Consider the following 56972-nt stretch of genomic DNA (forward strand, 5'->3'; position numbering starts at 1 on the left):
ATTCCGGCGCATGACGCTGGAGCGGTTCAACGCCCTGGCCCAATGGAGCATGCCGCCAGCGATGCGCGCCGATACCCTGCTGGCGTCGGCCTGGACCGACGCCGACGAACGGGTGGCCATCGCCGTCCTGCACCTGACCGAAACCCGCGAGTTTATGTGCGTCGCCTTCGCCCGCGACAGCGCGGGCCGCTGGCGGGGTTTTGAGCGGTCGGGGCATCTTCCAAGCGCCCGGGCGGGCGAAGAGGCCATCGCTCGTGACTTCGGCCGCCAGCTCCTGGCAAAGACGCCGACCTTTGCCGATGTCCCCGATCAACCGCCGGGGATTGACCTTTTCGCCCCAATCGAGGGGGCGGCACGGCTCGACGACGCCTACGTCCTGCTGCGTGACGGCTTCGACCACGCCGCGGCCAAGGCCATGCTCCAGGAGATCACGCGCTGGTTTCCCGACCTTGACGGCCACTTCGTGCGGGAAGCCCAGACTACCGGCTTCAGCGCCCGGATCTGGGAGCTCTATCTCTGGGCGGCGTTCCGCGCTCTGGATTTCGACATCGGCTATGGCTCGCCCGTGCCGGATTTCGCGCTGACCAAGGGCGGCCAGCGCCTGTTCGTCGAGGCGACGACGGTCAGCGGCAAGGAGCCCTTCACCACCTCCATAGGCCCCGGCGCGCCAAAGGAGCCGACCGGCCCGATCTTCACCTACCTCGAGCACGAGATGGCGCAGAAGTTCGGCTCGCCGCTGTTCTCGAAGCTTAAGAAGCGCGACTGGGAAAAGCCCCATGTCGCCGGCCACCCGTTCCTCCTGGCCTTGGCGGATTTCCACGCGCCCGGATCGATGCGCTGGTCGGCCGGCGCGTTGCCGCAGTACCTCTACGGCCTGAAGTCGGTGCTAACGCCGGACGCCGACAACCGGCTGATGGAGATGTTCATCCCCGGCGAAGACCACGTCGTTGGCGACAAGCGGGTGCCCACTAATTTCTTCGCCCAGCCGGGCGCCGAGAATGTCTCCGGCGTCCTGTTCTCGAACGCCGGGACCCTCGCTAAATTCAACCGGATGGGCGTGCGGGCCGGATTCGGAGATGCGTGGGTGAGTCTGGTTCGGGAAGGGGTGCTGGTCGATCCGCAGGTGTTCGGCTCTGAGGAGCGCTTCAAGTTCGATGTCGAGAGCCCGGCCTACCAGGAGGATTGGTGGGACGAGATGATCCTCTTCCACAATCCCAACGCGCTCCACCCCGTCGACCCGGCCCTGTTCCCCGGCATCGGCCAGGTCCGTATCGCCGACGGGAAATATCTCGAGGGTGGGCCCATGCGGGTGCTCTGGTCGGACACCACGATCTTCGACTTCCTGTCCCGCAAGAATGGCCGACCAAGTTGGGCGGTCGACCCGTCTGACGGCGAGGCACCCGCGTGAACGAGGCCGCCAGCCCCGCTTCCGTGACTGTGACCGCGCGGCTAGAACTCAGGCATACGAGGACGTCTAGCGGGAATGGTCCTGCCCACGGCCTTAGGTGAGCTGGCCTTGGCACCCTAGATCTGGGTGACGACCACGCCGGCGCCCACGCCCACCATCAAGGTACGCAGACGCTCGGCCTGGGTTCGGGGGAGGGCGATGACGAGCAGGCGCTGCGCACGGGACGCGCCGACGTAGATCTTCCGGGCATCCTCGTTGTCGTCACCGCCGCCGCCGGCCGAAAGGGTGTCGAGGATCCCCTTAGCGGTCGTCGTCATCACGACGCAAACGGCCGGAAACTCCATGCCCTTCACGCTGTGGATCGTGCGCGCAGGATGACCGCTCGTCGGGTTGGCCGCGAGGGCGGCAGAAAGACCGTCGTTCCACCTGAGCTTCTGCTTGATGGTCCCGCCGCCCGCGGGGAGGAGCGGTTCGAGGAGGCGCCGGGCTTCATCAAGCCACAGCTGCGCCGTCGCGAAACGCTCAGCGGAAAATCTTAGGGCGTCGGCCAGCGCCATGGCCTCGGGGCGCCAGTCGGCGGCCTCGGTCTCCGTCTCGCTAAGATGCTGGTGGTAGGTCTTCGCCCCGAGCCGGCCCGCGACCTGCAGCATGATCCGATGGATCGCTTCGAGCGCCTCCTTGCGGCCGCCAAGTTCGAAGGAGAAATGGAAGTCGCTGACCGCGACGGCGAGACGGTAGCTGAGATCTTGGACCCCGCCATCGGGAGGATGGCCCAGGGCGTTGCTCCCTGTTCTTCGGGTCGCGGCCACAACGGGGCAGTCCTCCGCGACCAGGCCCAGGCCGTTGGTCAACTCGCGGAACTTCACCCCGATGGATGCGGGGACGCCGCCCTTGTAGGCCAGGATTTGAACCTCGGTGGGCTCGTCGCGAAACTCCCCAAGGGCCTCGTCGATCAGCGCCCGCTGGGTCGGCGGCCGGAGCGCCACAATCGCCCGCGCGATGTGCTGGCTGGAGCGGAAGTTGCCGGACATCGGCATGCGCTCATCAGCCGGGAACGTGGCCGCGAAGGCCGTCAGCTCTCGCGTCACGCCGCCTCGAAATCCATAGATCGCCTGGTTGGGGTCGCAGATGACCTTCACCGGCGTGCCCGCGTTGCGGAACCAGGTGATGATCTCAAGATCCACGGGATTGCAGTCCTGCGCCTCATCGACCACCAGTTCCTGGAAGCGCCCGGCGAGGGCCGGCGCTAGGACCGCACCGCAGGCCGGGTCACGCAGGCGCGCTAGGGCGATCTCGCGGGCGTCGGCAAAGTCGAGTTCGCCCCGGTCCAGAAGCCTCTGGCGCAGGTTCCGCGCGGCCGTTTCATGGGCCTTCACGTTGCCGCGGAAATTGGCGCGTCTCAGCTTGTCTTCAATCGCCACCCCGGTCGTCCGATCGAAGCACTCAAGCTTCAGGACCTGGGCCCGGTCGTAGGGCAGGACGTCCCTGGCGTCCTTGTCCGGGATCAGGCGGGGCTTCTCGGCGCATCCATCGATGCCGAACGGGGCGATCAGCAGCTGCCACAGGAAGGAATCGAACGTGCCGATGAAGTGAGGAAACGGGGGCGTGTCGATCAGTCCCTCGCGGCGCAGCCGGTCTTCCAGTTCAGACACCGCCGCCAGGGTGAAGGACAGGAAAGCGACGCCGCGCCCTGATCCGAGTCCGGACAGACTCTGGCGCGCTCGCTCGACCATGACCTTTGTTTTGCCTGCCCCGGGACACGCCGCGATGAACGCGGATCCGCTGTGGGCGATGATCAGCTTCTGCTGGTCCGTCGGGATGAACGGCTTGTCGCTCACACCACCAAGGCCTCAATGGCCTGCTTCAGATAGGGCGGAACGTTGAACGCGCCGCCTTCATTGATCGCATCGGCCAGGACCTGGGCGAAGTCGCCCTTCCGGGTGGTCTCGAACAGCTTCTGGACTGCGACCGCCTGCGCGGCGCCGGCCTGGCCGACCGCGGCATCCCACTTTTGGCCGGAGTTCGGGTGAAGCGCCAAGTAGGCGGCCTTCATGACGTCGGCGTTGTCGGCCCGAACGAGCTCACTTTCCAGCGAGTAGTCGTTGACGATGACGTCCAGCAGGTCCTTCGCGCCAAGCTCCGTGGCAGTGGCCTTGAGCCGCCGCTTGCGCCCCGCGCCCGGCGTTTCCTGGCCGGCCGGGACCTCGCCGCCGTCGCCGTCGGTCAGGACGACAAGGCGGTCGGCGATCCGCACCTCCTTGTAGGGGGTCAGGAGCAGCTTCGCGTAGGGCTCGAAGTCAATACCGTCGATCGGGACGAACACGGCGGATCGGAACAGGCGCAGCTTCTCGACGTCATCCTTCAGGACGATTTTCTTGGCGATGACCGGGAGCAGCAGGGCCTCGGCAATGCCCTCCACCAACAAGACGCGCCCGCCGAAGAGGAAGGCCGACTTGGTCACGTCGAGGTAGCGGTCGATCTTGCGGCGTTCGATGTCCGTCAGCGCGAGCGCGGCCAGCGGGATACAGCGCGTCACCCGTCGCGGTCTTCCGGCCGCGATGACGGGGTTCGGTTCAATCTCAGGCACGATCTCGGCGGGAACGCCGGCAAGGGGCTCCGCCGGCGCCTCGTCGGCAGGCGCTTCAGCCCCGCCAGGCGGCAGCGGCAGGTGGGATCTGAAAAACACCAGCTTGCGGCTCTCGACCCAGGCCGACAGGTTCGGGGAGTGGGTGGCGACGATGATCTGGAGCTCGCCGGCAGGGCCCTGATGACCTTCCTTCGGGATCCGTGACTTGGTCGCCTGTTCGTCCAAGAAGCTCAGGACCGCCGCCTGAAGCTGCGGGTGTAGGTGGGCCTCGGGCTCCTCGACTAGGAATAGTGTCAGGTCGGCGTCGTTCACCTTCTCCAGCTCGACGGCGATCGTGGCCATGTAGAGGAGGTTGGCATAGCCGTGACCCGAGTAGCGCAGGTCCTCGGGCTCGATACCGTGATCGGCTAGTTTGAACCGCAGGTCCCGGGCGATGTCGATCAGCTTCTCGTCATTGGCAAAGCCGAGCGAGGCCGACTGGCGACGAACGCCAGCGGTCAGGGCCGATAGGCCGATCTCCACCGCGCCGCCTACCTTCGTCAGGATGTCGGCGTCGGCGCCGCGGCGCAGAGCCTTGGCCACATCCTCCGGCGCGCCGCCTTCCAGGAAGTGGTTGAGCAGGGCGTAGATCCGGGTGGGATTGCCGGAGGCAAGCGCGCGCTTGGCGTCCCGCAACGGCGGCAGATAGACGTGGCGGACGCTCTCGTGACATCCCGGTTCGGGGTTGCCGCGCTGACTGCCGGCCCAGAGCTGAGGGCGTACCGGGAAACGGCCCGTGGTCTCGTCATACTTCACGCCGAACACACAACCCGAGATGGCGGCATCGGTCGCGGCGGTGATCAAGCGCCCGCGCTGTCCGGGGTTCAGCTCGGTGAAGGACGCGCTGAGTTCGAACATCCGGTTGGCGCTGCCGAAACGAATGTCGGTCGTCTCGCAGTAGATTTCGCGCCGACCGCCCAGGGGCTGGGTCAGCAGCCGGATCGCGTCGATCGCGTTGCTCTTGCCGCCATTGTTTTCGCCGACAAGGATCGTCAGATCCTTGCACAGCGGGATTTGGGCCTCCTCGAAGGAGCGGAAGTTTTTGAGCCCGAGATTCTCTAGGTACACCAGAGCCCCCATCGCCAGACGGAGCCCTCGACCGACATCGATTCAACCCCCGTTTTGGCGCCATGGTGAAGCCTGGGTTGTGTTCATGCAATGCGCCCGAACCACTGCGCAGGGCGCCCCTGCACGGCCTGCGCCGACAGGGTGACCTCCTCACAGCGGTTACGAATGCGCGAAAGCAGCGCTTAGACGGGCCGAAACGCGCCAGCGCCGGGACGGTGACATTACAAACTGGCGGCTACATGCAAACGACGCATAACATATCTTATGCGAAATCGTGTCGGTCAGTGTTCGGGCAATGCGTACCGACGGAGTACGATCTGGTCACCTTCCTCAAAAACATCGAGCACGCGATTGATGAGGTCCGGATCCGCTTCAAGGTCATCAAGGGCAGCTTCAAAAAGGTCTAACTGAGCGTCGAGGTCCAACACCTCGCCCGTTAGGCAAATGAGCCCCGCGTGGATTTCCGCCTTCGAATGCAGCCCGGGTGAGCCAGGGGCGCCTGCCGGTCCGCGGAAGTCGTAGGCGTTTCGGGTGACGAAGGTCCAATCACCCTCGACGATGAAGGGGAGAAGATTCCAGTCCTGCCACCCGCGCTTTCCCAGCCACACAACGTGCGAACTTTCGGCGTACCCGCGCCGGATTGCCAGGTGCGCTAGCTCTTCGCTTAGGCACTCATCGATCAGGAGTTTCAAGTGCGCCGGCGCCTTGCAACGCGCTTCTCGGAGACAAGCTCCATCCCTTTGCGTTGAGATGTCGACGGTCGACCGCGCTGAGGATTCGCCGACGCATACAGCCTCGCGAGCTCAATCTGCTCAGCATTGAGCGTGGAATACGCCGCCTGAATTTCCTGCGTGCTCCGGCCAGCGTTCAGCGCTGCGGCGACATCGTGGACAGGAATGCGCGTTCCGCGGACCACGGGCGCTCCACCAAGAATATTCGGGTCTTCGACCACCATCTCGCGAGCCCTGTCGAGTGCCTCATGCCTTGCGAGCGTCTCCGCTTCGAACGGCTCAAAATTCACGCTCAGGAAGTCGTGCTCGACCACTCGCGATCTACGTCCTCCGTGGCGAGGAGCGGCAATTAGGCGATGAATGACGTGCACTCGCTCCCCTGCCGTCAGCCGCTCCGCGGCATGGAAGTAGAACCTGACAAACGCACAAGCTTCCGACCTCACTCGCCGGCGGTCGCCCGCCTCCAGGAATGTGTCAGGGAGGATGCGTTCGTCGAAGACACGGTTGACGTCTCGCACCGTCACATCTGCGACTACAGCCGCCTCGGCTGGCGTTAGGAGCTCTTGCGTCGCCATATGAAATCCTTCCGATTGTCCGGAAAGATAATGCGTGAGCGACGAGTTTGGAAGCCTTGGGGATCCGAATGATGGAATGGCTGCGCCCGGCTCTTCGGCGGGGCGTTTTCTCAGGTGACTGCGACGTCAGTTACGAACTCGCGCTGTCCCCAAGCAGTGCACAGCAAGGGAGGAGGCGTGGAGGCCTGGGAGGGAACTTCGAATGGATGAGGGAGGGCCCTGATGCTAGCGTCGCGACTGTTAGTCGATTTCCAGGATGCTGACGTGACCGAGGACCGCCGCAAGATCACCGACCTCTCGATTGACGATCGCACCGCGCGCGTGCTCGAGGCCGGCATGAAGGCCGCGACCAGTCCCGCGGGCATGCAGGCGCACGCGACGGCAACGAGCACCTTCAAGGGCCTGAGCTACGCGATCTGGCTTCTGCCTGTCATCGCGTTCCTTTGGGCCAGCAGCGGCCGCAGCATCGCTTTCGGCGTTTTCGTTGCGCTTCTCGCGTGCCTTCCGGCTGCATTCTTTTCGTTCGTCTGGGGCAAGATTGCCCAGGGCAACGAGGAGCTCCGCAAGAACCTGAAGGACGCCGGCATCGTTTCGTGAGCCAGTCCGGCCGTCTCTGAGACGGCGCATTGGCCGCCATTCAATCAATCACGCAGTCAAAAAATGAGGGCCCGTGAGGGCCCTCTTCCCGTTTAGTCGCGCCGGAACCGGCTCTCGCCGGCCGCCTGCTGCATGTGCATCGGTGACGGATACGGCGTACCCGCCTCGATGGCTTCTTCCTCTGCAGCACGCCCCTCGCCGGCGCTTCGTTGCGGTGCCGGCGCTTCGCCCGGCCGGGGCGGCGCTTCGAACGGGACCTGCGACTCACCGTGCTCATGCTGCTGCGAGCCGCCGGCTACGCCGCCGGAGTAACCACTCAGAGCATCCGGTCCCGCCTGCGAAAATGCGCCGAACGGGCTCTCCGACGGCGCGCTCTGGCTCAGCGCCGGCGATGGGGCCAGCGCGTCGAGAACGGGAGCTTGCCCATCCCCATCGCCCGCGACGTGATCAGCCCTCGCCGGCGTGTCGGCTCGATCCACTCCGTAGGGCGTTGTGGGCCCCGCGCCGCTGCCGCCTCCGAACCCGTTCTCGATGAACCCCGAGCTATATGCGGTACCGATTACGCCGGGGTTGCCGGTAGAGAAGGCGGCCATCGTCCTGATGCCCTCGGGCGAGGTCGCCCACTCCTTCGCGTTGTCGACGAACTGATTGAAGTTGTCCTCACCCATATCGAGCACGCTACGCAGCTTCTGGTGCTGGGCACCGCTCAGACGGTCGCTCACCGCGCCGGTCGCCCCCTGGACGGCCGCCAGATCCGCCGGGCTTCCATCGCTGAGGTCGGAACCCCGATAAAGCGAATCGCCGCGGCCGATCGACGGCCGGACATCCGGGATCGCTTCGCCGACACCCTTAGCCAGGCCCTCCTCAGTAGGCTTGCCGGGAGCCTGCACCTGGGGCGCACTGCTGAAATCCAGCCCCGAGGCCATGTCGCGAGCGGCGGTAACGCCCGGCATCTCGACCATCCTGTCGAGGGCTTCGCCGGCGAACTCCTCCTGGAGCCTGGCGTACTGGGCTCTCGCCTCGGGCGTCTTGCCTGACAGGAGCGCGCCCAGCTCCCCCTGCCCCACGCCGTTGCGCTCGGCCCACCCTTGGGCCCAATTGGCGAACTGCGGCTCGTAGTTCTGCTTGAAGGTCTGGGTGTACGTGTCCGCGTTCTCGGCCACCTGTTCGTACCGCTCGGCGTTCGCATGGTACTTCGACGCCGTCGTCGTCAGGCTCTCCATGCTGGCGAAGGTGTCCGCCTTTTCGTTGGCGGACATCCGGTCGTGCGAGCTCGACTTCTCGAACGACTGCTGAGCGTACTTTGCCGAAGAGCTGGAGAAGCTGTCGGTCCACGACTTGTCCGAGAACTTCGATAGGACCATGTCGGTCGCTTCGCGTTCCGCGCTGGTCGACGAGCCGGAGCCCTCCAGCGACCCTCTGATCGCGGCGCCGGCGCGGCCCTGCAGCCCTCCCCCGATGCCGAAGAACTCCGGCGCCAGCTTGCCCTGGACGGAGGCTTCGCCGAACGCCTCGACGGCCATCTTGCCCACGAGCGAGCGAGAGGTCTCGTTGCTCACGCCGTGACGCTGGCTGTAGTCCTGGGCGATCCGATCGAGCTCCGCGTGGACCTTCTGCTCCTGCTGACGCTGCTCGCTGCCCTCGGCGTAACGCGAGGCCTCGCCGGTGCGCCAGCTTTCCGCATACCGCTGCGTGTCGGAGAACGTCCGTGAGACGCCTTCCGAAGCCGCGGTGTTGAGGTTGTTCCCCACCTCCCAGCTCTGGTGGCCGCGCTGCACAGCGGCGCTGGAGAGCGCCTTGGTCGCGTCGATCGAGCCGGCCGTGCTCGACTGAGCCATTTGATACGAGAACGACCCGTCCCGATGGATGGTCTGCATGCCGCCGCCGGCGTCTTCGAACGACGAGCTGCCGGCTCGATACGAGTGGTTCGTGTCGAACTTGTTCCCGCTCGTGTTCATGAAGCTGTGGTTGTCGAAGGCAGTGTTGCCGAAGCTGAAATTGCCCGTCGTCGCCGCGCCTGCCGCCGCCTCGGCGCCCGAGCGGAAGTTGGCCATCAGCGACTCCCCCATGCCGCCCACGGCGAACGTCCCGCGCATCAGCATCGAGACCAGGACCGGGATCGACATCAGCATCGTCCCCGCGAGGGAGGCGATGTCGGCGTTGACGGAGCCGATGGCTTCTACGTTTGACAGCCGAAGCCCCGGCAGTTCGCCCGGGAAGAAGGCCGCGGCGCTCGACTCCTTCACGGCCTGGCCCATCATGATCTTGTTCAGGATCACGTAGAGGGGCCCCCAGGCCTGCAGGCCCACGAAGCCGGAGATGTAGCCCTTGATCATCATCGGCCCCATCTTCGGCAGCAGGAAGATCGGGAACAGGACCGGGAAGATCCCGATCAGCATCACCTCGACCACGATCTTCAGCAGCGGAACCGCCCGCTCGCCGACGCCGCCCATGATGTGCTGCAGGTTGCGTGTCTGCACCTCGGCCTGGGTCTCGGCCATTACCTCGAGCGCGGAGCCGCCGGTCTCGCCGGCGTAGGTCGCCACGCCCCGGCGCAGCATGTTGGCCATGAGGGCCTGGCGGTAGATGTCAGTCGCATCACGCGAGGCGCCCATGACCATCCGGTGCATGGCTTCGGCGCCGCTACGGCCATTCGCCAGCAGCTCCGCCTCCGGCGTCTCCGGGCGGATCCGTTTTTCATCGGCCCGGATCACGTTGTTGATCTCGACCGCCCAGCCCGCCTCGAGGCGGGTCGCGACGACATCGCACGTCAGGATCTCGCTCGCGGACCCGCCCGGGTTTCGCCAGGTCATGGCGACGCCGGGGTTCGGAGAGGCGCGCACGACGCTCCACAGATCGTCCGTCCGCATCAGCTGGTTCATGCTGATGTGGTCTGTGAGCACGTCCTGGTAGACGCAGCTCGAAATGAAGCCCTGCAGGTTCTGTTCGAAGATCGGGTCCGTGATCCGTGCCGAGCGCATCCGCTCGACCAGCTTCGCGCCGTAGATCATTCCCGTCTCGGAGTAGCGCATCTCGTTGACGTCGCCGAAGGCCAGCTCGGTCAGCTGGATAGCCCGGTCGCCGACCTGGCTGGTCAGGCTAGCGACCGCGGCGACGCCGAGAGGAACGTTGGCGACCGGCGCGTTGAGCGCCGGGTTGAGCACGTCCGTGATCTGCACTTGGACCTTGGGCGCCCACAGGACGGCGTAGGCGATGTAGGCGGTCAGGAACCACTGGAACATCGACCTTAGATTCAGGTCGAAGATCATCTTGAGGAGCCCGAACAGCACCCCAAGCACCATCGCCAGGCGGATGAGCGAGCTCAGCCCGTTCGTGCCGGCCATCATGGCGACGGAGTTGAAGACGTCGCGGTAATACTCGCCGCCGCCGTAGGCGATGAACTCGAACATCCCCTGCCCCGGTCAGTAGGTCTTCATGGACGAGGAGAAGGCGACGGCGCTGCCGACGCGGTTGGCGATCCGGGTGCTCAGCACCGCCTCCATCGCCTGCGTATTGGCCACCATCGCCTGCATGGCCGAGGTCCGGGTGGAGAGCTGACCCTGCTTCTCGAGCAGCTCGGCGCGGATGTCCGCCATGCTTCTGCGCCAGGCCTCCGTCTGGCTGGTGTCGACGTTCTGGAGGTTGGCCGCGCCCTTCTCGACCTCGTTGATCATCTTCGCGACCCACGTGTAGGTCAGATCGAGCGCCACGATTTCCGAGTATTGGGCCACTGCGATGGGCGCCAGGGCCTTCTCGTGCGCGACGTGGACGGCCAGCATTTTCGCGACCGGAAGCGACGTCATGCCGAGGAAGTTCTGCTCCGCCGGCGTGAGCGGCTGTCGCGCCGCGATCTTGCCCGCGATGTTCGACAGCATGTCGCCGACCTTCTTCTTGAAGGACGAGTTCACGCTGATGTTGATCGCCTTGTTGAACGCGACCGGCGCCAGGCACGAGGTCGTGTCGTTGCAGCGGTGTGCACTGATGGTGCCGCCATCGATGAACTTGTTGATCAGGCCCTGATCGCGCGCCGCGGCCGGCATGATCGTCACGCGGCAGCTGCCGTCGTTCCCGGTCGGGCACTGGTAGATCACCGTGCCCGTCAGGGTCATCATCAGCTCGCCGAGGTCGGCCTCGCTCTGCAGGAACGGGTTCTTCTTCACCGCCTCCCAGGCGAGGTTCGTGTTGATCGGGATGACCGCCTTGGCGTTCGGGTCTGACGACTGGTTGGTCAGGTTGGAGGCGGTGTTCTTCGAGCAGCCGTGCCGAGCCGCGATCGGGTCCGAATAGGTCCCGTCCTCGTTGGCGAGAGCCTGACACAGGTGCTTTGAGCCGGCGTCGATCTTCTGCCACGCGCCGTCGACCAACTGCTGCGCGGCCTCGCAGGAGTTGATGTTCATCGCGTTCACCTTCTGAACCCAGTCCTGAAGGGTCTCCATCTGGTTCGCGATCATCGGCGACAGCATCTTCATCGCCAGCAGGAAGACGTAGCCTTCCGCATTCGACGCGATCGCCTTCAGGTTCGCGATCAGCTGGTCGGTGTTGATGAAGCTGAACCCGCCCGAGAAGATGTCGATGCCGCCGCAGCCTGCCCGCATGGACGGGAGCTGGACGGTCGCGATCTGGGTGTTCTCCTGAGGCGCCCGATAGGACAGGCTGCCCATCGTGTAGTAGCCCATGCGCTGGCCCTGGTAGGCCGTCGGGCCGGTGACGTTCGCCGCCGTGACGGAGTCACCCCAGAAGTCGTCCATGCTGTCGTTGACGCCCGCCCGAGTGGGGACAACGGCGAGCAGCGAAAGAGCGACGCCGGCGCACAGCGCCTTCTTGAAAAGTCGGTTCATAGTCGCCCCCTTAGAAATCTTGGCCCGGCTCGGTCGCGAGCAGGACGTAGAGCCGCTCAGCGATGTCCTCGACAGGCATGACCCCGGCGCCGATGTAGGTCAGGCAGCCCCTGGGTTGGCGGCATGCACGCAGCGTCACGCTGCGACCGCCCGTGAGCTGGATCCGCCTCTGCTGCGGCTTGCCGTTCACGATCGGATCGGCCTGTTGGAACATCAGGAGCGCCGGCGTCATGTCGCCCACGCCCCATGCCTTCAGCTGGCCCCGGTCAGTGACCACCTTCGCGAAGTGCTCGTTGCCGGCGCCGTCGCCCGAGACCGCCGTGACCGGCACGCCGTAGCGGACGCTGAAGTTCTTCACGATCGGGCTGGCGACATGGCAGGCACCGCAGCTGCCCTTGAACACGTAGAACAGCCCGACCGTCTCTGACGCTTCACGCAGGAACAGGTCACGGTCGCCCTGGCGAGTGTCCGACCACAGGCGCTTGCCCAGCGTGTTGACCGGCCGCTTCAGCGTGTAGTCCAGCTCCGGCGAGGTCCAGATCATCCGCCGCCAGTTGTCGCTGAACAGCGAGGCGCGGTTCATCGCGACCTGCTGGAGCTCGTAGTAGCGGCGGATGTTCTCGGGCTTCGGGTCCCAGACGGCGACGGCGCGGGTGTCCTCCAGCTCCTTCTTGAACGCCTCGAGCGCCGCCACCTCGGGCGGCGTGACCGCCTTCGTATCAGCGTCAGGCTCCTGCTTCTCCGGCGCCGGCGCCGGCCGCTCGCAGTAGAACCAGGTCCCTAAGCTGCGCCCGCAGTAGTCGTCGGCGGCCTGGGCCTCCTCCGTCGTGACCGGTTTGCTCGTGCTGGCCGTCGCCGGCAAGGCGACGCTGGACATCACCGCGGCGAGGGCCACGGTCTCGAAAAGACGTCGAGACATTCTCAACCCCCACCGCCGGGCAGGGGCGGCGGAACCGCCGGCGTCCCGGAACCCATCATTTGTTCGATGCTTTGCTGGATGCGGCTGACCGTGCCGCCCTCGCCGGGCGCCATGACCTTCGTCATCATGTCGTCCGTGAACTCGGAGAAATCGACGTTCGACAGGTCCAGTCGCTGGAACTGCTCGATCGTGAAGCCGGAGCAGTCAGGGCTCTTGGGCGAGCCCCACGGCTTGGTGATCTGCTTGCGGCCTTCGACCTGGACGATCTTCGCGAGCGAGCCCTCGAAGGCGCAGTAGCGCATGGACTTCTCCATGCACGCGCCGAAGAAGGCCTTCTTCGAGCACCAGGTCCCGACGTAGTGGGTCGCCTTCGCCTCCTGGCGAAGCATCAGCGTCTTTTCCTGGTCGTCGCACTGGGCGAGGCCCAGCTCGAGGCCCCAGCCGCTGTCCTTGCAGCAGTTGCGGAAGCCCAGGACGGCCTTGCGACAGCGCAGCGGCTCGCCTTTGAAGATCGACGGCTCGATCGAGTAGTCCTTGCCGGCTTCGTTGGCCACGTAGAGGGCCGCCAGCGCGTCGGGGAAGCCTCTCTCAGGCTCGCCATCCTCCCCGCCGCCTTGCGTGTAGCAGTCCTGCCCGACGCAGATTTTTGTCTCGCAGGACGTCTCCTCGTGGGTCGTCTCGGTGGCCTTCGTGCACTCGTAGACGTTCTCGATCGACTGGCACTGGCTGAGCGGCTTCGTCTCATCCTCGAGGCAGACTTGCTCTCTCAGGGTGCAGCCGGCCGCCGGCTGGCAGTTCGAGGTCTTCGATCCCGGCCGCTGGCAGACGTAGGTGTCGGTCTGCTCCCAGCAGGTCGCGGTGGCGGGGTGACCGTCGACCGTGCGGGTTTCTGCGCCTTGAGTGCACTGGTTCGCCGTCTGCAGCTGGCAATTCGGGTCGGCCTTGGGCGCGCAGGCGCCCTCCTCCCACGTCCCTCCGGTCTGATCGACCGGCTGGTCGACAGGCGTGCCGGCGCCTGACTTTGGCTCCTCACAGCGGTAGCGGTTAAGGTTCAGCGAGCATGCACCCTGCGGGTCCGTGCCGCCGCAACTCGTGCCGATCAGCGTGCATCCGGTCTTCACAGGGCCACAGGTGTCGACCGTGCTCGAGGTGCTGCAGGTCCAGGTCTCCCGCCGTTTCCACGGGTCGCGGGTGACCGACATCCCGTTGATGGTGCGGGTCTCCGACCCGATCACGACGGCGTTCGAGGTGAGCTTGCAGGTCGGGTCGTTCCGGTTTGCAGCGCACGGGTCGGTCCAGTATTCGCTGACCACTTCGCGCGGCGTGCTTTGCGGCGTACCCCCGCCCGTAGCGGGGTTCTCGCAGAGGTATTGCCGCTGCCAGGCCGTGCAGACGCCGTTACGGTCGGTGCTCGCGCAGACATTGGATTGCTGGGTGCAGCTCGTGAACGGCGTGCAGCTGTTCACGGATGTCGACGACCAGCAGATGTAGTCCTCGCGGACCTCCCATGGGTCGCGCGTTACCGGGAGGCCGTTGATCGTGCGCGTCTGAGCGCCGACCGTGTTGGTGGTCGTCTGACGCACACACGAGCCGTCGCCCTGCAGGGCCGTGCAGCCGTTGTCCCAGGTGTCGCTGACGACGTCCCGCGGGATCGAGTCCGCGGGGCCCGCGGCGCCGACCTGGGTCTCGCAGCGATAGTTCTCCTGGAACGTGGCGCAGCCGCCCGTCGGGTCGCCGTAGGTGTTCTCGTATAGCCGGCAGACGCCGCCGCTGTCGGACCAAAGGCAGCGCTGGCCCGTGAGCGTCATGCCCGCAGGCGGACTGCAGCCAGCACCTTGCGTCCGAGTGGTGCACGAGTAGGTGCGCGCAGCCTTCTTACATTTCGCGCCAATTTGCTGGAGGCAGACCTCGCCTGTCAGCGTGCATCCCGATTGTCCGGTGTAGGTCGAGCAAGCCGCCCAGTCGATTTCGTCGTCCTCGACGATCGTACCGGTCCCAGTTTGCTCGAGGTCGTCGCGCGTCGTCTGCTGAGTGGTGCAGGTCGCATAGACCTCATGGATGTAGGGGCCGGTCAGGCCGAAAATCGGGATCGCTCTGTAGCTAGTGACAGCGCACGAGTTGTTGTTGAATTCCGGGCAATAGCGGGCGTCGTCCCGCGCGTTCTTTGCCGCCTTGTACATGCACTTGTATTGCCAGGTCGTCCGAGTGACCTGGGGGGCCTCGCCTTGGCATTGCCCTGACGAAGCGGTCTCCGAGTAGCCGGTCTGACAGGTGTAGCTCGATGGCAGGTTGCTCGGCTGGGTGCACGTCCGGCCGCCTTGGATCGAGCATCCTGGTTGACCGGCAGCGTTGCAGGCCTGGTTCGGCGCATGGGTCGTGCCGTTCCACGTCAGCTGACAGCCGTAGACGTAATCCTCATCGACCACGACCACGCGCTTGCGCGTGCAGCTCGCCGGCGTCTGCGTCCACTCCGTGCCGGTCTTGCATGAATAGACGTAGTCCTCGTCGACCACGACGACGCGCTCGGGCTCACAGGTCTTCGACGTCGACGACCACTGCGTTCCGGCCTTGCACTCGTAGACGTAATCCGTGTCGAAGATCGGCACGTACTGCCGCTTGCACTCCGCGACGGTCTCCTGCGTCGGCGTGCCGGTCTCGCAGGTGTAGAGGCTCGTCTCTTCCCTGGTCTCGGTTACCTGTCTGGTCTCGCAGATCTCAGTCGGCTGGGTCACCAGATCGCCGGCGTGTTCGCCTGGCTGGCGCAGCACGTCGAACGAACGCTGCAGCCAATCGTCGTTGGCGGAAACCTGTCCGGCCGTTCCCTCGGCGCTGCTGCCGACAATTCCGCCCAGCTCGTTGCCCACCACGGAGTTGCGACCGACCTGCTCGAGCCCGGCCGGGTCGTTCCACATCCCTGACCAGTGAGCGACGTTCGTGTCGGCGCCGGGGACCGTCGTGATCGGGTCGGCAAGGGTCGGCGGCGGCTGGGAGCCCACGAAGTCGCCAGCGCCGCCGCCCTGCGTCTGAGCCGCGCTGGCGCCCGGAATGGCGAAGGCGAGCGCCAGGGCGGCCGCGATGATCTTTCGCGTTCGGGAGACCGACATCACCGGTCCTGCAGATCGGCGAGGAAGGACCGGGCCACGTTCGGCGCTTCGGAGCCGTCGAGGGCCAGCTGGCGCAGGGCCTCGGCCGTCGTGATGTTTCCGGAAATCTTGTCGTGCGGTGTGGCCGCGCTCGTGCAGTCGACGCCGTCCTGACAGGGCGTCACCGGCGCTGTGGCCACGATGAAGGTCGGTACACGGGTGACCCTGTAGGCGCGGAAGACCTGAGGCTCGATGGCAATGCCCGCCACGGACTGGGGATCGAAGACCTGTTTGGCGGCCGCGAGCGTCTGCTCGAAGGATCCGTTGACCAGGCCGCGGATCACCACCTTGCCGCCGATCGTCTGCGCCTCCGTCGCAAGCGCTTTCAGCGCCGCCGGCGGCATCGAGAAGCTCACGGCGACGTAGAGCACGCCTTCCTGTTCGGGCCCGGCCAGCGGATCTCCGACCGCTTGGCCGAACACGTCGCCGCCGATCATGCCGAAGCCCCTGCGCACCCGCGCCTGGTTCTCCGCCGCCAGGCGGGCGGCCTCGGCCTGATAGGGGTTCCCACGCGTCTCGACCTGGTTGGCGAAGCCGCCGAGATCTGACTTCAGCGCCTCGGCACGCTTGTTCGCGTCATCGATCAGCCGGCGGACTTCAGACGAGACCGCGTCCTGCGACTGCGCGGTCGCGGCGCCGGCCCAGCTGATAGCGGCGGCCATCACCAGCGAACCGACTGCGGTCGCGACTACCCAGCGAGTGCGCAGGCCCAGGAAGACCAGCGTACCCCCGACCAGCAGGCCCGCGACGAAATACGCCCAGCACTCAACAGAGCCAGTGAAGACAAACATGGCGGGCCTTAGGGGATGATCGTCACGCAGCAATTGCGCTTGCGCCACACGAGGTAGCCGTAGTCCTCGCCCTTCATCGGGAGGGACTTCATGCCCTCGTAGGTCGCGGACACCCGGCCGATGTTCGGGCAGGTGAACGGCCCGGACTTGTGCGCTACCGGGTTCACCATCTGGAACCGGTACTGGCGCTTATCCATGATCGGCATTTTGTACTTTTCGCAGACGGCGCTCGGACCGCTGGTCCCGTCCGCGAGAAGCATGCGGTGCATCTTGTAGGCGAAGCGCTCGGCCGCCAGCACCGAGCCTTGGACGTCGCCGTACTCGCCCGAGATGTTGCCGCTCATCGGGTACATCACGGTCTGGCAGCCCGCGCACCAGAACAGCTCGTGGCGCGAGCCGCCGGCCGAGGACGCCGCGCAGTCGACTGCGCAGGCGGCCGCCGCGATCGGATTGGCGAAGATCAGGGACTCCGGGTGGATCAGCGCGGCGAGGTGATCGTCGTTCCAGAGCGGATCGAGCTCGGTCAGGTACGCGATGTCGAACGACGTCCGTTCAAGGCAGAGGAAGTCGGTCAGCAGCTCGAGCCAGACCATGACCGGGTAGACGTACCAGTGGACATGGTAGCCCGAGAGGGTGCCGACGCCGTTGTCGGTGGAGTTCTCGGACTTGGCCGGGAAGCCGACGCCCGGGTCGATCGAGATCCCCCCGAGGTTCACGAAGCAGTACGGCTTGGTGGTCACGTCGGCGAGGCGGACCGGCTCCCAGAAGCCGACCGCCAGGCCCACACGGACGAACAGCGGCGGCGGCGCCGGGCACACGCAGACCGGAGAGCCTGGGTTCGGAGTGTCCGGCTTGTCCCCCTTGAACAGCTGGATGTTGCCCAGCGAGAGCGGAAACAGGCAGGACCAGCACACGTCCCCGAAGGGGTTCGGGAACTTGCCCGTGCAGCTCTGCCCCTTGGGGGCCTCGACCGCGTTCGCCACGGTAGGGGCGCCGATCGCGAGGACGCCCGCCATCGCGCAGGCGATGAGGTTGCGCCACAGGCTCACGGCTTCACCTCCGATACGCGCAGCCTGGAGCCTTCGCGTTCGACGATGGCCGGGACCTGGCGCAGCCCGAAGTGGCCCGAGAGGCGGCCCTCCTGGTCAAAGTAGACCTGCCTCTTGCGCTTTCTCATGAGTTCGAGCGGCGCGCCGTCGACCAGCACGACGCGGCCGCGGCGCTCGCCGATCTGGCCGAGCTTTTTGAAGGCGAATTCCACCTGGCGCGGGTCGTCGCCGTTGATGAAGATCAGCACCCGGTCGAAGCCTGGCAGACGATCGAGCGGGTTCAGGCGCTCGCCGGCGCGCGCGAACACGCGGCCCTGCGGGTCTGAAAAATCCTTCGGCACGATGATCGTCGGATCGAACAGCCAAGAGCGCGGCTCGACGGTCGTGCGCAGGCCGTCTACGGCGCGCGGACGCTCGACGCGCTTCTTCACCCGCGCCGTGAACTCCTTCTGCAGGGAGTCCAGCTTGCCCGCTTGCTGCGCCTTGCGCAGCTTCGCGGCGATGTATTCCAGGATGTCGGTTTCTGCGATCGTGAACGTGTGCCCGATCGTGCCGAGGTCCTTCGCTTGCGCCGCGCCGGCGGCCGCGATCGCGGTGGCCAACACCATGCCCCCGAGCCGCTTCACAGCACCGGCCTCGCGACGCCCTGAATCCGCGCGGCGCTGATCCAGCCCATGTGCGCGTAGCGACTGTCGAAGGAGTCTGTGTGGTCGCCCACGACGAAATACTGGCCGGCCGGGATGACGCCGACAGGACCGAGCGGCGCCTCGTCGCCCATTCTGGAGCGCTCTTTTGCGCGGCCGACGAACCGGCCCGCGACGTAGAACTCGCGGCCGCGAGCCTCCACGAGGTCGCCAGGCACACCCACGACGCGCTTCACGAATTTCGCGCTCGTCGGATAGTACGGGTTCGCCGGCGGGTGAAACTGGACCAGCTCGCCACGCCGCGGCGTTCGGTCTTCGCGGTCCACGACGTACGCCCAGTTCGACAGGCTCTCGGTCGTGTTCACGCCGAATTCGTAGCGCTCGTGGACGACGCCCACGGCGCACACACCAGCCAGCAAGGCGCCCAGCGCCGCCAGCCGCTCGACCGCCTTCTTAGACAGTCGCGTCATGCCACCACCTCGTTTGCTTGCAGCAGGGCCCTGGCTTCGTCGGTCAGGCGCATCTCGGCGTCGAAGTAGGGCATGAGCCGCTTGGTCGACTCCGGCCCGATCTCCAGCGTGACCTCGCGCCCGTTCTCCATGACCTTCACGGCCCGCATGGCGGCCGGGGCGTGCGTCGAGCGGCGCGGAAACTGCCACTTCGTGGGGAACGGCTCTTCCAGGTGGAACCGCAGGAAGGCCAACTCTTCTTCCCGGAGCTCCCTCACCGGCGAGCCAAGCCCGCCTCCGGGGTTGCAGCCAGGCCCGGCAGGGCGAGGCCGGCGGGCTTCGGGCCGGCGACCGGCGCCATGGCGGACTTCACGGCCGCGTCGACCACTGCGGTCCAGTCGGCCTGCTCGCCGGCGAGCACGCACTCGCGCGCGAGCACGATGACACCGTCCTCGGTAGCGACGCGCTTGAGCGTGTCCTGGCTCACCGCAAGGTAAGTTTCCATGCGGATCCGCGCCTGATCCGGTGTGATCTGGCCCAAGGCTTCGCGCGCAATGAAGCCCTGAGTCAGTTCCGTGATGCCCACGGTGACGATCTTTGGCGGTTTGCGAGTGACTAGGGCCGCCCAGGCGCCAACATTCGAGACGACCAGCAGCGCGATCATCGCCCCCGTCACCTGACCCTTTGACGGCCCCCACTTGCGCAACCACGCGCGCAGCGACGGCTTGCCCTGCATCGGGGCGTCCGCTTGGTCCGACATCACCACTGTCCTTTGATCTGACTGCCGGCGTCGCTGCGCGCGCCCGTCCGGCTGTTTCGGAACCACCCCACGAGAGCGGTCAGGACGGCCCATACGCCGACCAGAGCCGCCAGCACGGGCCCCCGCGCCTCGTCCGAGGCGTTCGCGTAGTGGGTCCAGAAGCTCCCCCAGATGCGCGCGGCGGCGCTTAGGGTCATGCCCCCGAGACCAAGGCTCACCACCCCCATCAGGCCTACAGCCATGAGCCCGTTCTCGACCAGGCGGCCGGCCATGGCGGCGATACTCAGATCGGAGTTCGGGCCCCGGCTGCGCCCCTCCGAGGTCCACGTCACAAGGCTCATGCCGCCGCCCTCCGGGAGTGAGCGGCGGCCCCTTGCAGGGCGTCGAGCACGGCCGGCGCGCCCCGGTACGCGACCTCGCGGACGGCGTCCTTCATTGCCCAGCCCAGCTCGCGCAGACCGTCGATCGCGGCGAACACGTTGGGCTTCGACGAGTAGAGCGTGGCCGAGTACGGATCGAGGATCAGCCGGCCCAGGAAGCTCCCGCCCGGGACCATGATCACCATTTCTGAGTATTCGCCCTCGACGACCTTGAGGGACTTCATCAGCACCATCGTCGGCTCGCTGATCTTCAAGCGAGCGTTCTCGCGGAACTGCTCCAGCGACTCGTCCTTCAGGCGCAGGACGACGACGTGGTCGCTGTTCTCGATGCAGGCGGTCGCGCCGGCGGTCTTGTAGTAGTCGTTGAGCGACTGCGTCCCGGTGATGATGGCGCCGCCTTCCTTACGGCAGCGGCGCGCCATCCCTTCGATGAACTTGCCCGTCGCCCCGTCCGACAGGAGCTGCCAGGCCTCGTCGATGATGAGCGCTTTCTTCTGCTCCCGCCCGCCCACCTTCATGCGCTGGCGGATCATGAACAGCAGCGCGAGGATCACGACGGCGCGCAGCGCCGGCTTGGACTCGAGGTCCGACATCTCGAACACCGTGTAGGGGTTCGTCATGTCCAGGTTGGCCCGGCCGTTGAAGTAGCCGCCGTACGTACCTTTGCTGGTGTAAGCCTGCATCGAGAGCGCGAGATCACGGCCGCGCTCGCCGAAGTCCGGGTGCATCAGGCCGGCGACGACGTCATCGAACGTGCCGCTGGCGCCCTTGGCCTCCCAAACTTCGCCGATCACCCGCTCGAGGGCTCCGGCCTCCTCGTCGGTGGCCAGCCGATCGCCGCGCGCCATCTGCGTGCAGACCAGCAGCAGCATGCTCTTGCACTCGACGAGATAGTCCGGGCTCTCCCTGGCGAAGCCCTCGTCGATCATGCTGAACGGGTTGATGCAGATCCTCTTGTCCAGGTCGAACTGGATGAAGGCGCCGTCCAGAAGCAGGCACGAATTGCGGAACGAGAAGCCGTCGTCGATGACCATGACGTGCGCGCCAGCCCCGAGAAGGCTGGCGGCCATGTCCTGCATCAGCACGGATTTTCCCGAGCCCGACGAGCCGACGACGGCGCAGTTGTGGTTGCCTTCGGAGTTGCCGAAGATCGAGTAGTAGAAGAGCTGGCCGCGGCGCCCCGAGAACAGCATGTGCGGTGTGTCGGGATAGCCCAGGAACTCGCCCTGCAGCGGCGCCAGGCGGGCTGAAACCGTCGAGGGCATCCGCCGCACGCGCCCGGTCTTCTGCAGATCCTCGGCCATGCCCGAGCTGAAGCCCAGCGGCAGGCATGTCAGCAGGGTCTGCAGGTGGATGTCGTCGTGCCGCTCGATGTCGAAGCCACAGGAGCGCCAGACAGCGCGAAGCTGGCGCTCCGCCTGGACCGCATCCCGCTTCGGCGAGACCGTCAGGATGAACATGCCGACGTGCCCGAGGAGGGCGCCTTCGGCGACGTCCTCCATCACCCAGCTCCACTCCTCAGCCGCCTTGCGGGTCTCGGGGACCATGCCGCCGAGACGGTTGCTGGCGGCCTGGGTGGTGCGGATGCGCTTGAACTCCGCCGTGGAGCGCGACTTCTCCGGCGTCATGTTCGTGAAGACGGTCACGATCAGGGTCGGACCGACCAACCGAAGCTGGTCGTTGAACATGTCGCCGAGCAGCCGGCTCATCCGCGCCTGGCTCCAGATGCGCGGGAACTTCCGCACGGCGAAGCCCCTCATCTGGAACTGCTCGTCCTTGCCGCCGCTCTCGCGGATCAGCGCGACGGCCTTCGCATCGGACTCGTCGAGCACCAGGTCATCGCCCTCGCTTCGCGCGGCGACGTCGATGCGATCCCGGAAGACGGCGTAGCGAGTGTCCCACCCCACCATCTGTTCGTTCAGGTACTGGGTGTCGTCGTAGCCGCGCGCCGCCCTGCGCACGTTGGTGGACGGATTAAGAATGTCGCCAACGACGTCGATCAGGTCGGCGGGATGAAGGGTCTTCGTGAAGCTCCGCATCGCCTTGAAGTCGGCGGCAAACTTCGCGCGGGCCTCGGTCAACTCGTCGGCGGCTTCCGACTCCAGCGTGCCGTCCATCTCGACGGCGATGAAGATGCGAAAGTCGCGAAAATAGAACGGCGCGTGCGCCGAGGCCGACTCCCAGGCGCCCTTGCGCAGGAAGTCGTAGCGGTGCTTGCCCAGCTCTTCGAACACGCCGCCCTGGCGCGCACGGACCTTCGCCCACTTGCCGATCAGGTCGCCGATCTTTGGTGAGGCGTAGGTGATGATCTGGCAGGTCGCGCCCTGCGGCACGGCGTGGGCGCAGAGCTCCTCGAGCATGCGGGCCTGCACGTCGTCCGAACCGACCAGCGGGATGACTTCCAGAACCCACCCGAGGCTCTTGTCCTGGACGAACAGCTCACGCTGCGCGTCCCACTGGCGATACGGCAGCAGCGCCGAGAGCGTCGCGTGGCCGTGAAAGCCGCGCGGCGCTTCCGCCGGCGGCGGCTCGTCGAAAATCGCCTTCGCTCCGCGCTGCAGCGCGTCCCCGGCGAGCTTTTGGAAGTCGAACCCCGGCAGCATCGCTCGCCCTTACTTGGAGGCCGTACGAGCGCTGGCCGCCTCTGGCAGCGGCTTCACGACAAAGGCTTCGGGGGCCGCGCCGGGCCCCCACCATCCGCCCGGGCGCATGACCGCGTACACTTCAGAGCGCGTGTAGTAGTCGCCGACCCGATCGACGAACGGAGCGAAGACGATCCGCATCACCTGGTCGCCCTCGCGTAGAGGGAAGCCTGGTCCTTGCGACGCACGCGGCACGTCCTTCCACCAGCGGACGACTTCCGCCCCCTCGATGGTGGTGCGCGCGGCGGCGTTGATCACGCCGCTGCTGGCCGGCCCCATCCCGCGGTCGATCTCCTCGATCGACGCGCACGTCGCGCCTTCGGGCGCCTTGCACGCCCAGCTGCCCTTGGTGTTGGTCGCGCAACCCGCAAGCGCGAACCCGGCGAGGCCCAGGATCAGCGCCGCCCTCACGCCTGCGCTCCCTTCGCCCAGGCGCGCAGCTGCTCGATCGGCATCCAGCCGCTTTGGCTCGCGCCGTCGGCGCGGACGATCGTCGGCGTGCCGGTGATCCCGTTCTGCTGACCGAACTCCGTATTGGCCTGCACGGCCGCGTCGGCGCCGCCGCAGTCGTCCGGCGCGACCACTTCCCCGCCCAGGTAGATGCTGTCGACGGCCTTGGCGCGGTCGCCGGCGCAAAGGGCCAGACGGGCCTTGTCGCGGCTGTCGGGGGCCAGGAACGCCATCGGGTACTCGGTGACCTCGATGTCTTTCGCGGACTTCAGGTCCTCGTGCAGCTTGCGGCAGTAGCCGCAGTTCAGGTCGGTAAAGACCTTCAGCTTGATGGGCGCGCCGGCGTTGTGAACGATCGCGTTCGCCGTGGGCAGAGTAACATTGATCTTTCGGATCGGACCCGCCTGCGGCGCGGCGGCCTGCTGTACCTGCCCGCCCTGCCCGTTGATACGCTGTTCGGCATTGTTCACGGCCGCCAGCTCACGCAAGCGCGCATCGGTGATGTCGACCTTCCTGTTCAGGTCGAGCACGGCTCCAACGAAGGCGTAGCGGGCGTCCTTCGTCACGTAGAAGACGTTGGCGCCCGCAGTCACCTCGCAGATGCCCGGCAGGCCCTTGTCGCAGTCCACGCCCGACACCTTCGTGTTCGGGAACTGCTTCTCGATCTTCGAAACGAGGCGGCTGTCCGTTTGAGCATAGGCCCAACCGCCCGCGATCACTGCCATCAGGACGGCCGCGGCCGCGCCCATCGCCAGCTTCTTCTTGGTCAGAAGTTGCACAGGATTCCCCTCGGAATTCAGTTCTGGGTGAGAGCCGGGCACGACCACTGGCCGCGCGTCGGCGAGCACCCCGCGACGAGCGGGGCGTTGAAGGCGAAGACGATGAGACAGGCCGTTGCGACGGAGCGGGCGGGGAAGCTACGCATCACTTCTTCCCGATCTCGAAGCCGGTCAGGAACACCAGCTCGACCTCGATACCGGTCGGCATCTCGATCACCGGCTGGTACTGCTCGGCGCGCTTGATCCAGTAATCGGCCAGGGTCGAGGCGGCGTTGCCCACGCCGCCGCCGAAGGCGCCGGCGGCGACCTGGCCAGCGTCCAGCGGAGCGGCGCCCTGCACCTGGCCCGTCGAGCCGACGGTCAGGCCGCCCATGTTCCGGTTCGTGTAGTTCTCGAGCGACTGGCCAAGGCCCTGGAACGTGCCGGCGATCATCGCCCGCCCCATCAGGCCCGCGTCTCGGGACACGACCTGGCCGCGGACGCCCGCCTTGCCTCGATGGGAGACGTAGCCCTCGACCGCCGAGACGGAAAACTGCTTGGGTCCCGCCGGGCAGGAGATCCTCTGCAGCTTGATGTAGACCTTCTCGGACGGGAGTTCGGCGTAAGCCGCGCCATTGACCACGCAGCCGGTCAGGTCAGTGGTCTGAAGGTTTCCGTTCGCGCCGACGTGGGTGGCAGGCCCGACCAGCCGGAACATCACGGGCTTCGGATCGGCCTGCTGGCTTACGCCCGTGGTCGCGTCGACGCCGACGAGCACCTTGGCCTTCACGTAGGCGTTCGGCGGGACGAACCGTTTGCTGTCGAAGGTCTGAACTCCGCTGCGCACGAAGGCGCTGTCAGAGTTGGCCGGCTTGCCCTCGGACGCTTCAGGCTCAGCCGCCTGGGCCGGCTTGGCGCCACCCGCCCGGATGACGCTCACCGAGCGGCGGCCATTGGGCTGGCCGGCCGTGTCCATTGACCGGGCGCCGAACGCGCCGGCGAGATGGGACGCGCCCTGCCCGCCCGCGCCGACGGGAGCGAACGGGTCGCCTGCGCTGCTGTAGGGTGGCGGCGCGACGCTTGGTCCAGTGATCGCGCCGCCCTGCGCAGCGGCTACGGGAGGGGGAGCCGCGCTACGCATTTCGAGTTCGGAGTTCAGCGCGTTGATGGTCTTCAGCGCATTGTCGTGGTTCGCTGCGGACTCGGCCTTCGCCCGTTCCAGTTCGGTGAGCAGCTGGGCTTTTTCGGACTGCAGTTGGCGATTGTCCGCATCCAGCGACTGCACCCGCACAGCCAGCTCGCGCGACGTGTCCTGACCGCCGCCGCGGGCGAGGCCTGCGGTCGCCACCATCCGGGCGGCCTCGTCGGGGTCCTTCTTGGCCCCGGACGTGTCGTCCGACATGTAGTCCATGATGAACCAGCTGGCGCCGCCCACCAGGACGACCATCGCCACGCCCCAGAACAGCTTCTGCTTGCGTCCGGCGCGCTCGTTGACGCTGACGCCGCCGCTGGCGAAGGAATCGTCGGCCGCCGGAATCTCCGAGGCCGACATCACTTCTCCTCCACGATGAAGACGCGGCCGCGGTTGTTCGGCCCGAGCGCTTCGTGCGTGACCGCGACGGCCAGGACGCCCGGCACGAAGAAGCTGTCGGCGATCACCTGCTGCTCTTCGGCCGAGGCGTTGCGCAGGTGGATCACCTGGCCGCGGAGACCCGCGACTTCGTAGCTTTCGACCACCTGCAGCTCGAACGGGCCGGCCTTGCCCGGCTTACCGTTCACCGCCCGGAACACGACGCCCTCAGGCGCTTCCGAGTTGAACATCAGACGCATCAGCGCCGTGACGGTTTCCTGATACGGAGCGCGACGATCAGCCCGCTGATCCATTCGGGCCTGCGGCGCCTGTTCCGTGAGGATCTGGACCGTCTGGCCCTCGACAGCGCCCGGCGTGAGCACCGCCTGGATTGTCCGGCCCTGGTTGGTGATCAGGAAAAGCGTGAAGGTCTTGCCGACCGCTTCGCCGTCGAAGGCCACAAAGACGTCACCCGTCGTGTCGCTCGTCTCGACCAGGATCTGCGGGCCGGCCGGGTCGTCGATCTTGCGGACTTCGACGACCTTCTCGCCCAGCACGACGAGGCGGGACATCTGATCGGACGACACGGTCGCCTCGACGCGACCGTTCTTGACCAGGACCGGATCGGCCGTGGCCGCGGCCGGCGCCGCGAGGGCGGCCGCCAGCGCGACGCCAGCCAGAAGCTTCGAGGCCATGGGTTCTCTCGACATGAGGAAGGTGCGAACCGCCGTCACCGGTCGGCTTCCGTTTGGGCCTTCGCGCGAGCCCCGAGGCGATCCTTCGCCTCCATCTCGACGATCGACTTCAGGCGCACCGCCGTCCCGTGACGGGCGAAGCGAAGCGCGTAGGTCTTCGTCTCCGTGCTCTGGATCGAGACGCCGTCGCTCAGCTGCAGGCGGCCGACGACCTCGACGTAGAGGTCGCCCGGCTTCACGTAGAACTCGGACGGAAAGAACGTCTGCGAGGACTTCGTCTCGCGCCGATCCTGGCGGTCCTTGATCAGAGCCGTCTTGATCTCTTGGTACGTGGCCGGATCCACGATGCGCTCGAGCTGAGCTTCGAAGTACCTCGCCGTCTCGGGAGTCCGGTTCAGGAAGAGATAGATCGCGTCGCGCGACATGCGCTCGAGGTAGTCGCGGTCCACCGCGCCACCGCTGCCGACCTCGACCGTATCGGTCAGGGTCGGGACAAGAACGACCTTTTGAGACGTGGCCGCCACCACGGCCAACGCCGCGTTCGAGACCAGGCTCAAGCCAAGGAAGCCCAGCGCCAGCATCAGCTTGATGCTCAGCTTTCGAGCGGCCAGGCCGCTATTGTTGATGTCCATCCGTCACCCGGCGAGTTCGCGCAGATGGGACGGCGGCGTCGCCTTGAAGCGGAATATGTAGGAGGGCAGCGCATAGTACGCGGCCCACAGGAGCCGGTGCAGTGAGCTGCCCTGCTTGAACTTCCGCAGCAGCCAAAGGAGCGACAAACCCGCGACCAACCCGATCACGAAGTTCAGTGTCACGGTGCAAACGACGAGCGGGAGGATGATCACCATCAGCTCGTCGGCCGTGAAGACGAGGTAGCGCGTCGGCTCGTCCAGGCTCTGGGGGATGTAAGCGTCTTTGCTGTTCATGGCCCCGAGGCTTCCCAGGCCGGCCCCGCCTCTCGGCGGGACCAGCTGACGTTCGGACGAAGAATTCAGAGATTTGCGAGCGGGCCAGCGGGGAGACACCAGTAGACCCGTCCGGCCCGCTCGCTGTGCATCACAGTATTGGGGACAACCGCCTCAGAAGATGGCGGTCACAAAGCTCCCCGCGATTTGCGGACCGAGGCCTGCCGTGACGCCGACCCCCAAAGCACCTGCGATGAACTTCCAGTTGAACGCGGTCACGATGTTGACGACCGCCGAACCGATGGCGGCGATGGTGACCAGCTTGCCGAGCGAACCGTTGATCCAGCCCTCGACCTGGGCCGTTGCCGGGTCGAACGTAGTGTCGGTCCCGGCGATGACGCCGGTGGCGCTCAGCGCGCAAATGCCGACTGCGAGGCCGACGACGGCGGCGGCCGCGCCGAGCTTGCGAGCCCGCATGTCCTCAGTCTTGGACTTCATTCCTCTGTTGACCTTTCAGCTTATCGCGCACGACAAGTGAAGCGTCATAGGCCACGGGCCGGCCGTGTCTGCAATCGTTGCTTTCGGCCATCATTATACGGCCTCGCGAATTCTTCGACTTTATGACGCGTAGCCGTTCGCACGTGCAGCGCGTCTCGCCTTTACTGCTGCTTCTCGACCGGCTCTTGACGGGCCGCGCATCGCTTTTGATCCAGCGCGCGTCATTTTTGACGGGTTTCGCAACCTGGGCGCGCCTGGCTCAGGTGCACTCTCTTGTTTTTATGACGCTTTCGCTCATTCTGCGCGCGTAAGGGCTCTCGTCGGCCCTGCGCCCCTTTGGATGAGGCGTCTTTGAGCTCAGGCAGCACACGCGTCGTGAATCTGACCAACGATTCGCGTTTCAAAGAGCGGCTTGAAAAAGCGATCGAAGCCCGGGCCCGCCTCACCGATTACTTCGTACCCGTTCAGGGGCTTGTGCGCCCCGCCCTCGCCTACCTGGCTGAACTCGACGGTGCTCAAGCCCGCCTGATCCTTGGCGACATCAATGTCTCGGTCAAAGGGCGCGGCGGCGGCGTGCGCGTCTCGGCGGAGAACCTGGTGGAGGCCGACCGGGTGTGCCAGATGCTTCGGAAGACGACCCCGCCAGACGTCCACTTTCGTTGGTCGACGCGCGTGACGATCATCACGGCCCTATACGCCTACGCTGAACACATCCTGGCGGCTGCGCAGTAGGCAGAACCGACAATCCTGGGGCGCTGACGTCAGCAGACTGCCTCGCGAAACGGCAGGTCCGCACCTGTTGATGCGGACCTGCACTGGCGTCAGCCCGCGACCTGGTAGCCCGCCCCGCAGATCGCGGCCTTGATCGACTGCTCGTCGACATCACCGTCGACCCGGACCTGCCGGGACGCCAGATCGACCTCGACGTGAGCAGCGGGAGCCACCGAGGCGATCGCCTTCCTCACGGCCGCCGCGCAACCGCCGCATGTCATGCCTTCGACTGTTATCGGAGCCATCTCGCTCTCCTGGTTCAAGATGGTCTCTAAGTGGGGCTTCCCACCGTGGGAGGGTCAAGACGGCCCCCAGAAACTCTCGGCGCGGTGCGGAGCGACGACCTTAGCAAATAGCCGCTTGACCCTCCCATGATGGGAAGGACTATCCGCTGTGGACATCGAGATTGCATGGAGGCTCCGGTGTCCGAAGCCGCGCTAAGACCCCTAGATATTCCCGTGCTCGGCATGACCTGCGCCAGCTGCGTCGGACGGGTCGAAAAAGCCATCAAGTCCGTTCCGGGCGTGAAAGCGGCCGCCGTGAACCTGGCCGCCGAACGCGCGCGGGTCGAATTCGCGCAAGGCGGAAGCCCCGTCGCCGTCGCGGAGGCGATCCGCGCGATCGGCTACGAGCCGGTCGAAAGCACGATCGATCTGAAGATCGGCGGAATGACCTGCGCCAGCTGCGTGAACCGGGTCGAGCGCGCTCTGAAGGCGGTCCCCGGCGTCCTGGACGCGTCCGTGAACCTTGCGACCGAGCGGGCTTCTGTTCGTGCGCTGGAAGGCGCCGTTCCGTTCGACGTCCTCGCAGCGACCGTGGCGGCCACCGGCTATGAGGCTGAAGGCGTCGCCGGCGCGCCTGACGTGTCGGACCGCGAGCGAGCCGCGCGCGAGGCGGAGATCGCCGGACTGCGCCGATCGGTGATCGTCGCCGCGGCCGCCACCGCTCCGCTCTTCGTGCTGGAGATGGGCGCACACCTGTTCCCCCGAGTGCATCACTGGCTCGCCGACGCCATTGGAGACGGGACCTGGCGAGCCGTGAGCTTTGCGCTGGCCACGTTCGTGCTGTTCGGACCGGGCCTGCGCTTCTTCCGCAAGGGGCTGCCGAACCTGTTCCGGTTCACGCCGGACATGAACTCTCTGGTGGCGCTGGGCGCGACTGCGGCGTGGGCGTATTCGGTAGTGGCGACCTTCGCGCCTCAGGTCCTGCCTGCAGGCACGGCCCACGTCTATTACGAAGCGGCCGCCGTCATCGTCACCCTGATCCTGCTCGGCCGCTGGTTCGAGGCGCGGGCGAAGGGGCGCACCAGCGAAGCGATCAAGAGGCTCATGACACTGCAGGCCAAGACCGCACGCGTGGTCCGCGACGGCGTCGAGACCGAGGTCGCAATCGACGCCGTGCGTCCCGGAGACGTGGTCGTCGTCCGACCCGGCGAGCGCGTCCCCGTCGACGGCCAAGTGATCGATGGCGCCTCGTTCGTCGACGAGTCCATGATCACTGGCGAACCGATCCCGGTTGAGAAGATCGCCGGCGCCGCCGTGGTCGGCGGCACGGTGAACACGACCGGTGCGTTTCGCTTCCGCGCCGAGAAGGTCGGGGCCGAGACCATGCTGGCCCAGATCGTCCGCATGGTCGAAGCCGCCCAGGGCGCGAAGCTCCCGATCCAGGCCCTGGTCGACAAGGTCACGGCCTGGTTCGTGCCGGCGGTGATCGGTCTGGCCGCCCTCACCTTCGTCGTCTGGCTGGTGTTTGGACCGGATCCGGCCCTCACCTTCGCCCTCGTCAACGCCGTCGCCGTTCTGATCATCGCCTGCCCGTGCGCCATGGGACTGGCGACTCCGACGTCGATCATGGTGGGCACGGGCAAAGCCGCGGAGCTGGGTGTCCTTTTCCGCAGGGGCGAGGCTCTGCAGGCTTTGCGCGACGTCGACGTGGTCGCGCTCGACAAGACCGGCACCCTGACAAAGGGGCGGCCCGAGCTCACGGACATGATCACCGCGGATGGCTTCACAGAGGCGGACGTCCTGGGCCTGGTCGCCGCGGTCGAACGTCGCTCTGAACACCCGATCGCCCACGCGATCGTTGAAGCAGCGAAGGCGCGTACGCTGGCGATCGCCGAGCCGGAAGCCTTCGCGTCTGTCCCCGGCTTTGGCGCCGAAGCTACGGTCGAGGGCCGGAAGGTCCAGGTCGGCGCGGACCGCTACATGGCCCGGCTAGGGATCGATGTCGGCGCCTTCGCCCCGACCGCCGATCGGCTGGCGGCCGATGGCAAGAGCCCGCTCTACGCTGCGGTCGACGGCCGCCTCGCCGCCGTCCTGGCCGTCGCCGACCCGATCAAGGAAACGACGCCCACGGCCGTGGCCGCCCTGCACCGCCTGGGGCTCAAGGTCGCCATGGTCACGGGGGACAACCGCCGTACCGCTGAAGCGGTGGCCCGCCGTCTGGGTATTGACGAGGTGATCGCCGAGGTGCTGCCCGAGGGCAAGGTCGAGGCGGTCCGCTCGCTGCAGGCCGGCAGCCGTCGCGTGGCCTTCGTGGGCGACGGCGTGAACGACGCTCCTGCCCTGGCCACCGCGGACGTCGGGCTGGCGATGGGCACGGGGACCGACGTAGCCATCGAGAGCGCCGATGTCGTCCTCACCGGCGGCGACCTGCGCGGAGTGGCCAACGCTGTCGGCCTGAGCCGGGCCACGCTGAACAACATCCGCCAGAACCTGGTCTGGGCCTTCGGCTACAACGTGGTGCTCATCCCGGTCGCGGCGGGCCTGCTTTACCCGGGCTTCGGCGTCCTGCTGTCGCCGATGTTCGCAGCGGGCGCCATGGCCCTGTCCAGCGTCAGCGTACTGGCGAACGCCTTGCGGCTTCGCGGCTTCAAATCGCTGGTCCCGTCGCCGACCTCGGCGCCGGGTGTCGCCTGACGGTCAATGCTTCGGCGTACGTCCGCCATTCTGATCCAGCCAGGCCTGCAGCTCAGCAATGCCCTTCTCGTTTTGCTCGATCGTCTTGGTGGCGATCCGGCGCACGTCGGGATCCTTGGAGTACTTCAGCACTACGCGAGCGTCGTCGATCGCCCCCTGATGATGCGGGATCATCATCAGGGCCCAGGCTCGGGCGGGGTCAGGGTCCATGGACTGGGTCATCATGGCTTGCATCATGCGATGCATGTTGGCCATGTATTCAGGACCCGCCTGAGGCCCTCCATGCATGGCCGCCATTTCGGGGGACATGGGCCCGTGCATCATTCCCGGCGGCATCGCGCCGGGCTGCATGGCTCCGGGCTGCAAGGCTCCGGGCTGCGTGTGGCCGGTGTGCCCTTGCTGAGCAGCCGCTCCACCGGCGATCACACTCAAGGCCGCTATCGAGAGTAGATACGTTCTCATTCGCTTCCTTCCTCCGGTCGGGACACCCGCTGAACCGCTGATATTCGGCCCAGTTCCGACCAGGAGCGTGGCGCTACTTGCGCCGGAAGAAGAGATATTTGACGAGCGCTGCGATCCCGAGGACGAGCAAGACCACGATCAGCCCCCAGAGGAGCCCCATCTCGCCCATCATCCCGTGCATGCCTTGCATATGCCGAGCCTCGCGCTCCCTGACACCGTGCCTGTGGAGCAGTGATCTGACCCAGAAACTCGGAAAACCGCGACGGAGTTGACCTTCGAGGGGTGTGGTTGCGAGGAGATCGGGAATGGCGATGGCTAGAGGCCTGGGCCCGATGCGATGCGCTGCTACCGGCGCAGCGGTCGTCCTCACGCAGTTCGTAATCTGCTGGGCGGTCGCGGCCGCATTCGATCGGCTTCGCCTTACTCACATGTTCGTCGAGCTGTTCACCGCCGCGCCCGCGAGTTCGACGTCAGCCCTGCTCGAGGGTGCAACCTGGTCAATCGTGTTCGGCGCGCTGACCGGTGTCCTCGTTGCGCTAGTCTACAACCTGTTCAGCTTCCTGGACGCGCGTCGCGAAGGCGGACCGAAGCGGCTTTGAGGTTCGAGCAGTCGATTTACAGGCGCACCCCGCGAAGCCGTAGCGCATTGCCGACGACGCTGACCGAAGACAGCGCCATCGCCGCCGCGGCGATTGCAGGCGAAAGCAGCCAGCCGAACGCCGGATAGAGTACGCCGGCCGCGATCGGCACGCCGGCGGCGTTGTAGATGAAGGCGAAGAACAGGTTCTGGCGGATGTTGCGCATGACCGCGTGCGACAGCCGCCTCGCCTTCACGATGCCCTGCAGGTCCCCCTTCAAAAGGGTCACGCCCGCGCTCTCGATGGCCACGTCCGCGCCCGCGCCCATCGCGACGCCTACGTCCGCCGCAGCAAGCGCCGGCGCGTCGTTGACGCCGTCACCGGCCATGGCGACAGCGCGGCCTTCTTTGCGGAACCGCTCGACGACCGAGGCCTTGTCCTGGGGCAGGACCTCGGCTGCGACTTCGTCGATGCCGAGCTTCTTGGCGACTGCCAGCGCGGTCGTGCGATTGTCCCCGGTCATCATGACGAGACGCACGCCTTCGCGCTTCAGCGCCTCGACGGCCGCGGGCGTTGTGGGCTTGATCGGGTCGGCGATGGCGAAAACGCCGGCCACACGGCCATCGACCGCCATGAAGATGGCCGTCGCGCCCTCGCTTCGCAGGCCTTCCGCGGCCTGGTCGAGAGCGCTCGTTTCAATCTTCTGTTCGGCGAGGAACTTGCCGCTGCCAAGCACGAGGGATCGGCCGCCCACCCGGCCGAGGACGCCCTTGCCCACCGGCGAGTCGAATTCCGCAGCCTCTTCCAGCTGTACGCCACGTTCCACGGCGGCTCGCACGATGGCGTCGGCCAAGGGATGCTCGCTATTGCGCTCCAGGCTCGCCGCCAGGCGCAGGAGCTCACCTTCCTCGTACCCCTGCGCGGGACGGATCTCGGTCACCGCCGGGCGACCCTCGGTCAGGGTTCCGGTCTTGTCGATGACGAGGGTGTCGATCTTCTCGAAACGCTCCAATGCTTCCGCGTCCTTGATGAGCACGCCCGCCTGAGCGCCGCGGCCCACGCCGACCATGATCGAAATCGGCGTCGCCAGGCCGAGCGCGCAGGGGCAGGCGATGATCAGGACGGAGACCGCCGCGAGGAGGCCGTACGAGTACCTGGGGTCGGGACCCCAGACGGCCCAGGCCGCAAACGCCAGCGCCGCGATCAATATGACCGCCGGGACGAACCAGCCGGAAACCTGGTCGGCGAGGCGCTGGATAGGCGCCCGGCTCCGCTGGGCCTGGGCGACCATCTGCACGATCTGGGAAAGGAGGGTGTCGGCGCCGACCTTCTCGGCGCGCATCACGAAGGAGCCGGTCTTGTTCAAAGACCCGGCGACCACCTTGTCGCCAGCCTCCTTGGTGACCGGCATGGACTCGCCGGTGACCATGGACTCGTCGATCGCGACGCGGCCCTCCAGGACCGCCCCGTCGACAGGAATCTTCTCGCCCGGGCGAACGCGAAGCCGGTCGTCGACGACGATCTGGTCGATCGTCACTTCCTCGTCAGTCCCGTCTTCGCGCACACGACGGGCGGTCTTGGGAGCGAGGTCGAGAAGCGCCTTGATCGCTCCGGAGGTGCGCTCGCGAGCCCGCAATTCCAGCACCTGGCCCAGCAGGACCAGGGTGGTGATCACCGCCGCGGCCTCGAAGTAGACCGGCACCGCACCGTCTTTTCGGAAGCCTTCGGGGAAGGCGCCCGGCACCAGGACGGCGACGACGCTGTAGAGCCACGCGACGCCCACCCCCATGGCGATGAGCGTGAACATGTTGAGGCTTCTGGCCTTCAACGAAGCCCACCCTCTGACGAAGAACGGCCAGCCGGACCAGAGCACGACAGGAGTGGCCAGGGCGAACTGGACCCAGTTCGACGTTTGCCGCTCGACCAGCATCATCAGGCCGGTCAGATGGCCGCCCATCTCAAGCGCCAGAACCGGAAGGGTCAGGACGAGGCCGATCCAGAAGCGTCGCGTCATGTCCGCGAGCTCGGGGTTGGGCCCTGCATCGACGGTCGCGATCTCAGGCTCCAGGGCCATTCCACAGATCGGGCACGAGCCCGGTCCGATCTGCCGGATCTGGGGGTGCATGGGACAGGTGTAGACCGTGCCCGCCGGCACGTCCGTCGCGGGAGCGGCCTCCGCCTTCAGGTAAAGCTCCGGGTGAGCCTCGAACCGCGTCCGGCACCGCTCCGAGCAGAAGTAGTGGACCTGACCTGCGAACGTGAGCTTGTGCTTGGCCGTCGCGGGATCGACGGACATGCCGCACACGGGGTCCTTGAGGGGGAGACCGCCGCCGTGACCGGCGCCGTGGCCCTGATGGTCGTGCGACATGCGTCCTCCACTCTTCGACGAGCGTTTGTCTAGTGCGTTCAGTGGCCGCCTGTTCCTGCGGACTGGCGGCCAAGCTCGTCAATGTCGCGAGCAGTCTGGCCGACCTCCAGGTCGGCGAGGATCGGGCAGTCCGGCCGATCGTCGCCGGCGCAGCATTGAGCAAGGACGCGGAGCGTCTCCGCCATGCTTTGCATTTCCGAGATGCGCGTCTGGAGCTCATCCACATGCGCTTCCGCAATCTTCTTCACCTCGCGACTGGGGCGAGACCGGTCGCGCCAAAGCGAGAGAAGATGCGTGATCTGGTCGACCGAGAAACCGAGGGTGCGAGCGCGCTTGATGAACCTGAGCTCGTTGACGTCGCGTTCGCCGAAGCTGCGGTAATTCGACTCGGTGCGGCCCGCCGGCCGAATGAGACCGACGCGCTCGTAGTAGCGGATCATCTTCGTCGAGACGCCGGACGCCTTTGACGCCTGTCCGATGTTCATCACCGCTCCTCGTCGCACGCGGCCAAGGGCGCGCGCAAAAACGCCGTTCACCTGTAGTACGCGGGGATCAGGAGAATCCCTCGCAGGCGAACGGCGTCCGATGCGGTGACGAGATTGCAGTTAGGCGTCGGCGCGGCGCACGAACCCTGCCAGGAGTTCTACGAACCAGCGCGCGGCCGTAAGCGACGACAGGTCACCGTGATCGAGGCTGGGATCGAACTCCGTCAGATCGACCGCGGCGACCTTCGGGTGAGCCGCAATCAGACGGGTGGCTTCAAAGAACTGATGGACGGGGATTCCGCCCGGTCGGGCCCCGGGAGCGCCCGGCAGCTGGGCGCGGTCGATGACGTCGATGTCGAAGTCGACGTAGATGGCGTCGCACAGGCCAGACAGCCGCTCGAGCTCTTCGGCTACGACAGCGGCCGCCCCGAGTTCCCGGCACTCGCGCATCGTGCGCACGGAAATCCCAGCACCCTTCGCCCGCTCGTGCGCCTTTCGGGTGTTCGCGAAAGGCGCCAGACCGATCTGGCTGATCTGGCGGCCCGGCAGCCCGTCTTCGAGCAGCGCCTGGATAGGATTGCCGTTGTTCAGCCCGCAGTCCGTGTCGCGCAGGTCGAAGTGAGCGTCGAGCGTCAGCACGCCGACGCGCGACAGGCTGGGGTCGAGCCCATGCACACCCGGCCTCGTGACCGCGTTGTTGCCCCCGAGGAGGACCACGAGAGACCGGACTTTCGCCTGCTCCGCCACAGCGTGACGGATGGGCTCGAAAGCCTCCGCAGGCGGGGTGATCTTCAGATTGAGATCGCCTGCATCGTGCACGCGCACACCTGAAAGATCGGTCTCCGTCTCCAGGTCATAGACGCTCATTCGGGGAAGCGTGGCCCGCACCACTCTCGGCCCGAGATCACACCTGCCCGGCGTGAGCGAGCGCTCGCCCAGCGGCGCCCCGATCAACCCGATCGGGGCGTCAGGGTGATCCCCGACCAAGTCCGCCGCGGACATCCACCCTTTGCATTCTGACGCGCTCATAACCGGCTCCGACACGCAACCCATACAGACCTGTCTATACGGCTCTTGATGCACGGCAAACCCGGAAGTAGAGATGACCTGTATGTACAGGCTGCTTCGTCTAGCGTCGCGTGAGATCCGGGCTCCCGAGGGCCTCGGGCCACGCCCCTTAACCAGCTCCGTCAGGGCTGGCGTGCGCCTGTGGCTCTAGCCGAACGGGAAGACACATGACGATCCATGCCAAGTTCCGCACCATCCGCGCGCCGCGCGGCCCGGAGATGAGCTGCAAGACCTGGGGCGCGGAAGCGGCGCTGCGCATGCTGATGAACAACCTCGACCCCGAGGTGGCCGAGCGGCCGGAGGACCTGGTGGTCTACGGCGGCATCGGCAAGGCGGCGCGCAACTGGGACGCCTTCGACCGCATCGTCGCCTCGCTGAAGACGCTGGAGGCCGACGAGAGCCTGCTGGTCCAGTCGGGCAAGCCGGTCGGCATCTTCCGCACCCATCCGGACGCCCCGCGCGTGCTGATCGCCAACTCCAACCTGGTGCCCAAGTGGGCCGACTGGGCCCACTTCAACGAGCTCGATCGCAAGGGGCTCATGATGTACGGCCAGATGACAGCCGGCTCGTGGATCTACATCGGCACCCAGGGCATCGTTCAGGGCACCTACGAGACCTTCGTCGAGGCCGGCCGCCAGCACTTCGGCGGCGACCTCGCCGGCAAGTGGATCCTGACCGCCGGCCTCGGCGGCATGGGCGGCGCCCAGACCCTGGCCGCGACCATGGCCGGCGCCTCGTGCCTGGCCATCGAGTGCCAGCGCTCGCGCCTCGAAAAGCGCCTTGAGACCCGCTACCTCGACGTCGCCGTCGAGGACCTCGACGAGGCCCTGCGCCTGATCGACGAGAGCGTGAAGACCAAGAAGCCGATCTCGGTCGGCCTGCTCGGCAACGCCGCCGAGATCCTGCCCGAACTGGTCAAGCGCGGCGTGCGCCCCGACATCGTCACCGACCAGACCTCGGCCCACGACCTGGTCAACGGCTACCTGCCGGCCGGCTGGACCGTCGCGGAGTGGGAAGAGAAGCGCGTCTCTGATCCGGCCGCGGTCGAAGCCGCCGCGCGCAAGTCGATCGTGACCCATGTCCAGGCCATGCTGGACTTCTGGAAAGCCGGCGTGCCCACCCTCGACTACGGCAACAACATCCGCCAGGTCGCCAAGGACGAAGGCGTAGAGAACGCCTTCGACTTCCCGGGCTTCGTGCCGGCCTACATCCGCCCGCTGTTCTGCCGCGGCGTGGGTCCGTTCCGCTGGGCCGCCCTCTCGGGCGATCCGGAGGACATCTACAAGACCGACGCGGCCATGAAGAAGCTGTTCCCCGAGAACAAGCACCTGCACCAGTGGCTGGACATGGCCAAGGAGAAGATCGCCTTCCAGGGCCTGCCCGCGCGCATCTGCTGGATCGGCCTGGGCGACCGGCACCGCGCCGGGCTGATGTTCAACGAGATGGTCGCCTCGGGCGAGCTGAAGGCCCCGGTCGTGATCGGCCGCGACCACCTGGACTCCGGCTCGGTCGCCAGCCCCAACCGCGAGACCGAGGCGATGATGGACGGCTCGGACGCGGTGTCCGACTGGCCGCTCCTGAACGCCCTGCTGAACACCGCCGGTGGCGCCACCTGGGTGTCGCTGCACCACGGCGGCGGCGTGGGCATGGGCTACTCCCAGCACTCGGGCGTGGTGATCGTCGCCGACGGCACCCCGGAATCGGCCAAGCGGCTGGAGCGGGTGCTGTGGAACGACCCGGGCACCGGGGTGATGCGCCACGCCGACGCCGGCTACCACATCGCCAAGCAATGCGCCCGCGAACAGGGCCTGAACATGCCGTCCCTGGAGGCCTGATCCAATGGCGAATGTCCTCACCCTGGGGGCGGGCCCGCTCTCCCTTGCGCAGCTGCGCCAAGCCCTGATCGCCCCGGTCCGCGTCGAGATCGCGCCCGGCGCGCTCGACGCCCTGGACGCCGGCGCGGCCACCGTCGCGCGCATCATCGACAGCGGCGCGACCGTCTACGGCATCAACACCGGCTTCGGCCTGCTGGCCGACACCCGCATCTCGCCCGGCGACCTCGAGACCCTGCAGAAGAACCTGGTGCTGAGCCACGCCTGCGGCGTCGGCGCCCTGCTGCCGGACTCCATCGTGCGGCTGATGACGGTGCTGAAGATCGCCTCGCTGTCGCGCGGCGCCTCGGGCGTCCGTCGCGAGACGGTGCTGGCCCTGAAGGCCTTGCTGGACGCCGAGGTTTATCCCTGCATCCCGTCGAAGGGCTCGGTCGGCGCCTCGGGCGACCTGGCCCCGCTGGCCCACATGTCGGCCGTGCTGATCGGTTGGGGCGAGGCGCGCGTGAACGGCCGCATCCTGCCGGCGACCGAAGCCCTGGCCGTCGCAGGGCTGAAGCCGCTGGTGCTGGGCCCGAAGGAGGGCCTGGCGCTGCTCAACGGCACCCAGTTCTCCACCGCCGTGGCCCTGGCCGGCCTGTTCGCGGCCGAGGACGTGTTCGCCGCGGCGCTCACGGCCGGCGCCATGTCGACCGACGCGCTGAAGGGCTCCGACACCCCGTTCGACCCGCGCATCCATGCGCTCCGCGGCCAGCCCGGCCAGATCGACGTCGCGGCCATGCTGCGTGGCTTGATCGCCGGCTCCGAGATCCGCGAGTCGCACCGCCACGACTGCACCAAGGTGCAGGATCCCTACTCGCTGCGCTGCCAGCCGCAGGTGATGGGCGCCATCCTCGACGTGCTGCGCTCGGCCGCCCGCATGCTGGAGACCGAGGCCTGCGGCGTGACCGACAACCCGCTGGTGTTCGCCGACACCGGCGAGGTGCTGTCGGGCGGCAACTTCCACGCCGAGCCGGTGGCCTTCGCCGCCGACATGATCGCCATGGCGCTCTGCGAGATCGGCAACATCTCCGAGCGCCGGACCTCGATCCTGGTCGACCCGAAGATGAGTGGCCTGCCGGCCTTCCTGGTGCGCGAGAGCGGGCTGAACTCCGGCTTCATGATCGCCCAGGTCACCGCCGCCGCCCTGGTGTCGGAAAACAAGATGCTGGCCCACCCGGCCGTGGTCGACACCGTGCCGACCTCAGCCAACCAGGAGGACCACGTGTCCATGGCCGCACACGGTGCACGCCGCCTGCTCGACATGGCGGACAACGTGGCGAACGTCGTCGCGATCGAACTGCTGGCCGCGGCCCAGGGCCTTGAATTCCACCGACCGCTGCGGACCTCCGATGTGCTCGAAGGGGCCCTTGCCGGCGTTCGGTCTGTGGCGCCCGGCTACGACTCCGACCGCTTCTTCGCTCCTGACATCCACCACGTCGCCGCCCTGGTCCGGAGCGGCTGGGGTCGGTCCCCCGTCTCGGGCCTGACGCCCTCGGAAGCGTGACCTTCTAACGCGCCGCCGACCGGCGCAGCACCTCTGCAAGGATGAATCGATGAGGGTAGTCATTGTGGGCGCCGGCCATGCCGGCGGGTCGGCGGCAGCGTTTCTGAGACAGTTCGGCTTCTCCGGGGACATCGTCCTGATCGGAGACGAGCCCCTGGCGCCTTATCAGCGCCCTCCCCTCTCCAAGGCCTGGCTCAAGGGCGAGGCTGACGGCGAAGCTCTCCAGCTCAGGCCGGAAAGCTTTTACGCGGAGCAGGGCGTCGACCTGCGCCTGAACGAGCGAGTGACTGAGATCGACCGGCGGCTGAAGCTCGTTCGCCTGGCCACGGGTGAGCCAGTCTCCTACGACGCCCTGATCCTCGCCACGGGCTCGACCACCCACAAGCTCCCCGTCCCGGGCGGCGATCACCCGGCGCTCCTCGAGCTGCGCACCGCCGCGGACGCCGACAAGCTGAAGGCGAAGCTCACTCCCGGCTCACGGCTGATCATTGTCGGCGCCGGATATGTCGGACTCGAGGTGGCGGCCTCAGCGCGCGCGCTCGGTTGCGAGGCCGTCGTCGTAGAACGCGAGGCGCGGGTGCTGGCGCGGGTCGCTTCCGAGCCCCTGTCCGTCTTCTTCGAAAGCTACCATCGCGCACGCGGCGTCGAGATTCTCACCGGCGCCGCGGTCACCGCGGTGGAGGCGCAAGGGCGCGCGGTTCGGCTGGCGGACGGACGCGCGGTGATGGGCGAGACCGTGCTCGTGGGCATCGGCGCGGCGGCGAACGACGGACTGGCGCGCACCGCCGGGGTGGTCTGTGACGGCGGTATCGTCGTCGACCTGGAAGCTCGCACGTCTGATCCTGCGATCTTCGCGATTGGCGACTGCACGCGCCGCCCCTTGCCGGTCTACGGCTCGACCGGGCGACTGGAGAGCGTGCCCAACGCGCTGGAGCAGGCGAAGCAAGCTGCGGCCGCCATCGTGGGAGCACAGGCTCCCGCAGGCGAGATTCCGTGGTTCTGGTCGGATCAGTACGACGTGAAGCTCCAGATCGCGGGCCTGCCCCACGAAGTCGATCGCATCGTCCTGAGAGGCGACCCGGCCGAGGCGAAGTTCGCCGTCTTCCACCTCAGTCGAGGGGTGGTCCAGGCGGTTGAGGCGGTCAACGCGCCGCCCGAATTCATGGCGGGGCGACAGATGATCAGCCGACGCATAAGCGTCGATCCGACCGCACTTTCCGACACGTCCGTTCCGATCAAATCTCTGTTGCGCTAGCCTCTTCACGCCTGTCTAGGCTGGACAGTCCCAGTTTGGATCGGCACAGAGCGCAAGAGCGAGGCCAGGGGGGCGTCGCCATGCCAGCGGAAGCGAGTCGGACCTTCCGTCCACCACTTGGGGACGGGGCCTGAACGCATATCGGAGTTCAAGGATGAGCGTGCAGTTCGCCGCCGAGCCGCTCTACGCTTCCATCAAGAAGTACATCGTCGACGCTGTTCACTCCGGCGAGCTCAAGCCCGGGGACAAGGTCCCCTCTGAAAGCACGCTGGTCGAGCGGTTCAATGTCTCGCGCATGACCGTGAACCGCGCGCTTCGGGAGCTAAAGGACGAAGGCGTCCTGGTCGGCGTGGCCGGCGTCGGGTCCTTTGTGGCGGACCCGTCCCCTTGGGGGCACCTGATGCAGGTGAAGAACATCGCCGACGAGGTGAAGTCGCGAGGCCACGAGTACTTCGCCAAGGTCGTCAAAAACGTCTCTGAGTCCGCGACAAAGAAGACCGCCCCGCTCCTGGGCGTCGCGACGGGCACGCGGATCTTCCACTCCGTGATCGTGCATTACGAGAAGGGCCTCCCCATCCAGCTGGAAGACCGGCTCGTGCTTGCCGAGGCCCTGCCGGAGTACGGCTCGCTGGACTTCTCGAAGATGACGCCCAACGAGTACCTGATGAAGGCTGCGCCGCTTCAGCGCGTCGATCACCGGGTACGTGCTGTGATGCCGGACGCGGAGATGCGAAATCTCCTTATGGTGGACGCCAACGAGCCCTGTCTCCTGCTCGTGCGGCAAACTTGGAGCCGGGACCGGATCGTCTCGCACGCCAACCTCACGCATCCGGGCTCGCGGTTCGAATTCTCCGACAGCTTCGCGCCTTAATGCGCTGAGTGCGTCACGCCTGTTGATGGGGCGCGTTGCTCACGTCGTCAGCTGGCCCAGCGGATCGTTCTCGGCATCGAACGATCATTCCACGCCCGAGCCGCTTCTTTAGAGATCGTCTCCCCAAGCAGTTCGCGCATCGGCGCATCAAGCGCGGCTCCAATCTCGGTCAATCTGGAGCACGAGATCCGGTCGGCCCCGCGTTCGTAGCTCTGCATCTGCTGCAGGGTGAGCCGGAGGGCTTGCGCAAGCTGCCCCTGCGACATCCCCTTGGCTTTGCGGACCTGGCTCACCCGAGCGCCGACGACGATGTCGAAGCGATTGGGAGCCGGCCGGGCGATTGCCTCGATCATGCTGCTCCTCAAGGCCGCGGGATGTTGCGTCGGATCGAGGAGGGACGGCCCGATCCGACGCAAGCGACACCCGGACTAGCGCTTCTTGCGCCGGCGCAGGCGTTCCCCGAGATCCAGAACCCACTCGAAGTCCATCCGTCGGAAGCTCACGAACAGCAGGGTGAAGCCCGTAAGCGCCACCCAGGCGATGCCGGTCGCGACGGTGATGATGAGCGGGTGGTTGAAGCTCTCACGGCCCGAATAGTCCATGATGTGAAGCATCCAGAAGAAGTCCCACACTCGCCAGGTGTCGGTCCGATGCTCCACGACCTGCGCCGTGGATTCAGCGACATAGAAGGTCGTGGCCTTGGAGTCGTCGAAATCGACGCGCCAGAGGGGCAGCGGCCGGCCGCGGGCCTCGAGTGTGGGCTCGGTCAGGCGCACTGCCGAGCTCACCTTCCCATCGCCGGCGTACTCGGCTTTAGCCACCGTCTTGGCCAGCTCGGCGTCCACAGTGATCGGCCGCCCTTCGGGGCCGACCAGACGGATGCCGTCCGACGTCTTCACCTCGTAGACGTGACCGCCCAGCATCGGCCGAAGCTTGAAGCCGACAATCTCAGCTCCGGGCAAACCCGCCTGCACCGCCGCCAGCGGGAGCGGCTGGACGACCTCGCTCATCGCCGGCGTGCGATAGGTGTGCTCGCCGGCGACTTCGTGGTGGTCCAGAAGCGCCATCATCGTTCCGCTCACGGCCCACAGCAGAAGCTGCACGCCGAGAACGAGGCCGACCCATTTATGCAGTCTGCGAAGCAGCATCATGAACGGCATGGTCAGGCCTTTGCCTTGGATTTCTTACGCTTACGCTTCGGGAAGCTGTAGAGAAGAAGCCAGAGACCCGTCGCGGACATGAGCACCGCAAGGACAGTGGCGGTGCGGAGCAGGGGATTATTGACGTCCGTGCGGTCGTCGTAATCCATGATGTGGAACATCCACATGAAGTCGAAGAGCCGCCACAGCTCATGGCGCCGGGCGATCATCTCGCCGGTCAGCGGCGAGAAGTAGAAGGTCGGCTTGTCCCAGCCTTCGAACTCTACGCGCCAGAGCGGCACAGGGCGGGTCTGAACCTCGAGCGGGACCTTCGTAATCAGGTCCACCCGCACGATGTCGCCTTCACCCGCGTACCAGTGGCGCGCGAGCGCTCGCGCCTTCGTCTCATCGATCGGCGAGAGCGTTTGGCCGGAGGTCGCGTCGACGAGCGCGAAGCCCGAGCTGGACTGAAGAACGTAAGCCGGCTTCTCCATGAAGCGCGTGAGCTGCACGGTCTGCAGCCCAGGGAAGCGACTTGCGAGGATGGACGGCTCGACCAGGGTCGAGACATCGACAGGCTGTTCCTTCGGCGTCCGGACGAAGTGGTCGCCGTGAATGATGTCGATGTGGACGGCGGTCATGTAGAGGCCGGTGAGGGTCCACAGCACGACCTGAAGGCCCACCACGAGGGCGAGCCATTTGTGCGTCCTTCGCGCCAGAAGCGGCAAACGCATGGAATCTCCTTGGCCGCTTGGTGGCCTGGAAAAAAGAAAAGGGACGCGCCGCCGAAGCAGCGCGTCCCGTACTACTCAGTTAGAACTTATAGCCCAGGCGCACGTAACCGCGACGGCCGAGCAGATCGTACGTCATGGTGTCGGTGTTGCCGTCAGTCCAGCTCTGGATGAACGGCGCCTTCTTGTCGAAGAGGTTGTCGACACCGACCGAGAGCCGGGCCTTGTCGTTGATGTTATAGGCCACCTGAGCGTTGTGGTAGAACACGTCCGGGGACTCGTAACCGATGTCGCCCGGCGCCGCGTTGAAGTCGGTGGCCTTGCCGATCCATTGCACCGAGTAAGTCCCGGTCCAGCGTTCGTTCTCGACAGTCATGCTCGCCTGCGAGCGCCAGTGCGGATAACCGCCGTTGCCGCCGCCGATGAAGCCGTCGAACACGATCGGGTCGGCGCCGGGGTACGGCATGACCTCGTATTCCTGCAGGTAGGTCGTGTTCCAGTCGACGGTCGCGTTCAGGCCCGCCAGGTCGAACAGGTAGCGCACGCCCAGGTCGACACCCTTCAGGGTCTCCTGGCCGGTGTTCACCGGCTGGGCCGAGAGGTAGTTGACCTCGCCGGTCAGCGAGCTGCGGGTGAATTGGTCAGAGCCGCAGAACGGGTGAGCCATACCCGGCGTGTTGTAGCAGACCGCAAGCTTCGTCGAGCCCGGGATCGACCGGATGGCGTCCTCGATCTGAATGTCGAAGTAGTCGACCGTAAGCGAGAGCCCCTCGATCTGCCGGGGCTGGTAGACCAGACCAAGGGTCAGAGTCTTGGCGGACTCGGGCTGCAGGTCCTGATTACCGCCGACCGTCGTCAGAATCGAGTTGCCGAGCTGGACATAGCCGGCCGGCACGCCGGAGGCCGCGCAGTTCGTGCGGACGACCGAACCCGCGGGGAGCGAGCTGTAGTTGCTGCACGGGTCGGTCGTCGTGAGGTTGCCCTCGGCGACTCCGCCGAACAGTTCGGGGACGCTGGGGATGCGGAAGCCGGTACCGTAAGTGGCCCGGAAGCGGAGGTCCTCCAGGATCGACCAGTTCAGACCCAGCTTGTAGGTCTGGTTGCTGCCGAACAGGTCGTAGTCCGAATAGCGCAGGGCGCCGTTGAGCTCGACGTTCTGCGCGAACGGCAGGTCCTTCAGAAGCGGCGCCGAGACTTCGACGTAGGCTTCCTTCGCTTTCACCGCACCGGCGATCGGGTCCTGCTGATTGGTGTTGGCGACACCCATGACCGTCAGCGAGTCCGGGTTACGCCAGCCTTCTTCTTCCCGGTAGACGACGCCAGCGGCGAGGGCCAGTCGTCCGGCCGGCAGGTCGAAGAGGGTGCCGGACACGTCCGCCGTCAGGCTGCGCTGTTCGTTGCCGCCCGTGTCGATCGACGTGAAGAGGATGTAGTCGAGCACTTCCTGGGAGACGTCGCCGGCGCCGAGATAGTCGGCGCACGGGATCGGCGCGCCCGCAGCGGTGCTGCAGACGCTGGTGTTCAGCGTCTCCCGCACACGCTGCAGGTTGGCGATGTTGGTCATGCCGTCGACGCCGGTGTTGCGGCCCCAGTTCAGCGCCGCTTCCCAGGTCCAGTCGCCCTTGAGCTTGCCGTCGAGACCCAGCACCGCCCGCCAGGTGTCGGTCTCCTGGAAGAACTCGCGCGGGCCGCCCTCGAGCAGGCTGCGCCGGGCCAGGATGAGATTCTGGCCGGTCGGGTTTGTCGGGTTTGAGGCCGAGATGGACAGGTTACGCAGGGTGCCCGGCGTGGCGAGCTGTTCGCTCTCGCGGTGCGTGAAGAACAGTTCGCCGAAGAGCCGGACGTTGTCCGACACCTGGTAGTCGGCGAGGAAAGCCGTGCTCAGACGCTCGATCGGGCTGACGGCGTTCAGGTACGGGTTCGAGTTCTGATTGTGCTTGTCGGGGTCATAGGGCTCGTAGAAGTCCCCGTCGCCGCCCGGCGTCTGATTGAAGTTGATCTGCGATCCGTCCGGGAGAATCGCGCGGCCCCCGATCGTCGACGAGCTGCCGGTGCAAACCAGTCGGCCGGCGTCCTCGCCGAGCGCGCAGGGCGCGCGGCTTGCCAGGTTCACGACACCGGTCTTCTCGTAGCTCACCGCCGCGGTGAAACCGCCCTTGTCGCCAGTGACGCCCCAGAGCAGGTCGGTCGAGAACTCCTCGCCGTCACCCTCGTCGGTCATGCCGTACTGGGCCGAAAGCTCGAGGCCCTCGAAGTTGTTCTTGGTGATGACGTTGACGACGCCGGCGACCGCGTCGGCGCCGTAGATGGCCGAGGCGCCGTCCTTCAGTACGTCGATCCGGCCGATGATGGCGGTCGGGATCATATTGAGGTCGGCGGCGCTGTTCGCGCCGGTGCCGCCGTTCACGACCCGGCGGCCGTTCAGCAGGACGAGGGTGCGGTTGATGCCGAGACCACGCAGGTTGACCTGCGCCGTGCCGTAGCCGTTGCCGGTCCAATAGGCGTTCGTCTGGTTGCCGCCGAAGCCGGCGGAAGCCGGCAGGCGCTGCAGCACGTCTTCGACGTTGTTGGTGCCGGCGTTGAGGATCTGTTCGTCCGTGACGACTGTCGCCGGGCCGACGCCGCTGATGTCCTGCCGCTTGATCCGGCTGCCGGTGACGACGACTTCTTCGACTTCGCCAGAGGCTTCAGTCTCCTGAGCGAGTGCGACGTGGCTGCTCAGCAAGCTCGTCGCGAGAGCCGTCGCGGCCAAGAGACTCGTTCTACGCCAATCCATCTCACTCCCCTCCTCATCGGTGTTCGCCACCGTTGCAGTGAGTAGGGAGCAACCTGTCTATACCTGTCAAGGTACCTTTATGCCAGCGCTAACCTGTACATAATGGGAAGCTTTGACCGCGATTACCTGCCCATTACGGTGCAGGACGCCAGTCCCGCCGCTCACGCGGCGGGAGGCGTTCATCTTCTGAACCGGACGCAGGAGCGCCCTCCTCCGGTCTGGCCGGAAGAGGGCGCAGCCTCACGACTTCGCGGGCGCGCTCCGGGAAGACCAATGGACGTGGACGATCTGCCACCCATGATGGGAGCGGCGGAGCACGGCGGTCTCCAGCGTCAGCTGGTCGACGTCCTTGTCCTTGTAGCGCCCGACAGTGCGGCCCTCGCTGACGACGTAGGCGAGTTCTCCGGAGACCAGCCCGCCGCGAGAGATCAAGGTGTACTTGGTCGCCTGGGCGTAGGCGGCGTCGGCAGGGAGGTGATGCCCCGCATACTCAGCCTTCGAACGCTCGACGTAACCTTGCTCGAAAATCAGGGCGTCGTCGGCGAAAGCGGCGGCCGCGGCCGCCGTGTCGCCACGCGCCAAGGCGGAGTGAAAGGCGTCGACCGCCGCAGAGGCCTCTTGGATAGCCGGGTCGCCAGGCACGGTCGGAGCCGCAGCGGCGGGCTTCTTATCGTGGCCGTCGTGGGCGACCGCGGGAGCGCCGAGGCCCAACACCAGCATGAGAGCGGCGACACCGGCCGCAGAACGATGATGCAACATATCCCCCTCCTGGAACAAAGGGCTGCGGCTCAGCCGCAACCCTTTCAAAATCAACGGACGCTGAACTTCACCACGCCGGACATCATGTGGCCGTCAGCGCCGGTCGCGTGCCAGGCCGCCTGCCAGGCGCCGCCCTGGAGCGCGGGCAAGGGCGTCGAAACGGTCTCCCGAGAGCCGGTCGCCACGACCTTGAGCTTGAACGGCTGACCCGAGGGCCCCGTGAGGGTGACCGAGTCCAGCTTCATCGCGTGCGGGAAAGTCAGAGTCAGGGCTTTCGGCGCAGCGACGGTCGAGCCCTCCGCCGGCTCGGACGCTTTCAGGGCGCCGCCATGCTGGGAATGGTCCATGCCGGGCATGGCGTGCTGCGAGTGATCCATATCGCCATGGCCGGCATGGTCCTGGGCGAACGCCGGAGCGGCGATCGTAAGGGCGATCGTGGCGGCAGCCGTGGTCAGAAGTCGCTTCATCTCTCGTCTCCGTCAGTGGCCCGAGTGCGATTCGCCCGAAGGCATCGCAGACATGTCGTGGCCGGAATGATCCTCAGCCTTCGGTTCGGGCTTGGGCTGGGGCGCGGGCTCGGCCGCCTTGGCCGGAGCCGGCTTCGGCGCCGTGGTGGGCGTAGCGGTCTTGGGCTCAGCCGGAACGGCCTGCTCGGCCACGGCCGGAACTTCGACCGGCGTAGCCGGCGCGGTTGCGACCGGAACCTCGATGGCGGGGGTCGCCACCGCAACGGGTTCCTGGGGCTCGCGTTCGCACGCGGCGAGGGCCACGAGGCCTGCGCAGCTGAGGGTGGCGACGGCGAGCGTACGAACTCGGGAGTTTCGGAGCTTGGTCATCTGCAGTTTCCGAATGGCGCTCAGAACCAGGCCCGCAGGCCGACCCGAAGCGTGGTTTCGTCAGTGTCCTCGCCGGCCGTCCGCGCGATCGATGCCGTCTCTCCGAGCTGGCGCTCGTAGGCGACCGCGACGTAGGGGGCGAACTTGCGGGTGATCTCGTAGCGAAGCTGGAGTTTCGCCTCGACGTCGGACAGGCCGGCCCCGACATCGAGCTCCGGCACGTCCTGGGCGTATGCGTTCAGCTCCACCTCGGGCTCGAGCACGAGCCGCTGGGTGAGCTGGAAGTCGAAGCTCTGGCCCAGCCGGAACGCCACGTCGCCAGCGTCGCTGACGAACACGGCGGCGTCGGTCTCGAACTGGTAGGGCGCGAGTCCTTGGACTCCGAGTGCGAGCCAGGTGGTCGCCTCGGGTTCGAAGTCCTGGCGAACGCCTGCCTGCAGGTCCCAGAACGTAGCGACGTTGCGGCTCCAGAGCGCCTGCAGCTCGGCCTTCTCGGGCTCGCCGTCGTGGACTTCGCCCTCGGTCTTCAGCCACAGCTTGTTGACGTCGCCGCCGACCCAGGCGTCGCCCTCCCAGGTGACCAGACCGGCGCCGTCGGCCTCCGACGCGTCAGCCTGCATCCGGACCATGGTGTAGGTCCGCTCGTGATGCCCCATAGGCCCGGAAGACGTCTCGGCCTGCGCCGAAGCAGCTCCAAACGACATCAGGGCCGCGCCGATCGCGGTGATGGCGATCCGGCTCATTGGGCGGCTCCGTGGGCGTGATCGTGGCCGCCATGTTCCGGGGCGGCGTCAGGCTGAGGAGGGGTCTCGCCCAGACGAGCGACGACAACCTTCTGCATCATCCCGGATTCCATGTGGTACAGCAGGTGGCAGTGGAAGGCCCACTCGCCCGCGGCGTCGGCGCTGATGAGCACCGAGTAGCTCCGGCCAGGCGCGACGCTCACCACGTGCTTGTCAGGCAGGCGCTCGGCCGGCTGGCCGTTCTCAAGCTGCACGAACATCCCGTGCAGGTGCATGGGGTGCGCCATCATCGTCTCGTTGATGAAGGTCATGCGCACGCGCTCGCCATAGCGCAGCTGGATAGGCTCGGCTTCGCCGTACTTCTTGCCGTTCAGGGTCCAGATGTAGCGTTCCATGTTGCCGCCCAGGCGGACGACGATTTCACGCTCCGGCGCGCGAATGTCCTTCTGCGGCTCGGCCGAGCGGAGATCCGCGTAGCTCAGCACCTTGGCGCCCCAAGGCGCGCCGGAAGACCAGCCCATCACGTTGCCGGCCCCGTCCAGGGTCCCTTCCGGTGCGAGCTCGCCCATGCCGTGATCCATCCCGGGCCGGCCCATGCCGTAGTCGACCTTAGGGTAGTCCGTCGCGAGCGCGTCAGACGGATCGCCGTGGCCCATGGCGGCGTGATCCATCCCCTGCATGTCGTCCGCGGGCGCCGCAGCGCCGTGTCCCATCGCCGAATGGTCCATGCCCTCATGGCCGGACGCGGCGGGGGCGCCGGATCCATGACCCATGGCGGCGTGATCCATCCCCTGCATATCGCCCGCGGGCGCCGCCGCGTCGTGGCCCATAGCCGAATGGTCCATGCCGCCGTGGTCCATGCCGGACATGCCGTGGCCCATTTCGCTCATCGTGAGCAGGGCGCGCGGCCGGATCGCGGGGATTTCGCCGGTCATGCCTTCGCGCGGCGCCAGGGTCGCCCGCGCGTAGCCGGAGCGGTCGATGGACTCCGCAAAGACCGTGAAGGCCTGCTCCGTCTCGGGTTCGACGATGACATCGTAGGTCTCGGCGACGGCCAGTCGGAACTCGTCGACAGGCACCGGCTCGACGTCACGGCCGTCGGCGGCGACGACGGTCATCTTCAAGCCGGGGATGCGCACGTCGAAGTAGGTCATGGCCGAGGCGTTGATGAACCTCAGCCGCACCTTCTCGCCGGGGCGGAAGATCAGGGTTTCATTCGACTCCGGCGCCTTGCCGTTGACCAGGAAGGTGTACTTGGCGACGTCAGCTATGTCGGTGGGGTCCATCCGCATGGAGCCCCAGGCCTTGCGGTCCTTGATGGCCGCGCCGAGCCCGAACTTCTTCGCGTCGCGGAAGAAATCGCCGACCGTGCGCTTGCGATAGTTGTAGTAGCCCGGATCGACCTTCAGGTTGCGCAGGATCCGCTCCGGATCCTCGCGAGTGAATTCCGAGAACACGACGACGTAGTCGCGGTCAGTCTTGATCTTCGGCCCCTCGGCCGGATCGATCACGATCGAGCCGTAGTGACCCGCCTGCTCCTGAGTGACCGAGTGGGCGTGGTACCAGTAGGTGCCGCTTTGGATCACGGGGAACGTGTAGGTGTAGGTCTCGCCCGGCTTGATCCCCTGGAAGCCGTTGAAGCCGGGGACGCCATCGACCTTCCCGTCCAGCAGGAGGCCGTGCCAGTGGACGGAGGTTTCCTCGTCCAGGCGGTTGGTGACGCGGATGGTCGCCGTCTCACCTTCACGAAGACGAAGCGTGGGACCAGGCACCTGACCGTTGACGGTGATCGCTTCGCTCGGCTCGCCCGTGATGGTCACGGTACGCTTGTCGATCACTAGATCATACTCGGCCGCAAAAGCGGCCGGAGCCAGAGCCAAGGCGGCGCAAGTCGCCAGCAGCAGGCGCGTTCGTCTCATCACATCTCTCAAGTGCGTTTTGTCCCCCGCGACTTTGTCAGGCTTCCCATTGCGGGAAGGTCAAGCGCGAGGCGCCCCCTCACATCGAATACGCACGCGCCACGCTGACCCCTCACAGGGTCAGAGCACTTTCTCAAAGAACGATGTTTGCGAAGAGGGGCGCCCAATACCTGTGGCGGGCGCACTGGAGTCCCGCGAGCATTTCGCTCACTGCGTCAGGAATCTTCGAACGGCCAGGCCCATCCCGACGGCCAACCCGCCGCCGGTCAGACCCGCCTCGTCTGGAGGGCCGTCAGCCCCGGCATCGTAAGGCTCAGAACCAGGTCCTGAGTCCGACGACGATGCTCGTCGAGCTTACGTCCTCGCCACCAGCCCGCGCGAAATCGGCCGTGTCCCCGATCGCGCTTTCCCAGGAGACGCCGACATAGGGCGCGAACTCTCGCTTGATCTCGTAACGCAGGCGAATGCCGAATTCGATGTTGGAGAGACCGGCGCCGATTTCGGATTCGGGGACGTCCTGCGCGGCGAGATTCATCTCGAGCCGCGGCTGAAAGAGCAGTCGCTGGGTCAGCCGGAAGTCCTGGCTGGCCTTCACGCGCCCCAGCAGGTCGCCTTCGTCGGACAGAAACGCCGCGGCTTCCAAGTCGAACCAGTAGGGCGCCACGCCCTCGACCCCCAGGACCGCGTAGGTCCGGGATTCCGGCTCGAAATCGTAGCGTAGGCCCGCCTCGAGATTGAAGTACGGGCCGATTGCGCGGGCGTACAGCGCCTGGACCTCGGCGTCTTCCAGGTCGGCGTCGACCGTCCCCTCGCCTTCCGTCTTGAGAACGAACCGGTTCACGTCGCCGCCGAACCAACCCTCCGCGTCCCAACGGTAGGCGTCGTCGTCGTCGCGGAACTGGTATTCGGCGAGATTGACCACGACCGACCCGGTCCTGATACCGCCATGCTCGGATTTGAGGTGATGGCGAGCGGCCTCCATGCGCGTCCGATCAAAATATCTGTCGGCGGCATGGTCGGTGGGTGCAGGCGGCGGCGGCGCAGACTGCACCATCCCTGGCGTTTGCTCGGCCGGCGGCTGCGACGTCGTCGCGTCAGGCATCACATGACCGGCATGGGGATCAACCTCTTGAGGCGCCGGCGCTGGCTCCATTCCGGGCATCGGGTGCCCGGCATGCGGATCGGCCGGTTGGAGTGGTGCGGCCGGCGGCTGGGGCGATTGGGGAGACATGCCGGGCATGGTGTGCCCCGCGTGGGGATCGGTCGCTTGAGGAACAGGAGCTTGTTGCTCCATCCCCGGCATCTGGTGGCCGGCGTGGGGATCAGGTGGCGACTGTGGCTCGTCGATTTGCGCCAGCGCCGGCGTCGCGGCGCCCAGAAGGACAAGGCTGACAGCGACTGACTTCATGCCGCCTCTCCTTCCAGGGGCCGGATCGAGACCACCTGAAACATGCCGGCGAGCATGTGGTAGAGCAGGTGGCAGTGAAACGCCCAGTCGCCGGGCTCGTCGGCGGTCAGGTCGAACGACACCTTGCCGCCCGGAAGAACGTTGACCGTGTGCTTCCGAGGGTAGTGACCCTCATGCCCGTTCACGATCTCGAAGAAGTGGCCGTGCAGGTGGATCGGGTGAGACATCATCGAGTCGTTCACCAGCGTGACCCGGACCCGCTCGTTTGTGCGAAACGCAATTGGCTCCTTCACCTCGCTGAACTTCACCCCGTCGAACGACCACATGAAGCGTTCCATGTTGCCGGTGAGGTGGATCTCCACTGAGCGTGAGGGCGGCCGCGGATCGGGGTTGGGCTCGAGCGCCACCAGGTCCCGGTAGACCAGCACCTTATGACCCACGTCCTCCAGACCGATGCCCGGGTCGCCCGTTCGGTCTACCGGCATGGGCGAGATCATCTGCACGCCGGGCCCCATCTTCACCTGGGGGGCGTTTTTCGGATCGCGCATGCTCATCCCGGCCATGTCGTGACCGCCGGCCTGCGCGGCGCCCACCATGGCCGAATGGTCCATTCCCGGCATGGACGAGTGGTCCATTCCGGGCATGGCGCCATGGTCCATGGCGCCCATGCCCATGTCCTTCATCGTCACCAGCGGGCGCTTGCGCAGAGGGGGCACGGGCGCGGTCATCCCCTCGCGAGGCGCGAGCGTGGCGCGTCCCATGCCAGAGCGATCGATGGCCTCGGCGACCAGCGTGAAAGCGCGATCGGCTGGCGGCTGGATGATGACGTCGTAGGTCTCGGCGACCGAGATCTGAAACTCGTCGACGTCGACCGGACGCACGTTCTGCCCGTCCGCCTGCACGACCGTCATGGATAGATCGGGAATCCGGACGTTGAAGATCGTCATGGCCGAGGCGTTTATGAAGCGCAGCCTCACCCGCTCCCCCGGGGCAAAGAGCCCCGTCCAGTTCTCCTGCGGCCCGTGGCCGTTGACCAGGTAGGAGTAGGTCGAGCCCGTCACGTCCGAAATGTCGGTCGGATCCATGCGCATCTGCCCCCACTCGAGGCGTTCGCGCATCGGCTGGTCTTTCCCGGCCATCAGCCCGGCCAGAGTCTGCTTCTGGAAGTTGAAGTAGCCGGATTCCGTCTTGAGCTTCGGAATGATCGCGGCGGGGTCCATGAAGGTCCAATCGGAAAGGACGATCACGTGCTCCCGGTCATAAGCGACCGGGTCCGGCTCCGCCTGGTCGATAATGATGGGCCCATAATGGCCGAGCTGTTCCTGGTACCCCGAATGGCTGTGGTACCAGTAGGTGCCATACTGCTTGACGGGGAACTCGTAGACGAAGGTCTCGCCAGGCCCGATGCCGGGGAAGCTCACGCCTGGGACCCCATCGAATTGAAACGGCACCAACAACCCATGCCAATGGATCGAGGTGTCCTCCTCCAGGCGGTTGGTCACCGCCAGGCGGACGTTCTGTCCCTCCTTCAGCCGCAGCAAGGGCGCAGGCAGCACGCCGTTCATCGTCACCGCCTGCCCGGTTCGCCCGCCGACCGTGAATGGCGTCCGGGCGATCGTGAGGGAAATGTCGGGACCTGAGAGGGTCGGAAGAGTCGGTCCGACGCCTGACGAAGCGCTCCTGGCCCACGCCGGAAGCAAGGCGTTGCATGCGAGTCCCCCGCCAAGGGCCATCGCGCCGCCGAGGAGCTGCCGTCGGCCCACTGCCGTGTTCATGCCCGTCACCCCCTGAACCTCGCGACGGCACGCAGTTGAGCGGGCCTGAGCGGCAGCGGAGCGGCGCGTTTGAGCGCTGCACTGACGTGGACCAGAACGACCGGGAACTGCATTGTTCCGCACGCAATCTGACGGCCGCGCTACATCGCAGCCTGGTCTGCAAAACCGAAGCAGCGGAAGGCAGTTCCGAAGTCGATCGATGGTAAGGTTTGCGCCTCTGAAGGGCGCGAATTCAGGTGTCCCCGGGCGAGGTCATCAGCTCGGCCAGCTTGCGGCGCGCACGATACACACGCGTCTCGACCGCCTTGACGCTGACGCCCAGCAGATCAGCGGCTTCGGTTTGCGAGAGCCCCTCCAGTGCGGTCAGGATGAGCGGTTCCTTCAAGGCCGCCGGGAGCTTCGCAATCGCCAGCTCCAGGCTTCCGAACCGTTCGTCCTCCCCGGAGCTCTCGCCAGCCCATGTCGACTGGGCCGGTACGCTTGCGACGTCTGCCTCGCGTTCCGATGCGGGCTGGAAAAGCAAACGCTTGACGGTGCGGCGCCTGCCGAAGTCTCGGCACTTGTTCAGCGCGATCGTCCTGAGCCAGCTGTCGAGCGGCCGCTTGGGATCAAACCTGCCTATCGCTCCCCACGCCGAGACGAAGGTCTGCTGCAGGACGTCGTAGGCGTCGTCACGGTCGCCGACATGGCGAGCGATAAGGCGATAGAGCGGCTCCTTGTATCGCCGCATGATGGCGCTGAACGCCCGCTGGTCTCCGTCCGCTGCGCGTGACGCCAGCTCACCATCCGGAGTTTCGCTCACTGGTGCTCTTCGGTGAGCGCCTCGGCGACGCGGGTGTCGAACGCCTTGGCCTGCTCCGGCGTAAGGATCGAGCGCATGGCGAAGACGTGGACGATCGTCTCCTTCTCCAGCTCGCCCATGGCGGCATGCGAGCGCTCGACGGCGGTTTGCACCGATGGCCCGTAGCCCGCCGACCCCTTGATGGCGGCAGCGAGCTCGGCATTCGCCTTCCGGACCTCGGCTTCCAGAACGCGCCGGCGTTCTGCGAACCGCGCCTCCTCGGCGTCGAGGCGGCGGTCCTGTTCGGCGGTGAGGTTTAGTTCTTCGTGCGCCATGCCGTGCAGCGATGGCGGCGCCATGTTCATTCGGACGAAGTAATGGCCCCCGATCCAGGCGCCGGCGCCTCCCGCAAGCGCAGCCAGAACCGCGGTCAGCGCAAGAGAGCGCCACGCGATGGTCATTGGCGAACGCCCAGGAGGTTCGTCGGCGACAGGTGCGAGTCCAGCGAGAACACGGCCATCTCGTCCGGCCGGCCCGCGGAAGCGAAGGCGGTCCCGCTCGCGACACCGATCGCCAGCGCCAGCGCGATCGACGCCATCCGCACGATATTTCCGGCTTGGGCGCTCACGGACGTGACCTGCCGACGCTCGACGCGCGCCCAGACGTCGCGCTCCACGTTACGCAGATCCGCGACGAGCGGCTTGGCGGCCAAGCGCGCCAGCCCAGAATCCAGATCGTTCATCATCCGCGATGCTCTCGAAAGCGATCGTACCTAACCACAGTACGCCGCTCCCACCCGTTTCCCTCGCGTGAGGGGAAATTTCCGCAGGTGCGTATAGGGATTAGGCGCACTGGAGAAGACGATGGCTCGCATTTCGCTCAAGCTTTGCGTCTTCCTCTTCGCGTTGGCCCTCCTGCCCGCGGGCTCGCCGGCCCTGGACTGACGATCGCCGCTAGCGCCCTGAATGGAGACCTGGGCGGCGCCCTGGTTCACGGCAAAGGTCACCTTGCATTTTGAGAGTTCGTTGATGAGCACCTTCAAACTTCACCGTCGCGCCGCCCTGATTGGCGCTGGCGCCGCGCTTATCGCCGGGTGCGCCAAGAGCGCGGAGCCCGTGCGGACCATGACGCTCTACAAAGACCCCAATTGCGGGTGCTGCACGGCGTGGCTCGACCACATGAAGCAGGCCGGCTTCAAAGCGACGGTTATTGAGACGAGCGACCTGGCGTCGGTCCGCAAGAAGCTCGGCGTTCCCGAAGAGCTCGCGTCCTGTCACACGGCCCAGATCGGGCGCTACGCAGTCGAGGGGCACGTTCCGCCTGAAGACGTGCTTCGGCTCCTGCAGGAGAAGCCGAACGCCACCGGGCTCGCTGTTCCGGGAATGCCGATCGGATCGCCTGGTATGGAATCGCCGACCGGCGAGCGGGAGCGCTTCCAGACCCTGCTGTTCGGCGGCGGGCAGATAGGCGTCTTCGCGCAGCACGGGTGAAGCCGGTAGTCCCTCAGCGCGGTGCGACGGCCTGGCTTGCCGGTACCGTTCGCGCTCAGGGCTTCTTGTAAGCGAAGAAGCCCGCCGGCGTTGGGCCTATTGGACGCTCCCGCCGAACAGGGTGCGTTCTGAAGGTGATTTTCTGGGAGGTCTACCGCCTAGCTCTTCAGGTCCACTGAAAGCTGAACCTGATCAGGCGCCCGGGTCCATCGTCCCAAGCAGAGCGACGATCACGATCACGGCGAACCCGAACAGCTGCTCAAGCGCGACATGCGCCCTCAGCCGGCGCACGGCCGCGGCTTCTCGGCCGAGCTGCGGAACGACGACGAACCGGTTCAGTCCGGCCAGGCCCAGCATCAGCAGGAAGATGAAGACCTTGAGGGCGAGCAGCCGCCCGTAATTCGTCGCGAGCAGGGCGCCAGGCTGATCGACGAGGAATGCGGCGTTCGCGACGCCTGTGACGACGAGCGTGCCTACCGCCAGCGTGCCTACGCCCGCAAAGCGGCGCATTGCGACGGCCGTGCCTTCGTCGTCAGGACGACGCACCGTCATCCATCCGAGCGGCACAAGGGCGCCGAGCCAGGCTCCGGCCGCGAGAAGATGCAGGCCGTCGACCGCCATATGGACGAGCCCGGCGGTCCCGGTTTCGACCCGGGCGTGGCCGGTCAGCGCAATGCTCGCCAGGAAGACCGCGGAGACGATCGACAACCACGCTCGTTGCGGACCGGAGGCCGCGAGGCCGACAAGCAGGACGCCCAACGCAAGCCGTCCGAGCCAGACTCGGCCGAATTCCGTCTCAGTCGATACGGCGAGAAGAACGTCGGGCTGCAGCGCCGCGCCGATATCGCCGGCCATGTTTCCGGCCGTCGCCAGAAGCGTGAGCGCCGCTCCGACGACCGCCAGCAGAGCAGCGGCGACGCAGAGCTGCTGCAGGCTTTTGTGAAAGCCTGAAGGAGAGGCCGACGGGC

At 66.5% G+C, this 56972-nt stretch carries 53 protein-coding genes (2 of these 53 running past the window's edge); 10 read left to right on the plus strand and 43 right to left on the minus strand.

What is annotated here, in order from left to right:
- Window positions 1-1408, plus strand: partial view of a hypothetical protein gene (locus G3573_RS00290; protein ID WP_163258842.1) — the 3' portion only. 65 nt of this gene lie to the left of the window's left edge; 1408 of the gene's 1473 nt are visible here — the last part of the coding sequence; the start codon falls outside the window, past its left edge; it ends in the stop codon at window positions 1406-1408.
- Between the two features lie 116 nt (window positions 1409-1524).
- On the opposite strand, the gene G3573_RS00295 is transcribed toward G3573_RS00290, so the two are convergent.
- From G3573_RS00295 to G3573_RS00310, 4 genes are all read right to left on the minus strand, one after another.
- A complete protein-coding gene (locus tag G3573_RS00295; protein ID WP_163258843.1) occupies window positions 1525-3246 on the minus strand; it encodes an ATP-dependent helicase in 1722 nt (573 codons plus the stop codon).
- Entirely contained in the window at window positions 3243-5102 is a 1860-nt protein-coding gene (locus G3573_RS00300) for an AAA family ATPase (protein WP_163258844.1), read from the minus strand. Before G3573_RS00300 ends, G3573_RS00295 begins: the two co-directional genes overlap by 4 nt.
- Window positions 5103-5383: 281 nt before the next feature.
- Window positions 5384-5794, minus strand: a complete 411-nt coding sequence (locus G3573_RS00305; RefSeq protein ID WP_163258845.1) for a DUF5615 family PIN-like protein — start codon at window positions 5792-5794, stop codon at window positions 5384-5386.
- Window positions 5791-6147, minus strand: a complete 357-nt coding sequence (locus G3573_RS00310; protein WP_163258846.1) for a DUF433 domain-containing protein — start codon at window positions 6145-6147, stop codon at window positions 5791-5793. The genes G3573_RS00305 and G3573_RS00310 overlap by 4 nt, the downstream gene beginning before the upstream one ends.
- A 525-nt stretch (window positions 6148-6672) precedes the next feature.
- Here G3573_RS00310 and G3573_RS00315 point away from each other — a divergent pair.
- A complete protein-coding gene (locus G3573_RS00315; protein ID WP_163258847.1) occupies window positions 6673-7005 on the plus strand; it encodes a hypothetical protein in 333 nt (110 codons plus the stop codon).
- Between the two features lie 92 nt (window positions 7006-7097).
- Here G3573_RS00315 and G3573_RS00320 read toward each other — a convergent pair whose 3' ends face one another.
- The 19 genes from G3573_RS00320 to G3573_RS00410 all read right to left on the minus strand — a co-directional run bounded on the left by G3573_RS00320 (window position 7098) and on the right by G3573_RS00410 (window position 27496).
- On the minus strand, window positions 7098-10415 hold the full coding sequence (locus tag G3573_RS00320) for a conjugal transfer protein TraG N-terminal domain-containing protein (protein WP_163258848.1): 3318 nt from the start codon (window positions 10413-10415) through the stop codon (window positions 7098-7100).
- Window positions 10416-10427: 12 nt separating this feature from the next.
- Complete coding sequence (locus G3573_RS00325) at window positions 10428-11843, minus strand: conjugal transfer protein TraH (RefSeq protein ID WP_163258849.1); 1416 nt, start codon at window positions 11841-11843, stop codon at window positions 10428-10430.
- A gap of 10 nt (window positions 11844-11853) precedes the next feature.
- Entirely contained in the window at window positions 11854-12762 is a 909-nt protein-coding gene (locus G3573_RS00330; protein WP_163258850.1) for a conjugal transfer protein TraF, read from the minus strand.
- A 2-nt stretch (window positions 12763-12764) separates the two neighbouring features.
- Window positions 12765-15866 (minus strand): conjugal transfer protein TraN, encoded by a 3102-nt coding sequence (gene traN / locus G3573_RS00335; RefSeq protein WP_163258851.1) that lies wholly within the window; start codon window positions 15864-15866, stop codon window positions 12765-12767.
- Window positions 15866-16696 carry a type-F conjugative transfer system pilin assembly protein TrbC gene (gene trbC / locus G3573_RS00340; protein ID WP_163258852.1) on the minus strand — a complete coding sequence of 277 codons (831 nt, stop codon included), beginning with the start codon at window positions 16694-16696 and terminating at the stop codon, window positions 15866-15868. The genes traN and trbC overlap by 1 nt, the downstream gene beginning before the upstream one ends.
- Before the next feature lie 8 nt (window positions 16697-16704).
- Window positions 16705-17745 carry a conjugal transfer pilus assembly protein TraU gene (gene traU / locus G3573_RS00345; protein WP_205597972.1) on the minus strand — a complete coding sequence of 347 codons (1041 nt, stop codon included), beginning with the start codon at window positions 17743-17745 and terminating at the stop codon, window positions 16705-16707.
- On the minus strand, window positions 17742-18347 hold the full coding sequence (gene traW, locus G3573_RS00350; protein ID WP_240454427.1) for a type-F conjugative transfer system protein TraW: 606 nt from the start codon (window positions 18345-18347) through the stop codon (window positions 17742-17744). Before traW ends, traU begins: the two co-directional genes overlap by 4 nt.
- Before the next feature lie 20 nt (window positions 18348-18367).
- Complete coding sequence (gene lepB / locus G3573_RS00355; protein WP_163258854.1) at window positions 18368-18859, minus strand: signal peptidase I; 492 nt, start codon at window positions 18857-18859, stop codon at window positions 18368-18370.
- A complete protein-coding gene (locus G3573_RS00360) occupies window positions 18856-19092 on the minus strand; it encodes a hypothetical protein (RefSeq protein WP_163258855.1) in 237 nt (78 codons plus the stop codon). Before G3573_RS00360 ends, lepB begins: the two co-directional genes overlap by 4 nt.
- A gap of 20 nt (window positions 19093-19112) precedes the next feature.
- Window positions 19113-19598 carry a TrbI F-type domain-containing protein gene (locus G3573_RS00365; RefSeq protein ID WP_163258856.1) on the minus strand — a complete coding sequence of 162 codons (486 nt, stop codon included), beginning with the start codon at window positions 19596-19598 and terminating at the stop codon, window positions 19113-19115.
- Window positions 19598-19939, minus strand: a complete 342-nt coding sequence (locus tag G3573_RS00370) for a hypothetical protein (RefSeq protein ID WP_163258857.1) — start codon at window positions 19937-19939, stop codon at window positions 19598-19600. The genes G3573_RS00365 and G3573_RS00370 overlap by 1 nt, the downstream gene beginning before the upstream one ends.
- Window positions 19936-22581, minus strand: coding sequence for a type IV secretion system protein TraC (gene traC / locus G3573_RS00375; RefSeq protein ID WP_163258858.1), 2646 nt, complete (start codon window positions 22579-22581; stop codon window positions 19936-19938). Before traC ends, G3573_RS00370 begins: the two co-directional genes overlap by 4 nt.
- Window positions 22582-22590: 9 nt before the next feature.
- Window positions 22591-23031: a TraV family lipoprotein gene (locus G3573_RS22375; protein WP_163258859.1), complete on the minus strand. Its 441-nt coding sequence runs from the start codon at window positions 23029-23031 to the stop codon at window positions 22591-22593.
- Window positions 23028-23849, minus strand: coding sequence for a DsbC family protein (locus tag G3573_RS00385; RefSeq protein ID WP_163258860.1), 822 nt, complete (start codon window positions 23847-23849; stop codon window positions 23028-23030). Before G3573_RS00385 ends, G3573_RS22375 begins: the two co-directional genes overlap by 4 nt.
- A 145-nt stretch (window positions 23850-23994) precedes the next feature.
- Window positions 23995-25380: a TrbI/VirB10 family protein gene (locus tag G3573_RS00390; protein ID WP_163258861.1), complete on the minus strand. Its 1386-nt coding sequence runs from the start codon at window positions 25378-25380 to the stop codon at window positions 23995-23997.
- A complete protein-coding gene (locus tag G3573_RS00395; protein WP_163258862.1) occupies window positions 25380-26093 on the minus strand; it encodes a type-F conjugative transfer system secretin TraK in 714 nt (237 codons plus the stop codon). Before G3573_RS00395 ends, G3573_RS00390 begins: the two co-directional genes overlap by 1 nt.
- A 35-nt stretch (window positions 26094-26128) precedes the next feature.
- A complete protein-coding gene (locus G3573_RS00400; protein WP_163258863.1) occupies window positions 26129-26725 on the minus strand; it encodes a TraE/TraK family type IV conjugative transfer system protein in 597 nt (198 codons plus the stop codon).
- Between the two features lie 3 nt (window positions 26726-26728).
- Window positions 26729-27019 carry a type IV conjugative transfer system protein TraL gene (gene traL, locus G3573_RS00405; protein WP_163258864.1) on the minus strand — a complete coding sequence of 97 codons (291 nt, stop codon included), beginning with the start codon at window positions 27017-27019 and terminating at the stop codon, window positions 26729-26731.
- Window positions 27020-27172: 153 nt separating this feature from the next.
- Entirely contained in the window at window positions 27173-27496 is a 324-nt protein-coding gene (locus G3573_RS00410) for a hypothetical protein (RefSeq protein WP_163258865.1), read from the minus strand.
- A 375-nt stretch (window positions 27497-27871) separates the two neighbouring features.
- On the opposite strand from G3573_RS00410, the gene G3573_RS00415 reads away from it, so the two are divergent.
- On the plus strand, window positions 27872-28228 hold the full coding sequence (locus tag G3573_RS00415) for a hypothetical protein (protein WP_163258866.1): 357 nt from the start codon (window positions 27872-27874) through the stop codon (window positions 28226-28228).
- Window positions 28229-28317: 89 nt separating this feature from the next.
- On the opposite strand, the gene G3573_RS00420 is transcribed toward G3573_RS00415, so the two are convergent.
- A complete protein-coding gene (locus G3573_RS00420) occupies window positions 28318-28530 on the minus strand; it encodes a heavy-metal-associated domain-containing protein (protein ID WP_205597973.1) in 213 nt (70 codons plus the stop codon).
- Between the two features lie 159 nt (window positions 28531-28689).
- Here G3573_RS00420 and G3573_RS00425 point away from each other — a divergent pair, with 159 nt between their 5' ends.
- Window positions 28690-31185 (plus strand): heavy metal translocating P-type ATPase, encoded by a 2496-nt coding sequence (locus G3573_RS00425; RefSeq protein WP_346427313.1) that lies wholly within the window; start codon window positions 28690-28692, stop codon window positions 31183-31185.
- 3 nt (window positions 31186-31188) lie between these two features.
- Here G3573_RS00425 and G3573_RS00430 read toward each other — a convergent pair whose 3' ends face one another.
- Window positions 31189-31611: a DUF305 domain-containing protein gene (locus tag G3573_RS00430; RefSeq protein WP_346427318.1), complete on the minus strand. Its 423-nt coding sequence runs from the start codon at window positions 31609-31611 to the stop codon at window positions 31189-31191.
- Between the two features lie 341 nt (window positions 31612-31952).
- Here G3573_RS00430 and G3573_RS00435 point away from each other — a divergent pair, with 341 nt between their 5' ends.
- Window positions 31953-32246 carry a hypothetical protein gene (locus G3573_RS00435; protein WP_163258869.1) on the plus strand — a complete coding sequence of 98 codons (294 nt, stop codon included), beginning with the start codon at window positions 31953-31955 and terminating at the stop codon, window positions 32244-32246.
- Between the two features lie 16 nt (window positions 32247-32262).
- On the opposite strand, the gene G3573_RS00440 is transcribed toward G3573_RS00435, so the two are convergent.
- The 3 genes from G3573_RS00440 to G3573_RS00450 all read right to left on the minus strand — a co-directional run bounded on the left by G3573_RS00440 (window position 32263) and on the right by G3573_RS00450 (window position 36080).
- Window positions 32263-34593, minus strand: a complete 2331-nt coding sequence (locus tag G3573_RS00440; RefSeq protein ID WP_163258870.1) for a heavy metal translocating P-type ATPase — start codon at window positions 34591-34593, stop codon at window positions 32263-32265.
- A 38-nt stretch (window positions 34594-34631) separates the two neighbouring features.
- Window positions 34632-35078, minus strand: a complete 447-nt coding sequence (cueR, locus tag G3573_RS00445; RefSeq protein WP_163258871.1) for a Cu(I)-responsive transcriptional regulator — start codon at window positions 35076-35078, stop codon at window positions 34632-34634.
- Between the two features lie 120 nt (window positions 35079-35198).
- Window positions 35199-36080, minus strand: a complete 882-nt coding sequence (locus G3573_RS00450; protein WP_240454428.1) for an agmatinase family protein — start codon at window positions 36078-36080, stop codon at window positions 35199-35201.
- A gap of 233 nt (window positions 36081-36313) precedes the next feature.
- On the opposite strand from G3573_RS00450, the gene hutU reads away from it, so the two are divergent.
- The 4 genes from hutU to hutC all read left to right on the plus strand — a co-directional run bounded on the left by hutU (window position 36314) and on the right by hutC (window position 41647).
- The gene (hutU, locus tag G3573_RS00455) at window positions 36314-37981 is read left to right on the plus strand and encodes a urocanate hydratase (protein ID WP_163258873.1); all 1668 of its coding nucleotides are present in this window, start codon (window positions 36314-36316) and stop codon (window positions 37979-37981) included.
- Between the two features lie 4 nt (window positions 37982-37985).
- On the plus strand, window positions 37986-39521 hold the full coding sequence (gene hutH / locus G3573_RS00460) for a histidine ammonia-lyase (RefSeq protein WP_163258874.1): 1536 nt from the start codon (window positions 37986-37988) through the stop codon (window positions 39519-39521).
- A 49-nt stretch (window positions 39522-39570) separates the two neighbouring features.
- The gene (locus G3573_RS00465; protein WP_163258875.1) at window positions 39571-40776 is read left to right on the plus strand and encodes an FAD-dependent oxidoreductase; all 1206 of its coding nucleotides are present in this window, start codon (window positions 39571-39573) and stop codon (window positions 40774-40776) included.
- A 154-nt stretch (window positions 40777-40930) separates the two neighbouring features.
- Entirely contained in the window at window positions 40931-41647 is a 717-nt protein-coding gene (hutC, locus tag G3573_RS00470; protein ID WP_163258876.1) for a histidine utilization repressor, read from the plus strand.
- 47 nt (window positions 41648-41694) lie between these two features.
- Here the strand turns inward: hutC and G3573_RS00475 are convergent, their stop codons facing one another.
- The 14 genes from G3573_RS00475 to G3573_RS00540 all read right to left on the minus strand — a co-directional run bounded on the left by G3573_RS00475 (window position 41695) and on the right by G3573_RS00540 (window position 55259).
- A complete protein-coding gene (locus tag G3573_RS00475; protein WP_163258877.1) occupies window positions 41695-42000 on the minus strand; it encodes a helix-turn-helix transcriptional regulator in 306 nt (101 codons plus the stop codon).
- Between the two features lie 75 nt (window positions 42001-42075).
- Window positions 42076-42807, minus strand: coding sequence for a PepSY domain-containing protein (locus G3573_RS00480; protein ID WP_240454429.1), 732 nt, complete (start codon window positions 42805-42807; stop codon window positions 42076-42078).
- 2 nt (window positions 42808-42809) lie between these two features.
- A complete protein-coding gene (locus G3573_RS00485) occupies window positions 42810-43520 on the minus strand; it encodes a PepSY domain-containing protein (RefSeq protein WP_163258878.1) in 711 nt (236 codons plus the stop codon).
- A gap of 79 nt (window positions 43521-43599) precedes the next feature.
- Window positions 43600-46242, minus strand: coding sequence for a TonB-dependent receptor (locus G3573_RS00490; protein ID WP_240454430.1), 2643 nt, complete (start codon window positions 46240-46242; stop codon window positions 43600-43602).
- Between the two features lie 291 nt (window positions 46243-46533).
- Entirely contained in the window at window positions 46534-47052 is a 519-nt protein-coding gene (locus G3573_RS00495) for a nuclear transport factor 2 family protein (RefSeq protein WP_163258880.1), read from the minus strand.
- Between the two features lie 50 nt (window positions 47053-47102).
- Window positions 47103-47519 carry a copper resistance CopC family protein gene (locus G3573_RS00500; RefSeq protein WP_163258881.1) on the minus strand — a complete coding sequence of 139 codons (417 nt, stop codon included), beginning with the start codon at window positions 47517-47519 and terminating at the stop codon, window positions 47103-47105.
- 12 nt (window positions 47520-47531) lie between these two features.
- On the minus strand, window positions 47532-47777 hold the full coding sequence (locus G3573_RS00505) for a hypothetical protein (RefSeq protein ID WP_163258882.1): 246 nt from the start codon (window positions 47775-47777) through the stop codon (window positions 47532-47534).
- 131 nt (window positions 47778-47908) lie between these two features.
- Entirely contained in the window at window positions 47909-48631 is a 723-nt protein-coding gene (locus tag G3573_RS00510) for a copper resistance protein B (RefSeq protein WP_163258883.1), read from the minus strand.
- Window positions 48628-50550, minus strand: coding sequence for a copper resistance system multicopper oxidase (locus tag G3573_RS00515; protein WP_163258884.1), 1923 nt, complete (start codon window positions 50548-50550; stop codon window positions 48628-48630). The genes G3573_RS00510 and G3573_RS00515 overlap by 4 nt, the downstream gene beginning before the upstream one ends.
- 313 nt (window positions 50551-50863) lie before the next feature.
- Window positions 50864-51958 (minus strand): copper resistance protein B, encoded by a 1095-nt coding sequence (locus G3573_RS00520; RefSeq protein ID WP_163258885.1) that lies wholly within the window; start codon window positions 51956-51958, stop codon window positions 50864-50866.
- On the minus strand, window positions 51955-53733 hold the full coding sequence (locus tag G3573_RS00525) for a copper resistance system multicopper oxidase (protein WP_163258886.1): 1779 nt from the start codon (window positions 53731-53733) through the stop codon (window positions 51955-51957). Before G3573_RS00525 ends, G3573_RS00520 begins: the two co-directional genes overlap by 4 nt.
- Before the next feature lie 232 nt (window positions 53734-53965).
- The gene (locus tag G3573_RS00530) at window positions 53966-54535 is read right to left on the minus strand and encodes an RNA polymerase sigma factor (protein ID WP_346427314.1); all 570 of its coding nucleotides are present in this window, start codon (window positions 54533-54535) and stop codon (window positions 53966-53968) included.
- Window positions 54532-54975 (minus strand): periplasmic heavy metal sensor, encoded by a 444-nt coding sequence (locus tag G3573_RS00535; RefSeq protein ID WP_163258887.1) that lies wholly within the window; start codon window positions 54973-54975, stop codon window positions 54532-54534. The genes G3573_RS00530 and G3573_RS00535 overlap by 4 nt, the downstream gene beginning before the upstream one ends.
- Window positions 54972-55259, minus strand: coding sequence for a hypothetical protein (locus G3573_RS00540; protein ID WP_163258888.1), 288 nt, complete (start codon window positions 55257-55259; stop codon window positions 54972-54974). The genes G3573_RS00535 and G3573_RS00540 overlap by 4 nt, the downstream gene beginning before the upstream one ends.
- A 220-nt stretch (window positions 55260-55479) precedes the next feature.
- Here G3573_RS00540 and G3573_RS00545 point away from each other — a divergent pair, with 220 nt between their 5' ends.
- Window positions 55480-56004 (plus strand): DUF411 domain-containing protein, encoded by a 525-nt coding sequence (locus G3573_RS00545; RefSeq protein ID WP_240454431.1) that lies wholly within the window; start codon window positions 55480-55482, stop codon window positions 56002-56004.
- Between the two features lie 192 nt (window positions 56005-56196).
- Here the strand turns inward: G3573_RS00545 and copD are convergent, their stop codons facing one another.
- Window positions 56197-56972, minus strand: the 3' portion of a protein-coding gene (copD, locus tag G3573_RS00550) for a copper homeostasis membrane protein CopD (RefSeq protein ID WP_163258889.1). Its footprint extends 97 nt past the window's final position; the window shows 776 of its 873 coding nt (coding positions 98-873); the start codon falls outside the window, past its right edge; its stop codon occupies window positions 56197-56199.

It is taken from the genome of Caulobacter sp. 17J65-9 (genome assembly GCF_010975005.1).
Taxonomy (GTDB): Bacteria; Pseudomonadota; Alphaproteobacteria; order Caulobacterales; family Caulobacteraceae; genus 17J80-11.

Coding starts and splice junctions, on each gene's coding strand:
- G3573_RS00320 (WP_163258848.1), bottom strand. CDS start 10,415: ATGTTCGAGTTCATCGCCTACGGCGGCGGCGAGTATTACCGCGACGTC.
- G3573_RS00325 (WP_163258849.1), bottom strand. CDS start 11,843: ATGAACCGACTTTTCAAGAAGGCGCTGTGCGCCGGCGTCGCTCTTTCG.
- G3573_RS00330 (WP_163258850.1), bottom strand. CDS start 12,762: ATGTCTCGACGTCTTTTCGAGACCGTGGCCCTCGCCGCGGTGATGTCC.
- traN (WP_163258851.1), bottom strand. CDS start 15,866: ATGTCGGTCTCCCGAACGCGAAAGATCATCGCGGCCGCCCTGGCGCTC.
- trbC (WP_163258852.1), bottom strand. CDS start 16,696: ATGTTTGTCTTCACTGGCTCTGTTGAGTGCTGGGCGTATTTCGTCGCG.
- lepB (WP_163258854.1), bottom strand. CDS start 18,859: ATGACGCGACTGTCTAAGAAGGCGGTCGAGCGGCTGGCGGCGCTGGGC.
- G3573_RS00365 (WP_163258856.1), bottom strand. CDS start 19,598: ATGTCGGACCAAGCGGACGCCCCGATGCAGGGCAAGCCGTCGCTGCGC.
- G3573_RS00370 (WP_163258857.1), bottom strand. CDS start 19,939: ATGAGCCTTGTGACGTGGACCTCGGAGGGGCGCAGCCGGGGCCCGAAC.
- traC (WP_163258858.1), bottom strand. CDS start 22,581: ATGCTGCCGGGGTTCGACTTCCAAAAGCTCGCCGGGGACGCGCTGCAG.
- G3573_RS00390 (WP_163258861.1), bottom strand. CDS start 25,380: ATGTCGGCCTCGGAGATTCCGGCGGCCGACGATTCCTTCGCCAGCGGC.
- G3573_RS00395 (WP_163258862.1), bottom strand. CDS start 26,093: ATGGCCTCGAAGCTTCTGGCTGGCGTCGCGCTGGCGGCCGCCCTCGCG.
- G3573_RS00400 (WP_163258863.1), bottom strand. CDS start 26,725: ATGGACATCAACAATAGCGGCCTGGCCGCTCGAAAGCTGAGCATCAAG.
- traL (WP_163258864.1), bottom strand. CDS start 27,019: ATGAACAGCAAAGACGCTTACATCCCCCAGAGCCTGGACGAGCCGACG.
- G3573_RS00410 (WP_163258865.1), bottom strand. CDS start 27,496: ATGAAGTCCAAGACTGAGGACATGCGGGCTCGCAAGCTCGGCGCGGCC.
- G3573_RS00435 (WP_163258869.1), top strand. CDS start 31,953: ATGGCGATGGCTAGAGGCCTGGGCCCGATGCGATGCGCTGCTACCGGC.
- G3573_RS00440 (WP_163258870.1), bottom strand. CDS start 34,593: ATGTCGCACGACCATCAGGGCCACGGCGCCGGTCACGGCGGCGGTCTC.
- cueR (WP_163258871.1), bottom strand. CDS start 35,078: ATGAACATCGGACAGGCGTCAAAGGCGTCCGGCGTCTCGACGAAGATG.
- G3573_RS00450 (WP_240454428.1), bottom strand. CDS start 36,080: ATGTCCGCGGCGGACTTGGTCGGGGATCACCCTGACGCCCCGATCGGG.
- hutU (WP_163258873.1), top strand. CDS start 36,314: ATGACGATCCATGCCAAGTTCCGCACCATCCGCGCGCCGCGCGGCCCG.
- hutH (WP_163258874.1), top strand. CDS start 37,986: ATGGCGAATGTCCTCACCCTGGGGGCGGGCCCGCTCTCCCTTGCGCAG.
- G3573_RS00465 (WP_163258875.1), top strand. CDS start 39,571: ATGAGGGTAGTCATTGTGGGCGCCGGCCATGCCGGCGGGTCGGCGGCA.
- hutC (WP_163258876.1), top strand. CDS start 40,931: ATGAGCGTGCAGTTCGCCGCCGAGCCGCTCTACGCTTCCATCAAGAAG.
- G3573_RS00475 (WP_163258877.1), bottom strand. CDS start 42,000: ATGATCGAGGCAATCGCCCGGCCGGCTCCCAATCGCTTCGACATCGTC.
- G3573_RS00480 (WP_240454429.1), bottom strand. CDS start 42,807: ATGCCGTTCATGATGCTGCTTCGCAGACTGCATAAATGGGTCGGCCTC.
- G3573_RS00485 (WP_163258878.1), bottom strand. CDS start 43,520: ATGCGTTTGCCGCTTCTGGCGCGAAGGACGCACAAATGGCTCGCCCTC.
- G3573_RS00495 (WP_163258880.1), bottom strand. CDS start 47,052: ATGTTGCATCATCGTTCTGCGGCCGGTGTCGCCGCTCTCATGCTGGTG.
- G3573_RS00500 (WP_163258881.1), bottom strand. CDS start 47,519: ATGAAGCGACTTCTGACCACGGCTGCCGCCACGATCGCCCTTACGATC.
- G3573_RS00510 (WP_163258883.1), bottom strand. CDS start 48,631: ATGAGCCGGATCGCCATCACCGCGATCGGCGCGGCCCTGATGTCGTTT.
- G3573_RS00515 (WP_163258884.1), bottom strand. CDS start 50,550: ATGAGACGAACGCGCCTGCTGCTGGCGACTTGCGCCGCCTTGGCTCTG.
- G3573_RS00520 (WP_163258885.1), bottom strand. CDS start 51,958: ATGAAGTCAGTCGCTGTCAGCCTTGTCCTTCTGGGCGCCGCGACGCCG.
- G3573_RS00525 (WP_163258886.1), bottom strand. CDS start 53,733: ATGAACACGGCAGTGGGCCGACGGCAGCTCCTCGGCGGCGCGATGGCC.
- G3573_RS00535 (WP_163258887.1), bottom strand. CDS start 54,975: ATGACCATCGCGTGGCGCTCTCTTGCGCTGACCGCGGTTCTGGCTGCG.
- G3573_RS00540 (WP_163258888.1), bottom strand. CDS start 55,259: ATGATGAACGATCTGGATTCTGGGCTGGCGCGCTTGGCCGCCAAGCCG.
- G3573_RS00545 (WP_240454431.1), top strand. CDS start 55,480: ATGGAGACCTGGGCGGCGCCCTGGTTCACGGCAAAGGTCACCTTGCAT.